This is a genomic window from Jannaschia aquimarina (genome assembly GCF_000877395.1).
Taxonomy (GTDB): Bacteria; Pseudomonadota; Alphaproteobacteria; order Rhodobacterales; family Rhodobacteraceae; genus Jannaschia; species Jannaschia aquimarina.
In genome coordinates this window covers 1-46,166 of sequence record NZ_JYFE01000004.1, presented here as the reverse complement: position 1 = coordinate 46,166, position 46,166 = coordinate 1, and the positions used below count along the sequence as shown (strand labels likewise).

Here is a 46,166-nt window from a genome sequence, read left to right as displayed (position 1 = left end):
GTTCAGGCAGCGCTTTGGAGGGCGGAGGACGAACAGGTGCAGATTTAATCCAATAAGATGAAGGCCATGCTATGCTAGGAGGGGGGGCGGAAAGCGGTCGTTCGCTGCAACGGGTCGTTCGCGATCTCCGTCTGGTCGGAGTGGCTGGGCCGCCGCGCCTAGAAGGCAGCGTTCGGATGGAAGGGACATTCAGCCACGGGGAAGTAAAAACCGCTGGACTGATCTCTTCGAATCTATGCGATAATTGATGCGACATGATCTACGCGCATTCTCTTGCCGACAAACCCGCATCTGAATGGGAAACGCTCGAGGCGCACGCCTTGCAGGTCGCGGCGGCAGCTCGCGCCCGGGCCGAGCCGTTCGGAGCCGGCGAACTGGCCGAGGTACTCGGGCTGCTGCATGACCTCGGCAAAATCAAGGCGGGCTTTCAGCGCAAGCTTTCGGGCGAGATCAACGACACAGCCCATTCCGGCGAGGGGGCGAAAGTCTTGTGGGGCGGGGCAGCGCGCCCTCTTGCCGCGGCCATTGCCGGGCATCACGGTCGATTGCCCGACCCCGACAGGCTCCGCGTCCGCATTGCTGCCGCCGAAGCGGTCACGCTTCCGAAGTGGTGCCGCCTGCCAGACTGGGAGTGGCCCGCCAGATTGCGCGAGGACAAGTCCCTCGGTTCCTACCGGCTGCAATTCCTGGTGCGCATGCTTTTTGGCGCCCTTTGCGACGCGGACGACCGCGAGACGGCGGCGTTCTACGCGGGTATCCCCGACCGTTCCCCGGGGGTGGTGACGGAGGCGATGTGCGCCGCGTTCGATGTCCACATGGCCGGGATAGGCGGCGAGGGGTCCGTCAACGACCTGCGGCGCCGCGTCTTGTCCCATGGGCGAGACGTCGCATCCGAGACGCCGGGCCTTTTCACGCTGACGGTGCCGACAGGGGGCGGCAAGACACTGACCTCGCTGGGTTTCGGGCTCGACCATGCGCTAGCGCACGGATTGCGGCGGCTAATCTACGTGATCCCCTACACTTCGATCATCGAGCAGACGGTAGATGTGTTCCGCCGCGTGCTGGGGACGGATGCGGTACTGGAGCATCACTCGAATGCCGATTGGGACGGCGAGGACGAGGCCGAGGCGGAGCAGCGGCGAGTGTCGGGGGCGTCTTGGGACGTGCCGGTCGTGGTGACCACAGCGGTGCAGTTCTTCGAGAGCTTGCACGCCGCCCGCAAGAAGCGCTGCCGCAAGCTCCCGAGCCTCGCCCGGTCGGTCATCGTGCTGGACGAGGCGCAGACGATGCCCTTGCCCCTGTTGCGACCTTGCTTGGCCGCCTTGCGGGAGCTGATGGAGGGCTACGGGGCGAGCGTCGTGCTCTCGACGGCAACGCAGCCCGCGCTGACGAAGGCGGGGGGATTCCCGGCGGGCGAGGCATTGGAGGGCGCGCGCGAGATCGCGCCGGAGCCTGCAGCGTTGTTTGCGGCGCTGAAACGGGTGGAGGTGCGCGACGTCGGGTCGATGGACGACGCGGCGCTGGCCAACCGGCTGCGGGCGGAGCGGCGCGCGCTCTGCATCGTCGACAACCGGATGCAGGCCCGGGCGCTGTTCGACGCGGTGCGGGATGCCGACGGCGCGGCCCATCTGTCGACGCTGATGGTTCCGGCGCACCGGCGCGCGGTGCTGGCAGAGGTGCGCGCGCGACTGAGGCAAGGGGCGCCAGTGCGACTGGTGTCCACCTCGCTGATCGAGGCGGGGGTGGACGTGGATTTCCCGGTCGTGCTGCGGGCGGCGGCGGGCATCGACTCGGTCGCGCAGGCGGCGGGGCGCTGCAACCGCGAAGGGCGGCTTGATCGGGGCTTGGTCGAGGTCTTCCGGTCCGAGCATCCTGCGCCGCCGGCAGTGGAGCAGTTCGCCGCGATTGGTCGGGCGGTTCTAGCCGAGGGGCACGAGGATCCGATCGGCGAGGACGCGGTGGCGTCGTACTTCCGGCGGCTGTGGGGGGAGTATGGTGAGGACGCGCTGGACGCCGCGGAGGTGCACGGCGTCCGGGGCCTGCTGGCGGCCATCGCGCGCACCCCCGGCGCCTGCCCCTACGAGCAGGTGGAGGCGGCGTTCCGCATTATCCCCGGCGGCGAGCGGACTGTCATCGTGCTGGACGGGCCGTGGGGCGTCGGGTCGAATGCGCTTGAGGCGGCGCGGTTCGGTTCGGCCGGGTCGGTCGCGAAGCTGGTGCAGTCCCATGCCGTCAACGTTCCCTGGGCGATGTGGTCGTCGATGTGGGAGGCGGGGCAGATCGCCTGGTGGGCGCCGGATTGGTTCGAGGAGCAGTTCGCGGTGCTGCAAACGAGCGATCTGTACGACGCGGAGGCCGGGCTGAGCGGGGTCGGCGAGGGCGCATGGGTCGTGTGAAGGGTTAATTTTCCGTTAACCATTAGGCCGTTGACGGCCCGTGCGAGATCAGCAAGTTTCCGCCCATGTACGCCTCCCTGTCAGACTGTCCGGCATGACCGCCCCCGGAATCAAGTTGCTGGTCCGCGGCCGCAACGCCTGCTTCACGCGCCCCGAGATGAAGGTGGAGCGGGTCTCCTACGATGTGATGACGCCCTCGGCGGCGCGCGGCATCCTGGAGGCGATCCATTGGAAGCCCGCGATCCGCTGGGTGGTCGACCGCATCCACGTGCTGCGCCCCATCCGGTTCGAGACGATCCGGCGCAACGAGGTCGCCTCGAAGATTCCGGCGGGCAAGGCGCGATCCGCCATGAAGGCGGGGGATCTGGGCGGGCTGGCGCTGGCCGTCGACGAGGACCGGCAGCAGCGCGCGATGCTGTGCCTGGTCGGCGTGGCCTACGGGATCGAGGCGCATTTCGAGATGACCGGCCGGGCGGGGCCCGGCGACAATCCGGGTAAGCATGCCGAGATGTTCCGGCGCCGGGCCGCAAAGGGCCAGTGCTTCCACCAGCCCTGCCTCGGCGTGCGCGAGTTCCCCGCGGATTTCGAGCTGGTCGAGGGGTTCGAGCCTGCGATCCCCGAGACGCGCGACCTGGGCTGGATGCTGCACGACATCGACTATGCGAACGGGCGCGCCTCGGTCTTCTACCGCGCGCGGATGGAGGCGGGCGTCATCGACGTGGGCGCCTGCCTGGCAGAGGGGCGGGGGCGGTGACGATCCTGCAGGAGTTGGCGGCGCTCTATGATGCGCGGGCGGTGGAGAAGAAGTGGCCGCGTCCGGGGTTCTCGACCGAGAAGATCGGCGCGGTGGTGGTGCTGGCCGGGGACGGATCGGTGAGCGAGATCCGTCGGCTGGGGAGCTTCGAGAAGAACAAGTTCGTCCCTAGGAGGATGACGGTCCCTGCTGCGATCAAGCGTGCCAGCGGGATCAAACCCAACACCTTCTGGGACAAGACGGCTTACGCGCTGGGCGTCACCGAGACGCCGGACGGCCCCGGCCAGGGCAAGCGGACGGCGGCCGAGCATGCGGCCTGGGTCGCGGCCCATCTGGAATTGCTGGAGGGGGCCACGGACCCCGCTTTGATCGCGTTGCACCGGTTCTGCGAGACGTGGGAGTCGGAGCGGTTCGCCGACCATCCGGACGCGGCGGGGCTAGTGGATCAGAACGTGGTGTTCCGCCTGGGCGACGGCGGGCTCGTCCACGATCTGCCCGCAGCGCAGGCCCTGCTGACTGGCGCGGGGGAGGGGGATGCGATCTGCCTCGTCTCGGGTCGCGCGGGTCCGGTGGCGCGGCTGCACCCGTCGATCAAGGGGGTGATGGGCGCGCAGACGGCGGGGGCCTCGCTGGTATCGTTCAACGACGCCGCCTACGAATCCCACGGCAAGAAGCAGGGCGACAACGCGCCCGTCTCGGAGGCCGCGGCCTTCGCCTACGGGACCGCCCTGAACGCGCTGCTGGCCAAGGGGTCGGGGAACCACCTGCGGATCGGCGGGGACACCGTGGCATTCTGGGCCGAGGAGCCGGAGGCGGAGAACTGGTTCGACGCGATGCTCGCGGGCGCGGGCGACCCGGCCGCCGAGCCCGAGTTGGCGGGCAGGCTGCGCGCCATGGCCGAGGGGCGGCGGCGCGACGACGTGGCGCTGAACCCGGACGCACGGCTCTTCGTCCTGGGATTGGCGCCGAACGCGGCGCGGCTGGCGGTGCGGTACTGGCATCCGGGCACGCTGGGCGATTTTGCCCGCGCGGTGACGCGGTTCTGGGACGACATGGCGATCGCGCCGTCCCCCTTCGCCAAAGACGGGGCCCTGATGCCGCCGAAGCCCTGGGCGCTGCTCTACGACGTGGCCGCCCAGCGGGACGCGGGCAATATCCCGGCCACCCTGGGCGGCGAGTTGATGCGCGCGATCATGACGGGCGGGCGCTATCCGGCGACGTGGCTGGCCGCGCTTATGGGGCGGCTGCGGATCGAGGGAGAGCCGGACGCCAAGGCCGGCAAGGTCGACGGCCGGAGGGCGGCGGCGATCGCCGCGATCCTTCGGCGCAACCATGGACAGGAGGTGCCGATGGCGCTGGATGAAGGGGCGCGCGATGTCGCGTATCTGCTGGGGCGGCTCTTCGGGGCGTATGTCTACGCCGAGAAGAGCTATCAGGAGCGTGGCGCGGGCCTGCGGCAAAAATACATGGGCGCGGCCTCGGCCACGCCCGCGCGGGTCTTTCCGGTGCTGATGCGCGGCTACGAGCACAACCTGTCGTCGCTGCGCAAGGCGGGCGGCATGAAGGCCGGTTCGGGTGCCCGCGCCGACCGCGCCGTCGCCGCCATCATCGACGCGCTGGAGGGCGAGATGCCTGCCACCTTGCCGCTGGAAGCGCAGGGGCGCTTCTTCATCGGCTTCTACCACCAGATCTCGGCCTTCTATGCCAAGCCCGAAGAGGCGGCGGACGCGCTGATCGACGACACCGACGCGGAAGGAGACGCGGCATGAACGAGCAGGCCACCATGGAGCTGGACCGGACGGGTGCCAGCCTGACCAATCGGTACGACTTCGTGCTGTTCCTCGACGTCGAGAACGGGAACCCCAACGGCGACCCGGACGCGGGCAACATGCCGCGGATGGACCCGGAGACGAACCGCGGCCTGATGTCGGACGTCTCGGTCAAGCGGAAGCTTCGGAACTACGTGGCGATGGCGCATGGCAACCGCGCGCCGCACCGCATCTACTTCACCGAGCGGGCCGTGTTGAACGAGGCCCATGGCGAGGCGTGGGACGCGGTGCTGCCCGACGTGGCCGCGAAGGATCGCGCGAAGCTGCCCAAGAAGGACGAGGAGGCGCGCGCGCTGACCGACTGGATGTGCGCCAATTTCTGGGACGTCCGCACCTTCGGCGCCGTCATGTCCACCGGCGTGAACGCGGGCCAGGTTCGGGGGCCGGTGCAGCTGTCCTTCGCCCGCTCGGAAGAGGCGATCATGCCGCTGGAGGTGTCAATCACCCGCTCGTCGGTGACCAACGAGAAGGACCGCGACAAGGAGCGGACGATGGGCCGCAAGGCGGTGGTGCCCTACGGCCTCTACCGCGTGTACGGCTTCGTCAACGCGAAACTGGCGCAGCGCACCGGGTTCGGGGAGGACGACCTGACGCTGCTGTGGACGGGGCTTCGCGACATGCTGGACCTCGAGCGGTCCGCCGCGCGCGGGATGATGGCCGCTCGCCGCCTCGTCGTATTCAAGCATGACAGCGACCTGGGCAACGCGCAGGCGCACCGGCTGTTCGAGCGCGTGACCGTGAGCCGCGTCGATGGTGGGGATGCCGTACCGGTGGGGGACCCGCGCAGCCACAACTGGCCGCCGGCGCGCGCCTTCTCGGACTACCGCATTGATGTCGACACGGCCGACCTGCCTGCGGGGGTGGAGGTCGTGGAGCCCTGGTAGGTGGACAGCCTGCCGCTCTCGGCGCTGCAGCACTGGCTGTTCTGCCCCCGGCAATGCGCGCTGATCCACGTGGAGCGCTTGTGGGAGGAGAACCGCCTGACCGCCGAGGGCCGCGTCCTGCACGAGCGCGCCGACGAGGGCCTGCCCGAAAGCCGCGAGGGGATGCGGGTGCTGCGCGCGGTCCACGTCGCGTCCGAGCGGCTGGGTGTGCACGGGGTGGCCGACGTGGTCGAGATGCAGGGAGGCATCCCGTTCCCGGTCGAGTACAAGCGCGGCCGGCCCAAGGCGCACCGCGCCGACGAGGTACAGCTTTGCGCCCAAGCCATGTGCCTGCAGGAGATGACGGGCCGGGAGGTGCCCGAAGGCGCGCTGTTCTACGGGGCCCGGCGGCGGCGGCAGGCGGTGGCGTTCGACTCGGACCTGCGCGACCTGACGGAACGGGTCGCGGCCGAAGCGCGGTCGGCGATGGCGCAGGGCACGCTACCTTCGCCGGTCTACGAGGCCGGGCGGTGCGAAGGCTGCTCGCTGAACGGATTGTGCCGTCCCGAGGCGCCGCGCGCCGCCGCGGGATGGCTGGCCCGGCGGCTGGCGCGGGCGGGGGTGCCGGAATGAAGCGGCTTCTCAACACGCTCTACGTCACGACCGAGGGCGCGCGGCTGCGCAAGGACGGCGAGACCATCGCCGTGGAGATCGACGGTCGCGTGGCCAAGCGCAGCCCGGCCCACCTGCTGGGGCAGATCGTCCTGTTTGGCGAGACCTCGGCCTCGCCGGACGTGATGCACTTCGCGGCGGCATCCGGCATCTCGATGGCCTGCCTGGGCTGGTCCGGCAAGCTGATGGCGCGGATTGAGGGGCCGCAATCGGGCAACGTCCTGCTACGGCGCGCGCAGCACCGGGCGACCGCGGATCCCGCCGCCGCCCTGCCGGTGGCCCGCGCGATCGTCGCGGCCAAGGTCGCCAACCAACGCGCCGTGCTGCGACGGCACCTGCGCGACTACGGGGACGCGCCCGGCACCGCGGCCGTGGACGCGGCGCAGAGGCGGCTGGCCGACGCGGCGCGGCTGGCGCTGGACGCCCCGGACCTCGACGCCCTGCGTGGACAGGAGGGCGAGGCCGGGCATGCCTACTGGTCGGTCTTCGGGCGTCTGATCCGGGTGGACGACCCGGCCTTCGCCTTCGCGGGCCGCAACCGCCGGCCGCCGCGCGACGCGGTCAACGCGGTGCTGTCATTCCTCTACGCGCTGGTCGCGCTGGACACGCGGGCGGCCTGCGAGGCACATGGGCTGGATCCGCAGATGGGGTTCCTGCACCGCGACCGGCCGGGTCGGATGTCGCTGGCGCTGGACCTCATGGAGGAGTTGCGCGCGCCCCTGGCCGACCGCGTGGCATTGTCGCTGATCAACCGGCGGCAGTTGGCTGCGCGGGACGTCCAGGTTCAGGAGACGGGCGCGGTGCTCTTGACCGAGGACGGGCGGCGCACGGTCCTGCAAGCCTATCATGATCGCAAGCGGGTGGAGTTGCGCCATGCCTGGCTGGACGAACGGCTGCCCCTCGGCCTCGTGCCGCAGGTCCAGGCGCAACTGCTGGCGCGGCTCCTGCGCGGCGACCTCGATGCCTATCCGGCCTGGGTGTGGTAGGTGTTGGTTCTGGTGACCTACGATGTGGCCAGCGGGCCGGGCGGCGCGCGGCGATTGCGCCGCGTGGCTCGGATCTGCGAAGATCATGGCCAGCGCGTCCAGTACTCGGTCTTTGAATGCGAGGTCGACCCGGCACGCTGGACGGCGATGCGCGCTCGGCTCGTCGAGGCGATCGACCCCGCCACCGACAGCCTGCGGTTCTACTTTCTGGGGCGGGAATGGCGCAGGCGGGTCGAGCATGTCGGCGCGCGCCCGTCCGAGGACCCCGACGATCTGATAATTGTGTGATGCGAACCCCAAGCGGCCGTTCGGCGCTTGAGAGGTTCGCGGGCCTTGTAGACATCTGTTTTGCAAGTCATCGAGGCTTTCTCCGAGGCCGTCAGGAGCCGACCGCACGGAGATTCGCAGATCGCCCGACATTTCCTGTCCGAAAAGAGCATGATAGCCAGACGGAGTCGCCCCCTTCGCGGGGGCGTGGATCGAAACATGCCATGCCGGAAGGCACGGGAAAGCCCCGAAAGTCGCCCCCTTCGCGGGGGCGTGGATCGAAACCAACACCAAGCTGCGGAAGAAAAATATCCGATGGTCGCCCCCTTCGCGGGGGCGTGGATCGAAACGTGGGCTTCGGCTCCGACGCGATCTGGTCTTCCGTCGCCCCCTTCGCGGGGGCGTGGATCGAAACATCATTCAGGTCGGCGACGGCGCGGACCCGGAAGGTCGCCCCCTTCGCGGGGGCGTGGATCGAAACAAGGTTCGCGTCAGGTCTTCGAAGTATACGCGCAGTCGCCCCCTTCGCGGGGGCGTGGATCGAAACTTCTCGTCAGTCATCAGACGGCCTCCTCCAGAAAGTCGCCCCCTTCGCGGGGGCGTGGATCGAAACCGTTCGCTCGACCGTGCCTCCGGTCGCGTTAGAAGTCGCCCCCTTCGCGGGGGCGTGGATCGAAACTGCTCGTGCGTTTCCTCCGTGTCGCGGAAGATCGGTCGCCCCCTTCGCGGGGGCGTGGATCGAAACAAATTCACAAAGACAGGTTATGTCGGGGAAGGATGTCGCCCCCTTCGCGGGGGCGTGGATCGAAACGGGTGCCCTCGTATTTGTCCTTCACCGCACTCAGGTCGCCCCCTTCGCGGGGGCGTGGATCGAAACTGGCGTACAAGGCGACCCGCTCCGGCGGGAAGGTGTCGCCCCCTTCGCGGGGGCGTGGATCGAAACCGGTCGCGACAGGTCTGCCCAACGTGCCGGGGCAGGTCGCCCCCTTCGCGGGGGCGTGGATCGAAACCTCGGCGTCGCGGAAGATCGCACCCGTGATCGACTGTCGCCCCCTTCGCGGGGGCGTGGATCGAAACCAAGCCGCCACGGTGGACAACTCGCCCTTGGCCAGTCGCCCCCTTCGCGGGGGCGTGGATCGAAACGGTAGCGTGATGCCAAGCCACGCAACCGAGAGAGGTCGCCCCCTTCGCGGGGGCGTGGATCGAAACGGCTGCGGGTAGTTCGGGAGCGGCCCCGCCGAACGTCGCCCCCTTCGCGGGGGCGTGGATCGAAACGTGTGCGGGACGGTGTTCCGGGGACTTTCCAGTCGTCGCCCCCTTCGCGGGGGCGTGGATCGAAACACGAATCCATCGACGACCATGTTGGTCATATCATGTCGCCCCCTTCGCGGGGGCGTGGATCGAAACTTTGTCTGCATATGCCCAATTCCAGCCGCCAGCGGTCGCCCCCTTCGCGGGGGCGTGGATCGAAACACCTTTCGGAAAAATGGCGCCCCCTATGGGGCGCGTCGCCCCCTTCGCGGGGGCGTGGATCGAAACCGGTCGAAGCTGCGCGCGACCTCTCCCGGCTGCTGTCGCCCCCTTCGCGGGGGCGTGGATCGAAACAGGCCAGCCTCGCGTCGCTCCAGCGCGAGGTCAAGTCGCCCCCTTCGCGGGGGCGTGGATCGAAACTCACCGAAAATGACCCGCGTCACCGGTTCAACGGGTCGCCCCCTTCGCGGGGGCGTGGATCGAAACGATGCCAGCGGCCTTGATGCAGTGCGCAAACTCGTCGCCCCCTTCGCGGGGGCGTGGATCGAAACTTACGCGCACCTCCGAAAGGCCAGCAGCGGCGTGGTCGCCCCCTTCGCGGGGGCGTGGATCGAAACGTCGGCACGTTTTTCGGTTACCTCTGTGTCGGATGTCGCCCCCTTCGCGGGGGCGTGGATCGAAACAACATTGGCGTTTTGGTCTGCGGTGCGGATCACGTCGCCCCCTTCGCGGGGGCGTGGATCGAAACTATAGCGGGGGCGGCGAGGCGCCCGAGGGCGAAAGTCGCCCCCTTCGCGGGGGCGTGGATCGAAACATCTTCGGCGCGCGTGAATTGGCGGGACTTACGTGTCGCCCCCTTCGCGGGGGCGTGGATCGAAACACCGTGGACGGCAGGCTCGCGAGAGAGAGAACCTGTCGCCCCCTTCGCGGGGGCGTGGATCGAAACTTCGGCAATGCGCTTATTAAAGGCTAGGCAAAGAGTCGCCCCCTTCGCGGGGGCGTGGATCGAAACAGGGCAACGCAGAGTCATGTTTTCGCAATCCCAGGTCGCCCCCTTCGCGGGGGCGTGGATCGAAACGGTCCGGCAGCGGGCAACGGAGCATCGTTGTCCTGTCGCCCCCTTCGCGGGGGCGTGGATCGAAACAGGATGTGAATGGCAACACCACTCGAGCATCCGTGTCGCCCCCTTCGCGGGGGCGTGGATCGAAACTTGCGGCCTGCGACGGGGTCAGGCGTGTCGCGCGTCGCCCCCTTCGCGGGGGCGTGGATCGAAACTCACCGTACAGCACCCGCGCGCCTTCCGACGCGGTCGCCCCCTTCGCGGGGGCGTGGATCGAAACCCCAGCGACGAGGATATCGAGCAGGCGGCACCCAGTCGCCCCCTTCGCGGGGGCGTGGATCGAAACGGGAGCGCGCTGAACAAGCGAAACGAAAGTAGCGGTCGCCCCCTTCGCGGGGGCGTGGATCGAAACATCTGATGGTTCTACTGACGGTTCCCCGGACACTGTCGCCCCCTTCGCGGGGGCGTGGATCGAAACTTCCACCAAGCGCATTGGCAATGACCGTCTCGGAGTCGCCCCCTTCGCGGGGGCGTGGATCGAAACTACTCCGACAACGCCGGCACATTCGACGCCAACGGTCGCCCCCTTCGCGGGGGCGTGGATCGAAACCATCCGTTGATGAGGAGAAAAGTCGAGCCGGTAAAGTCGCCCCCTTCGCGGGGGCGTGGATCGAAACAAGATGCGTGTGATCGAGACGGAGTTGGCTTGGGTCGCCCCCTTCGCGGGGGCGTGGATCGAAACACGTCGCAGGTGCTCGGGCTGTTGGGATTGCCGTGTCGCCCCCTTCGCGGGGGCGTGGATCGAAACGATTAGGTCGTAATGAGAAATCACTATGACGTGAGTCGCCCCCTTCGCGGGGGCGTGGATCGAAACTCGGCGCAATCGTCTTGAGGTCCGCAAAGTCCGTGTCGCCCCCTTCGCGGGGGCGTGGATCGAAACATCTGTTTCTCCTCGGGACACTGCGGCATCAAGGGTCGCCCCCTTCGCGGGGGCGTGGATCGAAACCGGTGTGCCGTGTCTCTATTTGAATCCAGCGGCGTCGCCCCCTTCGCGGGGGCGTGGATCGAAACTCGGTCACCGAAGATGCTGGCGGGCAACCGGACCGTCGCCCCCTTCGCGGGGGCGTGGATCGAAACAACGGCGGAGGATCTGGCAAACCTATGGCTCCAGGTCGCCCCCTTCGCGGGGGCGTGGATCGAAACAATCCGAGCGCCGATACCAATCCAGGTATCGTGTGTCGCCCCCTTCGCGGGGGCGTGGATCGAAACCTCGCCAAAAGCACTGATGGCCTGACCGCGCCTCGTCGCCCCCTTCGCGGGGGCGTGGATCGAAACAACTCAGCTTTTAGCAGGTTTCCCGCTCGGCCCTCGTCGCCCCCTTCGCGGGGGCGTGGATCGAAACACAACTCCGTCGCGCCCCTGCGCACCGTCCAGGCGTCGCCCCCTTCGCGGGGGCGTGGATCGAAACATTGGTCCCTCCTGACAGGCCAACCGGGCCGAGCGTCGCCCCCTTCGCGGGGGCGTGGATCGAAACCCCGCATCACGGCCACCGGGACATGGCGATCGATAGTCGCCCCCTTCGCGGGGGCGTGGATCGAAACCCTTACTACGGCTCCAAGTGGAATATCGCTAGGGTCGCCCCCTTCGCGGGGGCGTGGATCGAAACGCCTGCCCTTTCGTTGTACATCTCGACGGCTGTCGTCGCCCCCTTCGCGGGGGCGTGGATCGAAACACGTGCCCGGAAACCGTGATGCGCGCAATACCCTGTCGCCCCCTTCGCGGGGGCGTGGATCGAAACCATCAGGACAGCTACCACTCGTGGCCATTCCGCTGTCGCCCCCTTCGCGGGGGCGTGGATCGAAACCATCGCGGCGACTTTCTTGGCGAGTTCCTGCACCGTCGCCCCCTTCGCGGGGGCGTGGATCGAAACTTCCCGGATCCGGCGAGGCTGCCTTGGCCGACGGTCGCCCCCTTCGCGGGGGCGTGGATCGAAACCACATCGCATACCAAATTGTCCCGGCGAGCGCCGTCGCCCCCTTCGCGGGGGCGTGGATCGAAACATGGAAGCCACTTGGCGCCCCAACCCCAGATGTGTCGCCCCCTTCGCGGGGGCGTGGATCGAAACGCTGCCGAAAGCAGACATGGTGCGCGAAGAATGGGTCGCCCCCTTCGCGGGGGCGTGGATCGAAACGGTGCGTAAGTTTGCCAAGCGCCACGGCATTACGGTCGCCCCCTTCGCGGGGGCGTGGATCGAAACCGTCTGACAAGGCCAAGTTGCACAAGGGGCGGCCGTTGCCCCCTTCGCGGGGGCGTGGATCGAAACAGTTGTGTATGAGACGGGCGGCTTTAGTGTCCCTGTCGCCCCCTTCGCGGGGGCGTGGATCGAAACGCCGGTACCCTCGCCATCACCTGTCCCGCCAGTTGTCGCCCCCTTCGCGGGGGCGTGGATCGAAACAATCCAATGACACCGCCTGTGCGGCGCCCCCCCGGTCGCCCCCTTCGCGGGGGCGTGGATCGAAACGCCTGCTTCGCCTTCGAGGTGCCGGTTGCAGAGGCGTCGCCCCCTTCGCGGGGGCGTGGATCGAAACCGCAGATACGATCACCTGCCCACCAGAGACCGTCGTCGCCCCCTTCGCGGGGGCGTGGATCGAAACTTGACTACGGCTTCGATCTGGCGCCGGTCCTGGCGTCGCCCCCTTCGCGGGGGCGTGGATCGAAACCGGACGTAGAGCTTGGTGACGCCCTTCGGGACGTGTCGCCCCCTTCGCGGGGGCGTGGATCGAAACCTGGGCAAGATGTTGAAGGACCTGATGGGCTCCGGTCGCCCCCTTCGCGGGGGCGTGGATCGACACACACGCCCGAGGGATTGTTCGACTTCATGGCCGCGTTGCCCCCTTTCGAGGGCGAACATGGCCAATTCTGGAGCGATCGGAAAGACGAAGCGATCACCGTCATGCTGAGCCTGCGCGGAAAGCACAGCGCCATCGTCTGCGGCGGATGAGACAGCGGCAATCGGCACGCTGCTCCGCAGCGACCGCACCTCGCGCGAATGTCCGCTCCGGGTCATGGGCCGTCATCCGAAGATACGGCGGCCACGGCCTTCGACGACCGGTCCCCCTGCCCGTCTGCGGTCAGCACCCGCCAGACCGTCGATCGGCTGACCTTAAGTTCCGCCGCGATCGCCACCGGCCCCAGCCCTTGGGCATGCAACTCGTGCACCTTCGCAGCGTCCACCATGGGTTTGCGCCCCTTGTAGACCCCCCGGGCCTTGGCCTTCGCGATTCCCTCCATCTGCCGCTCGCGGCGCAGGTTGGTCTCGAACTCGGCGAACACGCCCAACATGTCGAGGAACGCTTTGCCGGCGGCGGTGGAGGTGTCGATGGGCTGTTCGGTCGCGACGAGAGCCACCTCCTTCGTGCGCAGCTCCCGGACGATGTCCTGCAGATCCCCGATGGAGCGCGCGAGCCGGTCCACCCGGGTCACGACCAGTTCGTCGTCGGGCCGGAGGAACTCCAGCAACGTCCGCAACTCCTCCCGGCCCTGGCGCGAAGTGCCCGAGACCTTCTCCTCTCGGATCACAGTGCAGCCCGCGCGCATCAATGCCTCGCGCTGGACGGTGAGGTCCTGGTCAGTCGTGGAGACGCGGGCGTAGCCGTAGCGGGGCATGGAAGGGGTCTGAGCCTCCGGTGTCGCGGTAGGGTCTAGACCTGCAACTGTAGACGTCGCATAGCCGCGATGGCAACCCTACTGCGACGTTGATCCGTTCGGCCGGCACGTTTCATCAATATGTCGCATATGGGTGCACTCATCCGCTACGTTTGCTCGGTTAGAGCCGCCCAGGCGTCGTGCTGGCTGAGGAAGACGCGGCCGGTGAGGTCGGCGAGCAGGTGGGAGCGCTCCAGCCGGTCCATCACGGGGCCTTTCACTTCCGAAAAGTGCAGGCGCACGCCCATGTCGCGGAGCCGGGCATTGATCGCCTCGAGGCTCTCCAAAGCGGAGAAGTCGATCTCGTTGACCGCACTCATCATCAGCACGATGTCAGTGATGCCGGAGCCCTCGGTGACGCGGGCCTGCACGAGATCCTCAAGGAAGCGGGCGTTGGCGAAGTAGAGACTCTCGTCGACGCGCAGGGTCACGAGGTGGGGCACGGTCTCGACCTCGTGGCGGAGGACGTTGCGAAAGTGCTCGGTGCCCGGGACGCGGCCCACCTCGGCGACATGGGGAAGAGATGTCTTCCATAGGTGAAGCAGGATCGACAGGATCACGCCGGAGGCCACGCCAGCCTCGACGCCCAAGCCAAGGGTCAGCAGGATCGTCGCGGCCACGGCGGCGAAATCGGCGCGGCTGTAGTCCCAGGTGCGGCGCAGGATCGATAGGTCCACCAGCGAAAGCACCGCCACCACAATGGTCGCCGCCAGCGTGGCCGTCGGCAGATAGAAGATCAGCGGCGTCAGCGCGAGCGCCGCGACTGCGAGGCCAAGGGCGGTGTAGGCGCCCGCCGCCGGCGTCTCGGCGCCCGCGTCGTGGTTCACGACCGACCGGGCAAAGCCGCCGGTGACCGGGTAGCCCCCCGTGAAGGCCGCGCCGATGTTGGCGGCGCCCAAGCCGATGAGTTCCTGGTCGGGGTCGATGCGCTGGCGCTTCTTGGCAGCGAGGGTCTGAGCGACCGAGACGGATTCGACGAAGCCGATGATGGAGATGAGGACCGCGGGCAGGGCGAGTTGCGCGATCAGGTCGGGGGCGAAGGACGGCAGTGTAAGGGGCGGCAGGCCCTGGGGCACCGCGCCGACGATGGCGACGCCCCGCTCTTCGAGCGACAGACCCCAGACGAGTAGCGTCGTGGCCACCACCGCCGCCACCGGCCCGGCCTTGGCCGCGACGTCGGCCGCGAGCGGCGGCAGGCCGATGCGGCGCAGCGCGGGCTTCATGCCCCGGCGGACCCAGAAGAGGAAGGCCGTCGCCGCTGAGCCAATGGCGAGTGTGATCCAGTTGGTCTGGCTCAGGTGCGAAAGCAGCGAGGCCACGATCTCGATCAACGTGTGCCCATGGGCGTCGATGCCCAGCAAGTGCTTGAGTTGGCTTGCGGCGATCAGGATGCCCGATGCGGTGATGAAGCCCGCGATGACCGGGTGGCTGAGGAAGTTGGCGACGAAGCCGAGCCGCAGGAGGCCGAGCAGGACGAGGAACGTGCCCGACAGTCCCGCGAGTGTCAGCGCGGCCACGGCGTAGCCTGCAGTTCCCTGCGCGGCGACCTCGCCCACGGCCGAGGCCGTCAGCAGCGAGACGACCGCGACGGGTCCGACGGCCAGCGACCGCGAGGTGCCGAACACCGCATAGAGGAGGATCGGTACGATGGAGGCATAGATCCCCGCCTCGGGCGGCAGGCCGGCCAGCATGGCATAGGCCAGCGACTGCGGCACCAGCATGATCGTCACGATCACCGCCGCCAGCAGGTCCGACCCGAAGGCCGCGCGATCGTAGCGCCGCCCCCAGTCGAGGATCGGGATCAGACGGGCCGCTCGCATGCGTCGGGTCAGCCTTCCGTCGGCAGGCCCGCTTCCTTCCAGCCCGCGATCCCGCCCTCGATGACGCGGGCGCGATAGCCCATGCGACGCAGCGTGTCGGCGGCGAGCGCCGCGCGTCCGCCCGAAGCGCAGAGCACGTCCACCGTTCCGCTTTCACGGACCTCGGTCAGGCGTGCCTCGGCCATCGGGCTCTCGGGATCGGCGCGGGTCTCGAGCACGCCGCGCGGGATCGCGAGCGCGTCCGCGACCCGGCCTGCCTGGTCCAACTCGTCGGGCTCGCGCACGTCTAGGATGAGGCCGTCGGCCTCCGCCGGGGCGACAATGTCGACCCGTTCGCGCGCTTCAGCGACAAGGTCCTTGAAGCTCAAATTCATGGCAGCGTCCTTTCAGAAGCGATTTAGCGGCATTTTCAGATAGCGGTGACCGTCGGCTTCCGCCTCGGGCAGTCGCCCGGCGCGCAGATTGACCTGAAGTGCCGCGAGCATACGGTCGGGCAGCGCGAGCGTGGCGTCGCGCTCTTCGCGCTTGGCGATCCACGCATCGCGGTCGGCGCCCGCATGGACATGCTTGTTGCGATCGAGATGGTCGGCGACGGTTGCCTCCCACATCGGATCCTCGCGGCCCTCGGCGCCGTAATCGTGGCCGACGAAGAGGCGTGTGGGCCCGGGCAGCGCGAGGATCGCCTGCACGCTGTCCCAAAGCTCGGCGGCCGAGCCCCCTGGGAAGTCACATCGCGATGTTCCCATGTCCGGGTACATCAAGGTGTCGTGGACGAAGGCCACGTCTTCGCCCACCACGAAGCTGATTGAGCCCAGCGTGTGCCCCGGGCTCAGCATCACGCGGACGGGTAGATCGCCGATGGAGAATGTATCGCCGTCCGCGAGCAGGCGGTCGAAGTCCCGGTTGGGATCGAAGGCGTCCGGCAGATGGTAGAGGTCGCGCCAGAGCGCGGCGATCTCACGAACCTTGGCGCCGATGGCGTTGGGCGCGCCGGTCGCCTCGCGCAAGCGTGCGGAGGCCATCAGGTGGTCGGCATGGGGGTGGGTGTCGAGGATGTGCTCGACGACCAGTTTCTCGTGCCCGACGAGGTCGAGGACTGCGTCCATGCTACGCGTGTTCGTGGCGAAGGATCTCGGATCGAAGCCCAGCACCACGTCGATCAGCGCAGCCTTGCGGGTCACGGGGCAAGCCGCGACATATTGCACCGAGCCGGTCGGCTCGTCGTATACGCCCCAGACGTCCGGGCTGCTCGGGCCTCTCGATGGGGAATGGCGGATCAGCGGCTCGGTCATGCAGAGGCTCCGGCGAAGAGGGGAGAGGCCTTGGCCCGCCCGCCGAGCCACAGGCCGAACAGCATCGCGGGCAGGAAGGCGAGGGTGCCCGGCGCCATCAGCGGCAGGGCGGTCCAGGCGGGGCCGGGGCAGAAGCCGCCGATGCCCCAACCCAGGCCGAACAGCGCGGCCCCCGTCAGCAGCGGGCGATCGACGGCGGTGGAGGAGGGGACGTCGAAGTCGTCCATTAGCACGGGCGCGGACCTGCGCCAGGCGAGGCGGTAGCCAACAAAGGCCGTAACACTCGCTCCGCCCATCACGAAGGCAAGGCTCGGATCCCAGGTGGTGGTCCAATTGGCGACGTCGAGAAAGTTCAGCACCTTCGCCGGGTCCGACATGCCAGAGACCACGAGACCCACGCCGAACAGGAGCCCGGCAGCAAAACCCAGAACCACCCGCATCAGACCGGGCTCCCGATCAGGTGGCGTAGGACGAAGACCGTCGAGGCGGCCACGGCCATGAAGGTCGACACGGCGGCCAGCGAGCGGACTGATAGCCGCGCCAGGCCGCAGACCCCGTGGCCGGACGTGCAGCCCGAGCCGAGCGCGACACCCGTGCCCACCAGAAGGCCCGCGACCGCCATCATCGGCAGATTGGCAGAGACGGTCTGCTCCACCGGCCTGACGACGGTTCCAACCAGGACCGGCGCAGCGATCAACCCGGCTATGAAACTCAATCGCCACCCCCAGTCGCCGCCCCCTGACATGCCCACAGCCCCACGCGTGATCCCGGCGATTCCGGCGATGCGACCGAAGAGCACCATCACCATCACGGCCGACATGCCGATCAGGATGCCACCCGTGAGGGAAGCGAGGGGCGTGGATCCGGTAGGTGTGATGGGTGGCATGTCTTTCTCCTCGGATCGGCCGACCTTGCTAGGACGCCCTTTACCCGATACATATAAGAGATGTCTTTATCAGTCAAATCTAATATACAGGATATCGCCTTGCCCGAGTCGCCTTCCCTGTCCGAGCTGGAAGCGAAGGCCGGCCACGTCGCCGCCCGCCTCGCCGAGGCTGGCAACCCCAAGCGGCTATTGATCCTCTGCCACCTCGCCAAGCTGGAGCATGAGGGCACCGGCGAGGCTTCGGTTGGCGCGCTCCAGCGCGAGATCGGCCTGTCCCAGTCCGCATTGTCCCAGCATCTCGCCCGTTTGCGCGCCTCCGGCATGGTCGCCACGCGCCGGGAGAGCCAGACGATCCATTATCGCCTGGCTGACGCCGAGACGCGGGCGCTGATGGCCGCGCTCTACGCCGTGTTCTGCGCGCCGCAGTGACCGATCTCGCCCGCCTCGTCTCGGCTCACGGCCGAAGGATATCGGCCGCGGATGGAACGCGTCTCTTCGCGCCGGGTGACGAGGGGCAGGCCTATCTCGTCCCGCTCTCCGGGTCCGTTCGCGTGGAACAGACTGCACTCTCGGGACGTGTCGTCGTGCTCTATCGGCTCGGACCGGGGGAGGGATGCGTGATGACGACGACGTGCCTTCTGACCGGGCGACCATATGGCGCATGGGGCTATGCGGAAGGGGCCCTCGAAGCCGTCGCTATTCCCGCCGAAGCTTTCCATCGGCTCCTCGACTCGGACCAGTCGTTCCGCGCGGCGGTGATGTCGGCGTTTTCCTCTCGTATGCCCATGAGGACCACCTACCTTAGAGGGATTGCGCTTCCTGTCTTCACGCGGCTGACCACGATGGACGCGCGGTAGTGGCGGACGTGGGGGTCTTCGAAGAAGCGCGCTGTGAACGCCTCGTAATCCTCCATGTCGCGTAGGACGGCGATGACGACGAAGTCGGTATCGCCGGCCACGCAGTAGCATTGCTGCACCTGATTCTCGGCTATGGCCCGCCGCTTGAATGCATCCACGCGGTCGGGACCGTCGCGTTCCAGTTCCACGGCGATGAGCGCGGTAAGGCCGAAGCCCGCGCGTTTCGGCTCGACCACCGCGACCTCGGACATGATCGTGCCGTCTTCGCGCAATCGCTTTAGGCGGCGCTGCACCGAGGCGGTGGATGCACCAGCTTTGTCAGCGAGCTCGCGGATGGACGTGCGCGCATCTCGTTGCATCAGTGCTAGAAGCTTGCGGTCGATGGTATCCATGATCTCGATACGCCCTCCGCGCCGCTTTCCTGATGTATCATCATCACCGCAGACGTATTCTCGATACAACGTCATCGTTCGCCCCGGCTATAGGTCTCGATATGTGGCGCGGCGCAACCCTTATCCTCCCTCTCGGCATCGGAGCAGCCGTCTACGGCTTCGCCTTCGGCGTGCTGGCGGCTCAGGTCGGCTTTCCGGCATGGGGGGTCGGGCTGATGAGTGTCGGCGTTTTCGCCGGATCGTCTCAGATCGCCGCGGTGGATCAGTTCGCGGCGAATGGCGCGGTTGCGGGCGCGGTGGTGGCGGGGATGGCGCTGAACCTGCGATGTCTCGGGATCATGGCGTCCCTGTCGGAGGTCCTACGTGCGACGCCATTGATGAAGAAGCTGCTCGCCGTTCACGTCACCGCCGACGAGAACTGGGCGCTGACCATGTCCGAGCGTGCCCGCGATCCGAGTGTCGACGCGGATTTCCTGATCGGCTCGGGTCTGATGGTCGTCGCCATGTGGACCGGCTCCACCGTGCTGGGCGCATGGATCGGGGCGGGCGTCCCCGATCTTACGGGCTACGGCATCGGCTTCGCTTTCACGGCTGCCTTCATCGCCATGGCGCGCGGCCTGTGGCGCGGTCGTCGCGACCTCCTGCCGTTCGCATCGAGCTTTGCGGCGACGGCCGTGTTGGTTCGGTTCGAGGTGGAAGGCGCGTTCGCGATCCTCGGGGGGGCTGCGGTGGGCGTCATCGTTTCGGGCGCGATGCGTCTGGCGGCGGCCGGTCGCGCGGGCACCGCGCCGGAGCGCCCGTCATGACCGAGGCGCAATGGCTGCTGATCGGTCTGCTCGTAGCGGGCACGTTCGCGATCCGTCTGACCGGCCTGTTCATCGGCGACGCGGTCGAGCGCCGTCCAGCCCTGCGCGCTGTTCTGCATGACTTGCCAGGCTGCCTAGTCGTGGCGCTCGTGGCTTCGTCCCTGGCGGGTGCATCACCTCAAGCGTGGCTTGCGGCTGCCGTCGCGGTCGCGGTCGCCGCATGGTCGAACCACGTGATCCTCACCATGGCCATCGGAGTAGGTGCTTTCATCGCGATTGGCAGCCTGCTCCCGATCTAATTACAGGCGTCCCGGCAAACCGTGTTGCTGGCGTATGATCCGGTGACGAGGTGGATCTGTTTCGGGAGGGTCTGCTCCGGCCGCGTCACGCGATGACACTCGTTCGGAACGGCTGCGAGTGCGTCGCCGAAGTGCACTTCCCTGAAACGAGCGACTTCGCCAGAGCAAGGTATGCGGCTCTGCGCAGGATGCTGTATGCTTCGATCTAGCTGCTCAGTTTATTCTTAAGACGACATCTCACGATCGATCGCCCGAGAGAATGCATTCGCTTCGTCGGCGATCCGGTTCAATTGTTCGAACGCAAGAAGCTCGTCCCGTCGATGATGCCAACGACCGCCATTGACACCTAATCGTCGGGCCAGAAAACCCAGTTCGGTCCATGCCTGATCGACGAACGGCTCGATGTCGGACTCGACCGACAAAGAGCGGATGGTGTCTCCCAACAGCAACGTATAGCGCATTGCACGATGAACTGACGGAGGATGTTGCCCGTGGTAGCTTACGGCTGACTGCTCTGCATCCAGATCTAGAGCAAGAAAGGTCACGGGGCCCGCCAGGAGCCGAAGAAAAAGCTCGCTGGTGAGGTGGTCTGGTTCCAGTGCGCTCGATCCCTCGCCCCGTTCCGCGCGAAACCACGAGGTAGCGTTCAAGCACATCTCAAGCGCCGTCGCGTCGGCATCGAACTCCAAAAGCTGCAATAGCTTCGAACCCACCACGGCCTCTGAGGCCATTCCGAAGGCCTCATCGATAAAGTCGTGACCGGACGCATCGCGGTAGCGCCGAACATGACGCCGACGGAGATGCGCGATCTCATGGAAAATGACGAACTCTACTGCTCGCCCAAAGGCCTCCAAAAAGTAGGCCGACCTTTTGTCGTTCGCCACGACCCATGGCCCGCCGGGGACGTCCGCATCGGGTCCCGGCCGTTTCCACGCAAAACGGCTCGCCAAAAAGACCGATCCCGCAACAACGCGCGCCAGTGCATCCCAGAGTCTTGTCAGCAGTCCGCCATGTATGAACACGGCGCCCACCGCACCAAGATCGAACGCGCGGGCGTTGGCTTTCAGGGAACTCGGCAATAGCCAAATCTCGAAGTCCGGCCCGCCCAGCTTGTGCCTAGCGATGAAGGAACGGTTCTGCTCAAGAGCCTGAGCGGCTACCGAGAAAGCAGGGCACCCATGGTCAGTCTGATCGATAAGGCTCACTGCGCCGCCCGCTGCCAGCGCGTATGGGTGTTCCTTCCAACCCATGCCGGATCGCCTCCTTCTGTTACCTAGTTCGATGGCCCGTTCAGCCGAACACGTGGTGCGAAGGAGGTCTCCTCGAAGACCTTCAACTCAGACCGACCAAGTTGGATCAGTTCGCTTAAGCGCCCCGCATCTCCCTCGGCGACTTTGCCGTCGGTCGTCAGAACTGACAGTAGCGACAGGATCTGTGGGTTTTGGATATGTGGCAGAAGGCGTTCGATCCGCCGGGCCAACTCAACCATGGTTCCCTTCGGCAGGTGACCACGGCGCTCGAAGGTCGAAAGCAGGCCGCGTGCCGAGGCGATCCTTCGGCTGGGCCAAGGGTGAGAGGTTTCGCTTGCATGCGTCAACGCACTGCGGCGACCTTCTATTGCGGCCAAAGCGATAAATGCCCCTTCCGCAGCCTGTGCCACACGGTAGGGGGGATCAAGGTTACCGTCGGCGCAAATACCAAATCGCGGTCGTCCGGCGACCGTCAGACAGAAGTTCGTTAGTGCCGCACCGTCGGCATCGAGTTCCATTGCCTGAAGCACTTCATGATAAAAGGGATCGTTGGCCGTCAGGCTCAACTCGTCCATGTCGAGCCCTAGAATATCGCGAGCGAAATCGACATGGCCTATCAGCGTGTGAAAGGCTTCGTGCATCCAGACAAACCCGACCGAAAAAAAGGTCATCGAACGCGACCATGCTAGTGCCTGCGGATCTGCGGCTTCCATGATCACCGCCTCGAAACCCTCCGGGTCCTCGGCGGAGGGCGGTGCAGAAAGCAGATAATCGATAGCCGTTGTCCGAGGTTCGAACGCTTCGTCATGCGCCAGCAGCAAAGTTGCGTTCGCGAGGCGCAGAGGAACGCCAAGAGTCATTCCGAACAGATAGCCGGACGACCGGCGCGACGCTGCACCGTTCACCTCCATGTTCTCGAAAAGCCCGCTTTCCGCGGCGTAGGCCTCCCCTCGCCCATTCCGGTCACCCACATAGGAGCGCGTCAGTGTCTCCAGTCCACCGAGGATTTCACCAATCCAACGTTGCGGCGAAGATGGGTGGTCGAAAGCGCGCAGATCGAAGACTCCACCATAGCGTTTTGCAAATGCTTTGAAGTCCTCGGCTGCCTGATCCTGCATCACGACGCGCCGATCGCTCGGCATGCTGATTCCTTCCCGACCTTCATTGACCACGCAAAGAAAAGCGCCACGTAGGGTGACAACAAACCAGCTTCCACGCCGATTTCCGATCCTACGAATACCGCGATCGCGGACAGCAGCGGAACTTGAGACTTCTTCGTGTGGCGTGCAGCTGCTTCTCTCAAAGCTTTGTACTTGGCGTCGTCGGTACAGACTAGAAGGTACATTTCTGATTTGAACGCCTGCCACAGGTCTCCCGGCGCCAAGCCAAGGCTATCTCCCATCATCTCAGATGCAAAACGGTCGGCAATAGCGGGTAAATCAGCATCGATTAAGTCGGGCATGCTTTCATTAATGGTCACTTTCAATGAGCTCTCATCAAAATATTCCTCGACGATCATGCGTTGATCTCCAGTGCGGGTGTTAGCGTTTAGCCGTGCTACAAACTACTTTTCCGACCAGCTCACAGCAGGCCGAGATGAGACGGTAGCGGATCATCCCGTAGGCAGGTCAATGCTTGTTTTGCGATGATGCCGTCCGGCTCTGCAGCGGTGCGCGCGAAGTATTGATCAACTTCGCGCCTAAGGTCCGAAGACTCCGACCCGTCGGCAATGTCCCGGAAGATGTCGATTTCCGGGAAAGCTGGTTCAAACGGAGCCAAGAGTTCGAAGCCGGGTGTGAGAACGTCCTCGAAGTAGTTGCCGCTTGGATTTTCTTTGATCCAGCGTGCTTGGTGACCGACGCCATGGATGATCAGACGGAATTGCGGCGACGGATATCGTACGCTGCTCCCGACGAGTTCCTTAGCTTGCCGCTCCTGCCCGGCGACGAAAAGCGCATAGCCGACAAACTCAGCAAACAGGTTTTCCTTCCCAGTCATGTGTCGCCAACGGCCCAGATGGGATGATCGCGCGAAGGCAAACTCGCTGGAAAGGCTGGCACCGAAGATGTCGGCATCCACTTCGACATCGCGCAAGGGGAAGGCCTTCGACGTCTCTCCAACGCGGCGTACCATCAACTCATCCAAAACGCACAGACCCGCTTGCGACCGATATCGTCGGAGCAATGGCAAATGACCGCGCACGACATGGGAGCATTCATGGAACAGGACAGGCAAATAGACGGACTCGAAGAAGAACAAGAAGCTACCTTCGATCTCCCGGGGAATCTCTGGAATTGCTCCGTTCAAAATCTCTTGCGCACCAAGCGTTTTGAGATCTTCCTCGAACTCCTTGAAAGACAGGGTGAGGCGTCGTTCGGTCCGAAACTCCGAACGAACAAGATGAGCTAGATAGCCGGCCACGATAACCGCCCAAAGCAAGTACCCGGTCGTAAACTCGACTCGATAGTGCCCGGTATCAGGATCGTAGCGAGCGCGTGCATTCAAGGCACCTTCTTCCGACAGCCCTAGCTCAACGATTGCATCTCGCGGAAAATCGTACATCTTCTTGATCTCGGTAAGCGCCGCGGCCGCCGACATCCGGAAGTTGGCGACAGCCAGTCGCAGCGCATCGGACCGGACGTCCGCAAACACGGAAGTCGCAAAATCCGACTGGAAGATACTGACAAAACGCCCTTTGTTGTCAGCCTTCGACATCTACTGCTCTAATGATCCCTTGGTTACTCAAATCAGAGGCTCAGTGACCCTGCGGGCACGCCGGACAGCTTCCGGTGGCACCGAACCCGCCTGCTGCAGAATGTTGCCCAGGAACGCCACCATACGTCGCGTGAGCCGATCAATCCGGCGATTGTCGTCTTCCGTGAAAGACGCGCCCTTGGCGATGCTCTGCGCTTGGTGAGTGGCCATTGCCTCGAATGTCGCGCGCATCCGGGCTTCGGATTCCTGGCGTCTGGTCTCCAGGCTCGCCAGATCGAACCCCGGTTCGACTCCGGCCTTCAGGCATGCCGCCGCCAGACCCGACAGTGCGCCCGCATACCAGCGTTCAAAGATGGCGAAGCCAAGCGGGCCTAGCATGATCCGCGCAAGTTGGCCCAAGGGCGCATCATCCATCAACTCGTCACGCCAGCCCCAGCTCGTGGTGAAGAGATGAAACCCAACTCGGTCGGCATGAATCTCCGCCGCAACACGTGCATCCAGATCAGCAAGCCGCGTTACGCCGCGATGATCAAGCAGACGGTGGCCCAGCTCATGGGCCAGTGCGTAGTCGACCAACGACATGGTCAGATGATCCCTAAGTGGGCCGGGCGCTCCTTCAACCTCCTCGGCATCGGCGAACCACGCCACCTCGCGCTTGACCACGTCCATGGGCGGCTCTCCGGGCACTGACGGATGAAAGCCGTCGGTCGTCAACATGCGCAGGAGTAGATGCTTGAGATAAGACGAGATACGCGTTCCATCGCCTGAACCGTCACCCTCTTCGAGGGCTGCCCATCCTACGCTTTGGCCGCCGATCGTCTCAAGGAAGGCCGCGAAGAGCAGCATCAACGTCTCGTTGAAAACGAAAGGCACAGTGATGAAGTGCAGCCCGTCATGCTCGAGATGAAACGGCGATGCGGTCAGCGCATCGGTCTGAAACGCATAGCGCACGACCACCTTGTCGAGCTGCCAGGCAGGGTCTCGAAAGGGAGATCGATGGAGCATCGAGAGATGTTGGAACGATCTGGATTGGTAGTTGGCCTCGAGACTCTTCTGCCAAACTGCAGGTCCGAAGGCCCAATCATAGTCATGAGCGTCGAAGAAGGCCGGCGTCTTTTCCCGCACGATCTCCATGGCCGCTAGGGTTGCCGGCAAACTCTCCAGGTCGTAGGGCTGCCGGAACAGCGCCGCGCTCGCGCGCCGGTCGTTCACCACAGGGTCGAGGCCATACTTTGCGGCGGCCTCCGCCCAAACCCGTTCGATGCGCTCAGGGGTCAATCGGGTCATAGCCGTCGCAGAACTTCCGGATACCGATCCGCACGACCAAGGCGGCAATGAGCATCTTGTTGATGCCTGAGCCGATGACGGTCGGCACTTCAGCCGCGACCAGCGCCGCTAGGGCAACCATGTCGTTCACGTTGTCGGTTCCGGCCACCGCCGGGTGGCTGGCGATCCGGTCCTTCCCGCAAATCGCCCCCTGCAGTTGCGACCGCCAGCTCATGAGCATCGCCTTGCCCTGCCGCACTTGATCGCCGGGAAACGCATTGGACTGCGGATTTTCGGCGGCAAGACGACGCAGCAACTCATCGGTATCAGTAACTGCTGGATCGACCAAATCCCGGAGCACTCTTTCTTCCGCCATCTACACTACAGGATTGTTCGGATAACTTGATGGACACCCTGACATTAAAGCTCCCTTCGTCGTGGGAAAGCAAGGAAGACTAGGTAGCAGGTCCACCAACCCGGCGCAGCGGCATCAGATCGTTAAACGCGAACGTCGCAGCCGGGTATGCCCGCAAGACAGGTCAGCCCTGTTTCGTCAGGGTCGGTTCGGTCGGCGTCACCCGATGAGACCCGTCCGGAACGGCAGCGAGCGCGTTCAAGATCTGCACCCTATCAAACGGTTGGCAGGTCAACGAATAGGTAGTCCATGACGTTCGCACGCCCCGCCCGCTCGGCCGTGCGGCGGGAGGCGACGTTCAGAACGTCGATCGTGCCGACGAGAAGTGCGGTCGGATCATTGCCTGGCAGGGTGGCGAACGCGGCTTGGGCGGACGCCGCGTAGCCATGCCCCGCGTGCTCGACCGTGACGACCTCCTCCATCACCTCGTCACCGTCAATCCAGTCCACCCCACCCGGTGCGACGGCGAGGAGGCCAACGGGGGCACCGAGGTTCTCTTCCGCTTCGCCACTCGCTCGTCCGAGCGCGGCCGAAACGATCGCATGAACACGGCCCTCCCCGTGCAGCTCGGTCAGGTAGTCCGGCTCGATGGGGGAGACGTTGCGCCGAAGGGCGGGCTCGTCCCGCTCCATAACAGTGAAGCGCTCGCGCACCATCGCCATGGCCTCGTCCGGGTCCGCGAATGCGGTCAGTCGCACGCGGCCGTCGGGGGGCGCCATGTCGCTGTAGCGGGCGACGAACACATGCGTGTCGATGTGAGCGTTCGGGGGAACGGGCGCATCGGGAGGAACGCGAAGGCGCATGTGGAGGGGACCGAACGCGGACCACTCGGACGCGACCGCGTCCGCCAGCTTTGCAAGGCTTTCGGGCCCCAAGCGCGTTGCCCCACCTTCCGAGCCAGCGAAGTCGTGCGCGATCACCTCCACGAACGGGCGCTCGATGTCGTGCCCGTAGAAGCGGATGCCCCCGATCAGAGAGCGCCCTCCCACCCGCACGTGGCGGTGCGCGTAGTCAAACGGTGCAACGCCCGGCAGGTCGATGTGGTCCGAAAACAGCCGCGCGAACTCCGCGCTGCCGATGCGCCCAACCTGCGTACCGAGCCAATCCTCGACCCGCCGCCGACCGAGCGAACCGTAGAGGCGTTCGGCCAGCGCCAGTTGATGAGCGAACGAAGGCCACGCGCTTGGATCGGAGGGGGCGGGGGACATGCGCCAGCCATAGCACGACGAGTGACGGGCGGAACGTCCCACCGCCTATCCCCAAAGGCCCTTTCCAAGCGTCGATCTGCCGGAGAGGGGAGTTCGATCTGTCGGCCGCTCTTCGGTACAGTCCGTGGACTATCTTGTTCGTTTGCGAACCGCGACGCTGACCAATGTTTCGCACTTGGGAGATTGCGTCGTGGAAATACAAAAGATCATGGATGTGACATCGGTCGACGTCGGAGAGATCGCCGGGAGGCTCACGAAGACATTCGCGAAAAGAGCAGCCGAGAGCGACGAGAACGACAGGTTTGTCGAGGCCAACTATGCAGATCTCAAGAATGTCGGCCTGATTTCCGCTGGCGTGCCCCGGGAGCTCGGCGGTGGCGGCGCCGATGTCCGAGCGCTTTGCAAGATGTTGCGTGTCATTTCGGGGGCATGCGGCTCAACCGGGCTCGCCCTGTCGATGCACACCCACCAAGTCGCGATACCGGCCTGGCGCTGGCACCAGCAGCCTACGGCCCGCCCGGTGGTCGAGCCGCTCCTGCGCCGCGTGGCGGACGAGAACATCGTTCTCCTGAGCTCCGGCGGATCGGACTGGATCGACGGGTCGGGAACGGCTGAAAGGATCGAGGGCGGCTACCGGATCACGGCGCACAAGGCCTTCGCATCGGGAGCGCCGGCCGGCGATCTTCTGGTGACTGGAGCGATCCTCGAGGAGGACGGCGACCACACCGTGCTACATTTCGCGGTGCCGCTCGCCGCGCCCGAAGTCACCGTGCTGGACACTTGGCGGACCATGGGGATGCGCGGGACCGGATCGCACGACATCCAGATCGACGGGTTTTTCGTCGCAGACGACAAGATCGCGCTGAAGCGCAAAGCCGGCGAGTGGCATCTCGCGTTCCAGATGATCGCCACAATTGCCTTTCCGCTGATCTATTCCGTCTATTTGGGCATCGCTGAGAGTGCCCGGGAGATCGCGATTGGCCTCGCTGGAATGAAGCCGGTGTCGCACCGCAGACAGTCGATCGCCGGAAGAATGGATACGGCGTTGACCGCAGCGCGCTTGGCTCATGAGCATATGATCGCGACCGTCGAGCGCGACTCGCCATCGGCCGAGACGATAAACGATGTGATGATCGGTCGCCGCCTCGTCGAAGAGAACGCGATCCGTGTCGTGGAGCTGTCCATGGAACTGGCGGGGGGTGTCGGCTTCTACCGAAAGAGCGAACTCGAACGCAAATTTCGAGACATTCAAGCTGCGCGCTACCACCCGCTCCAGAAAGAGGTTCAGGCCGAGTATGCAGGCGCCATGGCACTGGGCCAGCCCATCGAGCGAATATTCTAGCAGCCCGCGCCGCCGGGTGGACGAGCTCCAAGGCATTGCGCGTCGGGCCGAGTGGGTGCGCCACGGGCGGCTTCTCATCGGGGCGGAACGGCGTTTCCGGTAGGCGACACCACTCAAGCGCCATCCGCTGATTCCGACGCGCTCCGGGCAAAGGCCGCCATGCCCTTGGTGGCCGATAATCCCGCGAACTGAGCGATCGGCGACAACATCCATCGGGGAAAGTGACGCGACATGGCTTGCAATATCACGATCGACGGCGTTTTCGGACTAGGAGACCCCCTTTCCGGCATTCGGATCACAGGGACGGCCGAGGATTGCCCCCCCGACCAGATCGAGGGCGGAAGTCCGGTCATCGTCGGCGTGTCGTGCCGTTCGGCCGACGGGCCGTTCACCGAGATTGGTGCCGAAATGCAATCGGACGGCACATGGGAAGCCATCTTTCCCGCGCCGCCCGATGGATGCGGCTGCGATGAGACGGTCTTCGTGAACGGCCGCTGCGCGACCGTCGAAGGATGTCGCGCCAATCCGGTCGAGCGGGTGCTCAATTGTTTTTGCTGTCCGACCATCGATTTCCGTGCGGACGACGCATCGCCCAACAAGATCTCTACAAGCTGTGATCCACAAGGACGTCGGCTGGTCAGCATCAAGGTTTTTATGTCGAACCAATGCGACACCGGCGTCATGGTGGACGTCGATTGCGGTCCCGGTGGCACGAAGGTGGATGGTGCGTCCATCGGGCTGCTTGGAGGCGCGAGCGCGTCCGAGACCTACGTTTGCCGCTACGATCCGATGGTTACACCGAACCCTAACGCCCGGGTGAAGTTCCTCACGCTGATCGATTTTCAACCCCACGGCTGCCCGCCTGTCCCAATTCCGGTCGGCACATTGGATGTCTGCGGAGATTGCGCGACGGCGCTTGAATTTGAAGTGAGCCGCGACGGGCAGGTCGTTGATCCCGAAAGCGTTGTTTGCCTTCCATCCGGGGACTACGACATCAAGATCACGGCCCCCGCGACCCAAGGAGCGAATATCGGATGGTCAGTCGACGGGCAGTCGGAACCTGAAACGTCCGATACGCTGACGGTCACCCTAGCGGCAGGCCAGGCGGTGGACGTGACAGCGGCGATGGTCGTGCAAGGCTGCCCGCTTCTCTCGGGGTCCGTCGATCTCGAGGCCTGTCTGGACTCTTGTCCGGAAGGTCTCGACCTCGTCGTCCAGGCGGCAGGGGGCGCGGCGGTAGATTTGAGTACCGGATGCCTTCCTCCCGGCACCTATACGGTCGTCGTCACCAATCCGGTGCCGCCACCATGGACCTATGTCTGGACCATAAACGGGATCATCGACACGACCACGAATGGCCCGGCCCACACGGTCGACGTGCCTGCTGGCGCGACGGCGAGCGTGCGTGTCGAGGCCTCCGCGCCCGGATGTCAGACGGTCTCGAACGCCATCGGCCTCGAAGGCTGCACCAGCGGCGGTGGCGGTGGAGGCTTCGGCTGTGACGGGCTTCTGATCGCAGCGATCACCGCGCTCATTATCGGAGGTATTCTGATCGTCGTCGGCGTGTGCACGGGCAATGGGATCGTGACAGGTTTGGGGATTGCATCCGCTGTCGTCGGTCTGGTCCTCTTGGCGCTCTGGGTCATTTTCTGCCGCACGAGCACGTCATGCAGCGTGCTGGCTTCGTTACGATGTCTCTTGAACTGGCTGGTCATCCTCGCGTTGTTCGTGAGCGTTCTCATGGCGATCTTCGGTAGTCTGCCATGCGCGGCGACTGCGGCGCTAACGGGCGTAAGCTGGGGCAGCCTCAGCGTGTTGCTGACCGATGTGATGGTTTCGGCCGGGTGCAAGATCGGCACATGCCTGTTGCCGAGTTCGACGGGTACGGTGACCCGGAGGTCGTCCGCAGACCGGCGCGGCAGGGGGCAGATGTTCCGGGACTGAATTTGCGAGTGTCACCGGATGCTATCACAGCCGCCCCGTAGGCTCGTGCATGGTATCCGGCCTGCGCTTTGCGTGGGGCGCGAAATGGCTGCCGCGGAGCCAAACGCCCAAGTGTCCAGCCATCGCCCTGCTGCCGTCCACGGTGACTGAGCCGCAATCGACCGCGCGGGAGAACCTGTCTTGGCCGAGCCAGATCGCCGTCATCGTCCGAAGGTCGGTCGAAACGTAGAGGTCCACGCCGAATCCAGGCTCGTCGGAGCAAAGATCGATCGTCCCGTCCGGCTCGATCACCAGCCACCAGTATCGGTCGTGGAGGGAGAGTTCGGGGTATTCGAACGCGATCACGCGCCGTGCGGCGCTCAGCGGGTCTGGCACGACGGTGCGGTGCATGTCCCACATCAGGAGCCGAGGATCGGCATTGTCGAGGCTTGGCTCGGTCTCGATCCAGTGCTGCCCCCACACGCCCAAGGCCTCGACAACAGGGGCGAGATCGCGGCCCGATTGGGTCAGCCCGTAGCGCGAGGACAGGCCCTCTCCAGTATGGAGGACGATGCCGGAGGCCTCCAGTTCGCGCAGGCGCTTGGACAGGAGCGCGGGCGACATGCGCGGCACGCCGCGGCGCAGTTCGCCGAAATGGGTTGAACCCACCATCAATTCACGCAGGAGGAGCACGGTCCAGCGCGTGCATACGATCTCGGCCGCCATCGCGACTGGGCAGAACTGCCCGTAGCTACCTCGCATGTGAAGAACCTCCGGACCGGAGCCTACACGCCGAAGAGCCATTCCCATAGTTCAGTTTGTGAACCCCAAGGTTCAGTCGCTGTACTGGACGTGGACGGCGCAGGGCAACCAGAATGCATGGCTGGGGACGATGCCGGAACCCTGTGCGATGCCGGCGCTGCGTGGAGGTTGAAGCAATGAAACGGGAACGAATTACCACGATGCGCCGCCTGCGTGAGATCGTCGGCGAGCCCAGCCATCGCGTGACCGGTAAGGAGATCGATCACATCGATGGTATCTGCGAGCGCTTCATCGCCGCCTCGTCTTACCTGCTTGTCGGCTCGCGGGGCGCCGACGGCAGGATGGACGTATCCCCGCGCGGCGATCCGGCTGGGTTCGTCCAAGTGCTTGACCCGAAGACGCTCGCGATTCCCGACCGGCCGGGTAACAAGCGAATCGACACGTTCGAGAATTTGCTGACCGATCCGGAGGTCGGCTTGTTATTCCTCATACCCGGTTATGCCTTAACGCTGCGGGTGAGCGGTACGGCTTCCATCGTTCGCGATCCCGACCTTCAATCTTCCATGGCGGTGAACGGGCGAGAGCCGCATCTCGTTATGCTCGCCACCGTCTCGAAAGCCTTCATGCACTGCGCGAAGTCGATCGCGCGGGGCGGCATGTGGACACCGGATCAATGGTCCGACACCAGCGACGTGCCAAGCCTCGCGGAGGCCATGGTCGCGCATGCGGAACTGTCCGAGAGTACGTCGCGGATGCAAGCGATCATTGATGACGACTTCGAAGAACGGATGTATTAACAGGCAGCTCGCAAAAAAACCCTCTTGCGAGCCCTGAACCGCCCCGGGTTTGTCGGAGGCGATTTCGTTTGAGTTACGCTGCGTTGGCCATGTCGTCCATCTGCGCGTCGTAGTTTGCCTCGGCTTCGGCCGGCGGGATGTTCCCGATGGGCTCGAGCAGGCGTCGGTGGTTGAACCAGTCCACCCATTCGAGCGTGGCCAGTTCGACCGCCTCCAGGGATCGCCAGGGCCCGCGGCGCCGGATGAGCTCGGTCTTGAAGAGACCGATCACGGTCTCGGCGAGCGCGTTGTCGTAGGAATCTCCCACGCTGCCCACCGAGGGCTCGATGCCGACCTCGGCGAGGCGCTCGGTGTACTTGATGCTCAGATACTGGCTTCCGCGGTCGCTGTGGTGGACTAGGCCGCTCGGCTTGGCAGGCCGACGCGCGTGGAGCGCTTGCTACAGGGCATCGAGGACGAAGCCAGCGGTCGCAGAACTACTGACGCGCCATCCCACGATCCGACGGGCGTAGGCGTCGATGACGAAGGCAACGTAGACGAAGCCGCGCCAGGTGGCGACGTAGCTGAAATCGCTGACCCACAGCCGGTTCGGGGCGGGCGCGCTGAAGACGCGGTTCACCTTGTCTCTGGGGCACGGCTGCGCCGGGTCGGGTACCGTGGTGCGCACCGTCTTGCCGCGCACCGCGCCCTGCAAGCCCATGGCACGCATCAAGCGTTCCACCGTGCACCGGGCCACCTCGAAGCCCTCGCGCCGCAGCTGGCGCCAGACCTTCCGCGCGCCGTAGACCCCGAAGTTCTCGGCATAGACGCGGGCGATCTCAGGGCGCAGCGTCTCGTCCCGCTTGGTGCGGGCCGATCTCTTCGAAGGGTCGCGTCGCGCAGCGACATGCGCATGACACGTCGACGGGGCGATCGGCAGTTGCCGGCAGATCGGCTCGACCCCGTAGAGCCCGCGGTGAGCGTCGATGAACGCGATCATGTCTTCGATCGGCGGTCGAGCTCCGCCGCCGCGAAATACGCAGATGCCTTCCTGAGGATCTCGTTGGCCTGCCGAAGCTCGCGGACCTCGCGCTCCAGAGCCCTCAGACGCGCTCGTTCCTCGGCCATCTGCTGCGCGTCCGCCTGCTCGGCCTTACCCACCCAACCTTGCAAGGTCTGTGCCGTGCAGCCGATCTTCTCCGCCACCGAACGCACCGCCGACCAGCGCGAGGGGTGATCGGGCAGAGCCTCCCGCACCATCCGAACCGCGCGCCCGCGCAGTTCAGCCGAATACTGCGGCCGGCGCCGCTTCCCCGTTCCGTCCGTCATAGCCCCATCCTCTCAAGATCAGGAGCCTCCGACAAACCCGGGGCGGTTCACCCCTCGCGCCCTTGCTCGGACGTAGTTTACTGATTGAGCGGTTTGCGGGCAGCGTTTCTCCCCAACGTGTCAAATGAGTATGCACGCGTGACGCTGGGGTCCTGCTTTAGGGGATCGGATCGGGCCGCGTCACGCGATGAAACTCATACAGAACAGACCCATTCGTGCCGGATACATGCACTTCGGGAACGCGCTCGCGGCCGTTCTCTATGAGCCTTACCGGGTAACAGCGCCGGAGGGGCTCATTGGAAACAGATTCCCGTCACGCGGGCATGCCCAGATGGAATCCGTATGATATGCAGCGCCTTGATCATGCCAGCGGGGTCTAGAGCATCAGACCAGAGTACTGGATCGACAGCATGGTCCCGTCCAAGACTAGCGTATTATCGAGACCGGAAGACGGCCTTCTCGGCTGACGTGGCGAGGGTCGTTCGGAGCGGCCGCGCCCGGGATCGGTCTCATGCCAAGACCGCATGGACGAGGCGGCCGATATCGGTGTCGCGCGTCCCGTCGTCCTCTACCGCGTTTGCGATCCCTTGGGTGGCGGCGAAAAGAAGGCGGGCCGTGTCGAGTGCACCCGGGCGATCGAGCGTCGTCGCGATCGCGGCCTCGAGTCGCGCGTCCAGTGCGGCGAAGACGGCCCCGGCCGTACGGTCCTTCGCAGCGAAGAGTTCCGCGGCGTGGATCGAGTCGCGCACCGTGCGCGCGACCAGGGCGTGCTTGGCGACGAGCGCGGCAGCGACGCGGTCCGGCACGGTCCCATCCGTATCCAGCGCCGCATCGAACGCCGCCTCGATCTCCTCCGCCACCGCCCGCGCCACCGCAAGGAAGACGGCGTCCTTGTCAGGGAAGTAGCCATACACCGTGACCTTCGACATGCCCACGGTCGCGGCGACGGCTTCCATCGTCGTGGCGCGGAAGCCGCGTTCTACGAACAGATCCCGCGCCGCCGCGACGATCTTGGCGCGCCGGGCGCGCTTGACGGGCGACAGGAATGTCTCGGGGTGGTCGTCCATGTCGGTATCGGCTCGTCCTCTTGCGCAATTATGAACGTAAAGATATCTAGTCGTTCATATCGTATCAATGGGACCGTTCCGCCATGTCGCCGTCTGCCGCACCGCTCACCGTGCTCGTCACAGGGGCCAATGGCTTCATCGCATCCCACGTCGTCGAGCGCCTGCTCCGGGCCGGCCACTCGGTCACCGGTACAGTGCGCGACCCCGCCGACAAGTCCAAGACCGCGCATCTGCGCGCGATGGAGGGCGCGGGCGAGCGGCTGACGCTCGTGGCCGCCGACTTGACGGACCCCGACCCGTTCTCGGCGCATATGGACGTGAACGTCGTGATGCACATGGCGAGCCCCTATGCGGTGGACGTGGATGATCCGCAGCGGGACCTCGTCGACCCGGCAGTGAAGGGCACGCGTTCCGCCCTGGAGGCTGCGGCCAAGTCGCCGCGCGTGCGCCGCGTAGTCCTGACCTCCTCCATGGCGGCGATCAGCGACGAGCCGGACGGGCGCGTGCTGACCGAAGGCGACTGGAACGGCGCATCTTCGCTGACGCGCAACCCGTACTACTACTCCAAGACCCTGGCCGAGCGGGCGGCCTGGGCGTTCCTGGAGCAGAAGACGCCCGGCTTCGACTTGTCGGTTATCAACCCGTTCCTGGTGGTGGGGCCGTCACACACCAAGGCGATCAACGCGTCGAACCAGATCCTCGTGGACATCCTGAACGGGGTCTATCCGGCGGTGATGGACCTCGACTGGGGCTTCGTCGATGTGCGCGATGTCGCCGACGCCCATGTCGCCGCGATGGACCCGGCCGTGCCGCAGGGGCGGTACATCGCCGCCTCGGGCAACATGACCATGGCCGAAGTCGTCGCCCTGATGCGGGCCGAGGGCTATAGCCACGCGAAGCTGCCCCGCCTGTCACTGGCCAACAGCATCGGCAGCGCGGTGATGAAGCTGGCCAGCTACACCCAGCCCAAGGGCGTCGGTTCCTACCTGCGCACCCATCTCGGCCGGCACCCCCGCTTCGACAACACCCGCGCCCGCGACGTGCTGGGCATCGACTTCCGCCCGCCCACCGAGAGCGTCCGAGACACGCTCGCGGATCTCACCCGCTGGGGCCACGTCCCGCAGCCGCGCAAAGAGGCCGCGTGATGCTGCGCATTCTGAAGTGGGTCGCGGGGCTGATTGTCGTCGCGCTGGTCGTCGGCCTTGTCGCCATGAAGATCGTCTACGGCAGGGGCACGCCCTTCCCGAACGTCGCGACCGAACCATCATTCCCTGCGGACTCGGTCGAGATCGCCATCGAGACGGAGCTGCCGCCCGGCATGGTCAGCGTCTCGCCGCAGGGGCGGGTATTCTTCACTCTCCATCCGTTCCACCGACCCCAGGACCATGTCGAGCACCTCGTCTTCGAATGGGCGGACGGCGCCGCGCGCCCGGTCGCACCTGGCCTGGCCGACCGGCTCCACGGCGTGTTCGGCATCACGGCCGACGCGCAGGGCCGTCTCTGGGCCGTCAGGCCGGGCGCCATGGAGGGCCGTCCGACCGAGGTGCTGGCCCTCGACCCGGACGCGGGCGAAATCGTCTACGCGTTCGAGTTCCCCGAGGGCACCGCGGGCTTTGCGCAAGACCTGCGCGTCTCGGCGGACGGGCGCTACGTGTTCCTCGCCGATACCGGCCTGCTGCGCTTCACCGCCGCCGCGCTCCTCGTCCTCGACACCGAGGGCGACCGTTGGCGGCAGGTGCTGACGGACCACGAGACCACGGCCCCGCAGGACTGGGTTATGCGCCGCACCGACGGGCGGCCCTACAGGCTGGGCTACGGGCTGGTGACGTTCCAGGTCGGCGTGGACGGGATCGCCCTCTCGGCGGATGGCGACTGGCTGACCTACGCGACGATGACGCATGACGGCGTGTTCCGGGTGCCCACAGCGCTGCTAGCGGATTTCGAGACGACCGACGCCGAAATCGCCGCCGCGGTCGAGCGCGTCGGCCCCGGGCCCACGAGCGACGGGATCGAGACCATGCCGGATGGCGGCACCGTCATCACCGATGTCGAGAATGGCGGCCTCGCGGTGCTCGGCCCGGACGGGGCGCTGCGCACCCTCGTCGCCCGGGGCGACGTCGACTGGGCCGACAGCGTCTCGGTTGGCCCGGACGGGGCCGTGTGGTTCACCGACAGCGAGCTGACCGCCCTGCTCGGCCCATTCGGCGAACCCGCGAGCCTGGAGGAGATGCGGGCGGCCGGGCCCTTCGCGATCTACCGGATCCCCAGGGAGTCGCGATGAAACACGCAGGCTTGGTGCCTAGGTCTGAACGATCCCGGTCCACTGCTTATGCCGGTCTCCTTCCGGCTCCGGCATGGCGCATCCTCATCCCGCATGTCCGATGTCGGGCGACCCACGACGACCGGTCTCCCCCAGTTGTTTTTGCATGGCCCCGGGTGAACGTACCTATCGGCTATGATCGGGTGACGCCGCTGATCCGTTCCGGGAGGGTCATTCCGGTCGGTGTAATCCGATGACACCCGTCCGGGACGGTCGTGATCGCGTCCCAGATGTGCGGCCTGCAACGACGATTTGATCACGGTGAGAAATCGCTAGATTACGATGAGAACGAGGTCCGCGCCTCCTTCGGCGTCGTCCCGAACCGCGCCTTGAACGCCCGGCCCATATGCGCCTGATGGGCGAAGCCGCAAGCGGCGGCGACCTGCGCGAGCGGCAGGCGCCGCTCGGCGATCAGCAGGCGCGCCCGCTCGCAGCGGCGCGCCATCACGTAGGCGTGGACCGGTTGGCCGATCTGGTCCTTGAAGCAGGCGGCGAACCACGAGGGTGACATGGCCGCCTCGCTGGCGATGAGGGCCACGGAGAGGTCGTCGCTCAGATGCGCCTCGATGTAGTCCACGGCGCGCGCAATGCGGGCGTCCGTCCCGCCGGTCGGCGCGCAGGGGCCGCGCTTCGTCGCGAGGCCGACGGCCCGTGCAGTCAGCGCGATGGCGAGGCCCTCGACATAGAGCCGGTCCGGATCGCCCCGGCGCAGGTGGTCGAGGGCGAGCCGACTCAGTTGCAGGGCGACGGGATCCATGAGGGAGGCCATGTCGAACGTATCCTCCAAGCGGTCGTCCCAATCCTCGGCCGCGAGCGCCGGCAGGCGGCCATCGTCCACCTGAATGAGGAGTTCCCAGTCGGAGTTGGCGGCCACGATCTCGTGATGGCTGCCGCCCGCGTAGACGTCGAGCGCGGGGCGCCGAGGAAGATGAGATCGGTGACGAATATCTCGTCCATTGAGGTTCAGGCGGTGCAGCGCACTCGGCTGGACGGAGGGGGCCACGTTGATGAAGAATGGAACGTCGCGCATGTCGAGTTCGACCGGCCCCGGCGGGAGGGCGACGACCGACATGCCGCTGATCGTGCAGACATGCGCTCGGGGCGAGGTATACGGGGTAAACGACCCCGTTTGGCCGAGGGCGCGGAACGCGTGGTCGTCCTTTGCTCTTCCTTGTTCCATGGCGGTCAGGGTTTTCATGACAGGGCGATATCGTCGTCCCACTGCACCTTAGCACGATCCGGCCGCGCGATGTCGGTATCCGGGCGCTTCCGTCGGATCAGGCAAGGTTTCAGTCGATCGAGACTATGAAGCTGGCTGTCGTCCGAAGGATGCGCCTGCCTGGGCGAACTTGCGGCGACCAGCCTCATGGGTGCGATGCGTGGGCGGCGCCGCATCGCCGCCGCTAAAAGATGACGGTTCTGGCCCGGGCAGGTGTCACGCCGAAGCGTCGCTTGAAGGCCCGTCCCATATGGGCCTGGTGCGCGAAGCCGCATTCGACAGCGATCTGCGCGAGCGACAGGCGCTGCTCCGCAATCAGTAGACGGGCCCGCTCGCACCGGCGCTCCATGACATAGGCGTGGACCGACCGTCCCATCTGTCCGCGGAAAGACGCGGCGAACCAGGACGGCGACATCGCGGCATTCCGCGCGATGCCGGCCACGGACAGGTCATCCGCGATATGCGCCTCGATGAAGTCGACCGCACGTGCGATCCGCTTGTCGGTTCCGCCAGTGGGCGGCGTGTCCCCGCGCCCGGTCAGGAGCCCCACGGCGCGCGCCGTCAGCGCAATCGACAAGCCCTCGACATAGAGCCGGTCGGCGGCGCCTTGTCTGAGATGGTCGAGTGCGAGGCGGCCGAGTTGAACCGCGACGGGGTCCGCCGAGGACACCATGCCGACATCCAATCTGTCCCGGTCGTCCCACGCCTCCGGAACGATGTCGGGCAGGGTGCCCTTCGGCACCTCGACCATCAGGTGCCAACCGCGGTTCGAGGCGGACACTTCGTGCTCGCTTCCGCCCGTAAAGAGATCGAAGGCGGGCTGACTCTTAACCAGCGAGCGATCCCGCAGATCCTGCCCGTCGAGCGTAAGACGGTCGATCCGCGGCCGGTGCGGGGTCGGGGCGACGGTCATGAAGAACGGCACGTCGTGCATCCGGACCTTTACCCGACCCGGCGGCAGCGCGGTCACGGTCATCCGCGTCACGGGGCAGACATGCGCGCGTGGGGACGCGTGCGGAGCGAAGGCTTCGGCGCCGTCAGGGACGTTCAGGGCGTAGTCGTCCATCCGTGCATTCCTCCGCAGCCGACCGGCGAGGTGGTCCAGGCGCATGCTCGCTTGTTCAAATAGCACGAAACGACTTCGATTGCTCCCATTGCGATGGGGTCAATCGCTACGGGCAAAGCTTCCATCGGTTCGCGCAAAAGAGCGTCCTACGAAGTGTACCCGACGCCTCTACCGTTAGGGCCGATCACGATCCGATGGAGAGGACCCCATGAAAAACCACCCTTTTGCTTTGCTGCGCACCGCGTTTGCGGCCGCCGCGCTCGCTTTCGCCGCAGTGCCTGCGGCTCTTGCCCAGAATGCCCCTGTCGAGGAGCTCGGCCAGCGCCTCCTCGACCGCGACGATACGGTATTCCTGATGCTCGACCATCAGGCCGGGCTGATGCAAATCGTCAACGACATCGATCCCACCCAGCTGCGCCGCAACGTGGCGGCCAAGGGCAAGGTGGCCGAGTTCTTCGGCATTCCCGTCATCGCCTCGACCTCCGTGCCCGAGGGGCCGAACGGCCCGCTCATCCCCGAGGTGCTGGAGAACGCACCCTCGGCGGAGGTGATCGATCGCGCCGGCCCAATCAACGCTTGGGACGACGCGCGCATCCGCACGGCCGTGGAGGCGACGGGGCGCAACACCATCGTCATCTCGGGTATCCTGACGAGCGTCTGCGTGGCCTTCCCCGCCATTGAGATGGCGGCCGAGGGATACCACGTCATCGCCGCGATCGACGCGTCGGGCGACTATTCCGACCTCGCCTCGCAGACGACCATCGCGCGCCTTCAGCAAGCCGGCGTGGTGGTCGAGAGCACGTTCTCGATCCTCAGCCAGATCCACGACACCTGGGATGAAGAGAACACGCCGCTGATGGCCGAGGCCTATTCTTTGGTCACGCCCGAATACGGTGCCGTGCTGGAGAGTTACTTCGCGACCGCCCAGCCGTCGAACTGAGACCGTGGCGTGGACGGACTTCGTCCGCGCCCGTACCTCCTGCCCGCGGGACTGATCCTATCGGTGCCGTACCCCGCGGGCGGGCTGGCCCGGCGGCCCTCTCCCCGCCGCCGGGCCCGATCTGAGGCCCAAACCTGCAGGAGTAATCCATGACCCAAGCCCCCGCCCGCCCCGCTCCGCGCTTCGCGCTCGACCGCCGGTCCTTCCTGTCCGCCTCCGCAGCGCTCGGCGCCGCGACAGCCGCCGGTCCCGCCCGCGCCCAAAGCGGCGAGGCGCCCGCCGAGATCGTCGTCGTGAACGCGCGCATCACTACGATGGACCCGGACCGCCCCGAGGCCACCGCGCTTGCCGCCCGCGACGGCGTGTTCGTCGCCGTCGGGACGGAAGCCGATGTCGCGCCCTTTCGCGGCGCCTTCACCACCGTGATCGACGCGGGCGGCCGCCGCCTGATCCCCGGGTTGAACGACAGCCACACCCATTCGATCCGGGGCGGGGTGAATTACACCTACGAGGTCCGCTGGGACGACGTGGACAGCCTCGAGGAAGGCCTGCACCGTCTGCGCGAGCAGGTCGCCCGCACCCCCGAGGGCCAGTTCGTCCGCGTCGTCGGCGGCTTCTCGGAGCATCAGTTCAAGGAGAAGCGCCTGCCCACCGTGGCCGAGCTGAACGCCATCGCGCCCGACACGCCCATCCTTGTTCATCACCTCTACAAGCTGACGCTGATCAACGACGCCGCCATCCGCTATTTCGGCTACGATCAGCCCGGCCACCCGACCTATCCGGGCGGCACCATCGAGAAGGTGGACGGCGACCCGACCGGCCGGTTGCTGGCGACACCCTCCGGCCTCCTGATGTACCGCACGCTGGTGGCCGCCCCGAAGCTCAGCATCGACGAGCAGGTCAACTCCTCGATCCAGTACATGGATGAGCTGAACGCGCTCGGCATCACCTCCGTCTCGGATGCGGGCGGGGGCGGCATGGAGTTCCCCGACGCCGATGCCTACGCCGTGACCCACTGGCTGCACGAGCGCGGGTTGATGACTGTGCGCACCGGCTACCACACCTTCCCGCAGATCAAGGGTGAGGAATACGACGACTACGATCGGTGGACGCGAGAATGGACGCCGCAGCAGGGCGACGACATGCTTAAGCTGGTGGGCGGGGGCGAGAACCTGTCCTGGGCGTCTTACGACTTCGAGATCTTCGGCGAGCCGATCCCCGACATCGACTCGGACGCCGAGGAGATCCAGCACCGGATCATGACCCTGCTGGGCGAGCGGCAATGGCCCTTCCGCCAGCACATCACCTATGGCCAGACCGCCGACCGGCTGCTCAACGTCTATGAGGACGTGGCCGCGGGGGCGGGTCTGACCGAAGGCTGGTTCATCGACCATGTCGAGACCTTCACGCCCGCGCATCTGGAGCGGATCGCGGCCCTGGGCGGCGGCATCAACATCCAGAATCGGCTGCAATTCCAGGCCGAGGATTTCGTCGAACAGCACGGGATGGATGAGTTGCAGCGCACCCCGAACTTCCGCGCGATCCTCGACCTGGGCGTGCCGGTGGGCCTCGGGACGGATGCCACCCGGGTCGCCAGCTACAACCCCTGGTTCGCGCTGCAATGGCTGTCGACAGGGCTCAGCCGCGGCGGGATGCGCATGTATGGCGATGACAATCTGCTGGACCGCGAGGAGGCGTTGCGCCTCATGACGGTGGGATCGGCCTGGTTCACCGGCGATGCGGGTCGGAAGGGCGCCATCGTGCCGGGGCAGATGGCGGATTTCGCCATTCTGGACCGCGACGTCTTCGCCGTCACCGATGCCGAGATCGCCAAGATCACCGCCGACCTGACGGCCGTGGGCGGCACGGTCGTCCACGCCAAGGGCGCGTTCGCCGCCCGCGACCTGCGCCACGTGCCCCCCATCGCGCCGGACTGGTCGCCGGTGGTCGATTATTCGGAGATGGGGCGGGGATGAAAGGCTTCGGCGATCGCGCGTTGGTCGCGCGACCACCAACCAGGGACGCGATGACAGGATACGCGACGCATCCGCTGTACTCTGGCAGACCCGTCAGCCTTCCGTCGGTCCCGTGGCGGCCGAGACGCAGCATCAGCATAGAACCCGTGCGCAACCGCGCGGAGCCGGAGGCTGCTTCTGCGCGTCATCGGTCCGACACCTGCGACCCGACCGGAAGGAGCTTCCGATGACCCCGACCCGCCGCCACGTCCTTGCCGCCCTAGGCGCCGCCGTCGCCACAACCGTCCTGCCACGCGCCGCCGCCGCGCATCACGGCACGCTGATTCCGGCCCTGCGCGAGGGCGGGCACGTCGTCTACTTCCGCCACGCCGCGACGCAGTGGTCGGGCATCGACCGCATCGAATGGCCCCGCGAGCGGCAGCGCCTGCTCTCGGCCGAGGGCGAGCGGCAGGCGCGGGTGATCGGGGCGGCTTGGGACGAACGCGGCATCGTGGCCGGGGAGGTCTGGGCCTCGCCCTTCGCCCGCTGCGCCGACCACGCACGGATCAGCTTCGGGCATGCGACCGAGGACATGCGCCTCATCGGCCTGCTATCGGACGATGACGGCCGGGGGGAGCGGGTCGCCTTCCTGCGCGACTTGGTCACGGCCCCGCCCGCGCCCGGAACGAACCGCGTGATTGTCTCGCATCGCTCGAACATCAACGCGGTGGCGGGCGTGACCTTGGCGGAAGGCGAAGGCGTGGTGCTGACCCCCGACGGTGCGGGAGGCTTCGCCACGCGCGGCACATTCATGCCGGACGAATGGGCCGGGTGAAACGTCACGCCAAGTATGGTCGAGAGACGAGGGCGTTCTGTTTCGCAAGGGTCGGACCCGGTCGCGTCGCGTGATGAGACACGTAGAGAACGATGGCGGACCGTCTCCAACCTGCACTCGACTGAAGCGCTTCCGAATGCGTTGCGCATCTTCATGACGAGGGGCGGTGCGTAGGCACCGCCCCTTGTGTCCTCAATACGGCAGCTTCACCCGCCGGTCATCACGGTGATGTCGCCTTCGGCCCAGATGTTGTCGATCACCATGCGGTCGATCAGCCAGCGGCGGCCGGTTTCGTCCGCGGTGTCGCGGCTGAGATCGAGGTGGTAATCGTTCATCATCTTGAAGTTGCGATCCCGGACACCTTCGGGAAAGTGCTGCGCCTCGACGATGGCATAGAGGGACGCGCTGTCTCCATCCACATCGACGCGGACGTTGGTGACGGAATGCGACGTCGTGTAGGCGCCGGCGAAGGGGACGAGGCCGCCGACGAGGTTCTCACGCCCCTCGATGATCGGGAACTGCATGCCGACCTTGGCGGCCGCCGGGGTGAAGTCGACCAGAGCGGCGTCGGCGAAGGCGGACCCGATCAGGGCGCCGTCGTCGGTATCCATTCCGTTGACGAAGCGGAGCAGGGCGTCGGCGACGTTTGCCGAAATATCGGCCGGCGCAGTGGCCGTTGTCGCGGCGTCCTGGGCGAAGACGTTCGACGGGACGAGGACGGGAGCCGCGATCAGGGCGGCGGCGAAGAGGGTCTTGAGGATCATGGTCTTGCTCCTTGTGATGCGGCCGACGGTGGTCGACCGGCTTCGAGTACGGGATCGGTGGTCTCAGCCTCGGAGGGTGAGGCCGCCGTCCGGATAGATCGTGGACCCGGTCATGGAACGGTTCCGCATCAGCATAACGAAGGTCTCGGCGATGTCCTCGGGTTGAGCGACGCGTTGCGCTGGCAGGCCGCGCGCCGTGTCGGCGTAGAGGTCATCGGTCCCGTCGCCGAAGAGCCCACGGATCAGCGGCGTGTCGGTCAGGCCCGGCGACACCGCGTTGACCCGGACCGGCCCGACCTCGACGGCCAGCGCCCGGGCGAGACCTTCCAGGCCCGATTGGATCGCAGCGAGCGTCGAGGCGCCCGGGATGGGCCGTTGTGAGAACGCCCCCGACATGAAGGTCAGCGACGCGTCCGATCCGCCGCTCGCCGTCTCGACCAGCCGGGCGACGGCCTGTCGGGCGATCCGGTACTGACCCCAGAACTTGGCGTCGAAGTCGGCACGGACCTGTTCTATGTCGGCCTCTGTGAAGGGATAGAACCCCGGCCCCGGCCCGGTGATCCCGACATGGTCGACCGACCGCCCGTCGAAGAGAGCGGCGATGCCGGCCTCGTCGGCGAGGTCAAGCTGGATCGCCTCGGCTCCGCCCAACGCGACGGCGGCGCGGTTCAGCTTGTCCGTATCCCGGCCCGTGATCGTCACATGGGCCCCGTCTTCCATGGCCAACCGGGCGGTGGCCAGTCCGATACCGGAGGACCCTCCGATGACCAGGACATGTCTGTCTTTGAGATGTGCCATTGATTTGGCCTCCATTGCGTTCGTGTCGCAAGGAGAGATGGCAGACTGGCGGGCTGCCGATAATCGGCGTATCCGAAGAGCCACCATCAACGATATCGTTGCAATAGGGGGAAGGGATTGGACCAACTCGACGACCTCGCCGTCTTCGTGGCCGTCGCCGAGACGGGCGGCTTCAGCGCCGCGGCCCGCCGATTGGGCGCCACGACGGCCGGCACCTCGAAGAGCGTCGGTCGTCTGGAGGACCGCCTCGGCGTCCGGCTGTTTACCCGCACCACACGTCGCGTCGTCCTGACCGAGGAGGGCACGCGGTTCTACGAGCGCGCCCGCGACATCACCGAAGCGATGGCCGATGCCGAGGAGGAGGTGCGCAGCGCGTCCCGGGGCCTGAGGGGCCGGATCCGCATCGACCTGCCCGTGGTCTTCGGCCGTCGCCACGCGGTCCCGCTCCTGCTGGACTTCGCCCGGCGCCACCCCGAGGTCGCGCTCGACATGCGGTTCGACGATCGCCCCTCGGATCTGATCGGGACGGGGCGCGACCTGGCCATCCGCTTCGGCGATCTGACCGATAGCGGCCTGCGCGCGCGCCGCGTCGGCACGGCCCGCACGGTTACGGTCGCCTCGCCCGACTACATCGCCGCGCATGGGCGACCGGGCGCGATCGAGGACCTCGATGCGCATGTCTGCGCCACCTTCGTCTTCAAGGGGTCGGGCCGCGCCTATCGCTGGCGGTTCGAGGTCGACGGCGAGGCGGTGTCCTTCGACACGGCCCAAACTCTGTGCGTCGATGACGGCGAAGCGCATCGCAGCGTCGCCCTGTCCGGCCTGGCGATCGTGCAGGATCTGCGGTTCCACTTCCAAGAAGATCTCCGAGACGGCACCCTGGTCGAAGTACTGTCGCATGCGGCCGGGGCGGGCATGCCCATCCAGGTCGTCCATCCCGAGGGCCGGCACCTTCCCGCGCGGGTGCGGGCCTTGATCGATCATCTCGTGGATGGTCTGGATGGCTTCGAGACCTGATCTCGCGCGGCTGCTGGAATTAAGGACTGTTCGTTGAAGGTGATTGTCCGATCCGACCGATTATCGCGCAGCACATGCCGGTGCATGTCCAAAGCTTCGATATAGGAGACCGGACATGACAGCTCATGCCACGACCACCATGACGAAATCCCCCGCGACGAACCCGACCCCCTGGCCTGCGACGGATCCGGGAAAGCTGCAGCTCTTCACCGAACACACGCCTAACGGGGCGAAGGTGTCGATCGCGCTCGAGGAGTTCGGCCTGCCCTACGAGGTCCACCACGTACGCCTCGCCGACAAGCAACAGAAACATCCGGCCTTCGTCGCTCTGGCCCCGAACGGCAAGATCCCCGCGCTGATCGATCCGGACGGACCGGACGGCGCCCCGATCGCTCTGTCTGAGAGCGGCGCGATCCTCCTCTACCTCGCCGAGAAAACCGGACGCCTCATGCCCACGGATGCCCGCGGGCGGTTCGAGGTGACGCAATGGCTTATGTTCCAGATGGCCTCGGTCGGCCCGATGTTCGGGCAGTTCGGCCACTTCCACCACGTCATGGCCGGCAAGTCGGACGACCCGTATCCTGCGGAGAAATACGCCGAAGAAGCCCGTCGCCTTTACGGCGTCATCGACAATCGCCTCGACGGCCGACCCTGGATCGCCGGCGACGCCTTCGGCATCGCCGATATCGCGCTCGCCCCTTGGATCTGGTGCCTGGAGGAGATCTATCGCGGCGGTGACAGGATCGGCGCGGATGGGTTCGCCAACCTGCGGGCCTGGTACGACCGCATTACCGCACGACCATCGTGGAAGCGTGGACTCTACGCGGCGAAACCGCACGGACGATGACAGTCCTCGCAGAGGTTTCACTCGTGTATGCGGCGGTTACGGGCGGGATCTGTTTCGCAGGGGTCGGATCGGGCCGCGTCACGCGGTGACACCCGGCTGCAACCATGCCGAGCGCCACGCGAGGCTGCACTCGATTGGAGCATCGAGGAGCCGCCGGGGATAGTTCGGACGTCAAGGCGCCGGATGGACGCTCGATGGATAAGACCCTCGAGATTAT

General features: G+C 66.1%; 42 protein-coding genes, 1 pseudogene, 1 CRISPR repeat array and 1 other annotated feature. Of the genes and pseudogenes, 22 read left to right on the top strand and 21 right to left on the bottom strand.

The features are described from left to right. Positions 1–254 precede the first annotated feature (254 nt). The 8 genes from jaqu_RS00740 to jaqu_RS22200 all read left to right on the top strand — a co-directional run bounded on the left by jaqu_RS00740 (position 255) and on the right by jaqu_RS22200 (position 13,079). Positions 255–2,396 (top strand): CRISPR-associated endonuclease Cas3'', encoded by a 2,142-nt coding sequence (locus jaqu_RS00740; RefSeq protein WP_043917012.1) that lies wholly within the window; start codon positions 255–257, stop codon positions 2,394–2,396. Between the two features lie 94 nt (positions 2,397–2,490). Then, positions 2,491–3,150: a type I-C CRISPR-associated protein Cas5c gene (gene cas5c / locus jaqu_RS00735; protein ID WP_043917011.1), complete on the top strand. Its 660-nt coding sequence runs from the start codon at positions 2,491–2,493 to the stop codon at positions 3,148–3,150. Then, positions 3,147–4,919 (top strand): type I-C CRISPR-associated protein Cas8c/Csd1, encoded by a 1,773-nt coding sequence (gene cas8c / locus jaqu_RS00730; RefSeq protein WP_052500686.1) that lies wholly within the window; start codon positions 3,147–3,149, stop codon positions 4,917–4,919. Before cas5c ends, cas8c begins: the two co-directional genes overlap by 4 nt. Continuing rightward, positions 4,916–5,863, top strand: a complete 948-nt coding sequence (cas7c, locus tag jaqu_RS21280; RefSeq protein ID WP_043917010.1) for a type I-C CRISPR-associated protein Cas7/Csd2 — start codon at positions 4,916–4,918, stop codon at positions 5,861–5,863. The genes cas8c and cas7c overlap by 4 nt, the downstream gene beginning before the upstream one ends. Beyond that, the gene (gene cas4 / locus jaqu_RS21275; protein WP_043917009.1) at positions 5,864–6,475 is read left to right on the top strand and encodes a CRISPR-associated protein Cas4; all 612 of its coding nucleotides are present in this window, start codon (positions 5,864–5,866) and stop codon (positions 6,473–6,475) included. It abuts the gene before it with no gap. Then, a complete protein-coding gene (gene cas1c, locus jaqu_RS00715) occupies positions 6,472–7,500 on the top strand; it encodes a type I-C CRISPR-associated endonuclease Cas1c (RefSeq protein ID WP_043917008.1) in 1,029 nt (342 codons plus the stop codon). Before cas4 ends, cas1c begins: the two co-directional genes overlap by 4 nt. Continuing rightward, positions 7,501–7,788: a CRISPR-associated endonuclease Cas2 gene (cas2, locus tag jaqu_RS00710; RefSeq protein ID WP_043917007.1), complete on the top strand. Its 288-nt coding sequence runs from the start codon at positions 7,501–7,503 to the stop codon at positions 7,786–7,788. It begins immediately after the preceding gene. Positions 7,789–7,954: 166 nt separating this feature from the next. After that, positions 7,955–12,930: a CRISPR direct-repeat array (repeat unit 32 nt; unit sequence GTCGCCCCCTTCGCGGGGGCGTGGATCGAAAC). Between the two features lie 26 nt (positions 12,931–12,956). After that, entirely contained in the window at positions 12,957–13,079 is a 123-nt protein-coding gene (locus jaqu_RS22200; RefSeq protein WP_269078975.1) for a hypothetical protein, read from the top strand. Positions 13,080–13,141: 62 nt separating this feature from the next. Here jaqu_RS22200 and jaqu_RS00705 read toward each other — a convergent pair whose 3' ends face one another. From jaqu_RS00705 to jaqu_RS00680, 6 genes are all read right to left on the bottom strand, one after another. After that, complete coding sequence (locus jaqu_RS00705) at positions 13,142–13,744, bottom strand: recombinase family protein (RefSeq protein WP_043917006.1); 603 nt, start codon at positions 13,742–13,744, stop codon at positions 13,142–13,144. Between the two features lie 146 nt (positions 13,745–13,890). Beyond that, positions 13,891–15,603 carry a SulP family inorganic anion transporter gene (locus tag jaqu_RS00700; protein ID WP_043917005.1) on the bottom strand — a complete coding sequence of 571 codons (1,713 nt, stop codon included), beginning with the start codon at positions 15,601–15,603 and terminating at the stop codon, positions 13,891–13,893. Positions 15,604–15,611: 8 nt separating this feature from the next. Further along, positions 15,612–15,977: a rhodanese-like domain-containing protein gene (locus jaqu_RS00695; RefSeq protein WP_043917004.1), complete on the bottom strand. Its 366-nt coding sequence runs from the start codon at positions 15,975–15,977 to the stop codon at positions 15,612–15,614. 12 nt (positions 15,978–15,989) lie between these two features. Next, entirely contained in the window at positions 15,990–16,895 is a 906-nt protein-coding gene (locus jaqu_RS00690; protein WP_043917003.1) for an MBL fold metallo-hydrolase, read from the bottom strand. After that, entirely contained in the window at positions 16,892–17,335 is a 444-nt protein-coding gene (locus jaqu_RS00685; protein WP_043917002.1) for a DUF6691 family protein, read from the bottom strand. Before jaqu_RS00685 ends, jaqu_RS00690 begins: the two co-directional genes overlap by 4 nt. After that, positions 17,335–17,781 (bottom strand): YeeE/YedE family protein, encoded by a 447-nt coding sequence (locus tag jaqu_RS00680; protein ID WP_043917001.1) that lies wholly within the window; start codon positions 17,779–17,781, stop codon positions 17,335–17,337. Before jaqu_RS00680 ends, jaqu_RS00685 begins: the two co-directional genes overlap by 1 nt. 99 nt (positions 17,782–17,880) lie before the next feature. Between jaqu_RS00680 and jaqu_RS00675 the strand changes: the two genes are divergently transcribed. Together jaqu_RS00675 and jaqu_RS22340 are read left to right on the top strand one after the other, a co-directional pair. Beyond that, positions 17,881–18,210, top strand: coding sequence for an ArsR/SmtB family transcription factor (locus jaqu_RS00675; protein WP_236687700.1), 330 nt, complete (start codon positions 17,881–17,883; stop codon positions 18,208–18,210). After that, on the top strand, positions 18,207–18,638 hold the full coding sequence (locus jaqu_RS22340; protein ID WP_161793810.1) for a Crp/Fnr family transcriptional regulator: 432 nt from the start codon (positions 18,207–18,209) through the stop codon (positions 18,636–18,638). The genes jaqu_RS00675 and jaqu_RS22340 overlap by 4 nt, the downstream gene beginning before the upstream one ends. On the opposite strand, the gene jaqu_RS00665 is transcribed toward jaqu_RS22340, so the two are convergent. Further along, positions 18,578–19,030 (bottom strand): Lrp/AsnC family transcriptional regulator, encoded by a 453-nt coding sequence (locus jaqu_RS00665; protein WP_043916998.1) that lies wholly within the window; start codon positions 19,028–19,030, stop codon positions 18,578–18,580. The genes jaqu_RS22340 and jaqu_RS00665 overlap by 61 nt on opposite strands. A 101-nt stretch (positions 19,031–19,131) precedes the next feature. Here jaqu_RS00665 and jaqu_RS00660 point away from each other — a divergent pair, with 101 nt between their 5' ends. Both jaqu_RS00660 and jaqu_RS00655 read left to right on the top strand, forming a co-directional pair. Beyond that, a complete protein-coding gene (locus tag jaqu_RS00660; RefSeq protein WP_043916997.1) occupies positions 19,132–19,836 on the top strand; it encodes an AzlC family ABC transporter permease in 705 nt (234 codons plus the stop codon). Further along, a complete protein-coding gene (locus jaqu_RS00655) occupies positions 19,833–20,135 on the top strand; it encodes an AzlD domain-containing protein (RefSeq protein ID WP_043916996.1) in 303 nt (100 codons plus the stop codon). The genes jaqu_RS00660 and jaqu_RS00655 overlap by 4 nt, the downstream gene beginning before the upstream one ends. Positions 20,136–20,359: 224 nt before the next feature. On the opposite strand, the gene jaqu_RS00650 is transcribed toward jaqu_RS00655, so the two are convergent. From jaqu_RS00650 to jaqu_RS00620, 7 genes are all read right to left on the bottom strand, one after another. Beyond that, on the bottom strand, positions 20,360–21,385 hold the full coding sequence (locus jaqu_RS00650; RefSeq protein ID WP_043916995.1) for a hypothetical protein: 1,026 nt from the start codon (positions 21,383–21,385) through the stop codon (positions 20,360–20,362). Between the two features lie 23 nt (positions 21,386–21,408). After that, positions 21,409–22,506: a hypothetical protein gene (locus jaqu_RS00645; protein WP_161793809.1), complete on the bottom strand. Its 1,098-nt coding sequence runs from the start codon at positions 22,504–22,506 to the stop codon at positions 21,409–21,411. Beyond that, positions 22,503–22,904: a hypothetical protein gene (locus jaqu_RS00640; RefSeq protein WP_043916993.1), complete on the bottom strand. Its 402-nt coding sequence runs from the start codon at positions 22,902–22,904 to the stop codon at positions 22,503–22,505. The genes jaqu_RS00645 and jaqu_RS00640 overlap by 4 nt, the downstream gene beginning before the upstream one ends. 62 nt (positions 22,905–22,966) lie before the next feature. Further along, positions 22,967–24,100: a hypothetical protein gene (locus jaqu_RS00635; protein ID WP_043916992.1), complete on the bottom strand. Its 1,134-nt coding sequence runs from the start codon at positions 24,098–24,100 to the stop codon at positions 22,967–22,969. Positions 24,101–24,127: 27 nt separating this feature from the next. Then, entirely contained in the window at positions 24,128–25,387 is a 1,260-nt protein-coding gene (locus jaqu_RS00630) for a hypothetical protein (protein WP_043916991.1), read from the bottom strand. Further along, positions 25,368–25,742 carry a hypothetical protein gene (locus jaqu_RS00625; protein WP_141134396.1) on the bottom strand — a complete coding sequence of 125 codons (375 nt, stop codon included), beginning with the start codon at positions 25,740–25,742 and terminating at the stop codon, positions 25,368–25,370. Before jaqu_RS00625 ends, jaqu_RS00630 begins: the two co-directional genes overlap by 20 nt. 254 nt (positions 25,743–25,996) lie before the next feature. Further along, complete coding sequence (locus jaqu_RS00620) at positions 25,997–26,989, bottom strand: hypothetical protein (RefSeq protein ID WP_043916989.1); 993 nt, start codon at positions 26,987–26,989, stop codon at positions 25,997–25,999. Positions 26,990–27,179: 190 nt separating this feature from the next. Between jaqu_RS00620 and jaqu_RS00615 the strand changes: the two genes are divergently transcribed. After that, positions 27,180–28,331, top strand: a complete 1,152-nt coding sequence (locus jaqu_RS00615) for an acyl-CoA dehydrogenase family protein (protein ID WP_236687698.1) — start codon at positions 27,180–27,182, stop codon at positions 28,329–28,331. Positions 28,332–28,562: 231 nt separating this feature from the next. Next, positions 28,563–30,275: a hypothetical protein gene (locus jaqu_RS00610; RefSeq protein ID WP_043916987.1), complete on the top strand. Its 1,713-nt coding sequence runs from the start codon at positions 28,563–28,565 to the stop codon at positions 30,273–30,275. Between the two features lie 24 nt (positions 30,276–30,299). Here the strand turns inward: jaqu_RS00610 and jaqu_RS00605 are convergent, their stop codons facing one another. Continuing rightward, positions 30,300–31,016, bottom strand: a complete 717-nt coding sequence (locus jaqu_RS00605; protein ID WP_043916986.1) for a winged helix-turn-helix transcriptional regulator — start codon at positions 31,014–31,016, stop codon at positions 30,300–30,302. Between the two features lie 176 nt (positions 31,017–31,192). Between jaqu_RS00605 and jaqu_RS00600 the strand changes: the two genes are divergently transcribed. After that, positions 31,193–31,813, top strand: coding sequence for an MSMEG_1061 family FMN-dependent PPOX-type flavoprotein (locus tag jaqu_RS00600; protein ID WP_052500685.1), 621 nt, complete (start codon positions 31,193–31,195; stop codon positions 31,811–31,813). Between the two features lie 73 nt (positions 31,814–31,886). Here jaqu_RS00600 and jaqu_RS20915 read toward each other — a convergent pair. Both jaqu_RS20915 and jaqu_RS20340 read right to left on the bottom strand, forming a co-directional pair. Continuing rightward, positions 31,887–33,121 (bottom strand): annotated as a pseudogene (locus jaqu_RS20915) (IS3 family transposase). Continuing rightward, positions 32,718–32,834: a sequence feature (AL1L pseudoknot), on the bottom strand. (Overlaps the previous pseudogene by 117 nt.) A 509-nt stretch (positions 33,122–33,630) precedes the next feature. Then, positions 33,631–34,188 (bottom strand): TetR/AcrR family transcriptional regulator, encoded by a 558-nt coding sequence (locus jaqu_RS20340; protein WP_052500684.1) that lies wholly within the window; start codon positions 34,186–34,188, stop codon positions 33,631–33,633. Between the two features lie 83 nt (positions 34,189–34,271). Between jaqu_RS20340 and jaqu_RS00575 the strand changes: the two genes are divergently transcribed. Together jaqu_RS00575 and jaqu_RS22195 are read left to right on the top strand one after the other, a co-directional pair. Then, positions 34,272–35,333, top strand: a complete 1,062-nt coding sequence (locus jaqu_RS00575; protein ID WP_043916981.1) for an SDR family oxidoreductase — start codon at positions 34,272–34,274, stop codon at positions 35,331–35,333. Then, positions 35,333–36,469 carry an SMP-30/gluconolactonase/LRE family protein gene (locus jaqu_RS22195; RefSeq protein WP_043916980.1) on the top strand — a complete coding sequence of 379 codons (1,137 nt, stop codon included), beginning with the start codon at positions 35,333–35,335 and terminating at the stop codon, positions 36,467–36,469. The genes jaqu_RS00575 and jaqu_RS22195 overlap by 1 nt, the downstream gene beginning before the upstream one ends. A gap of 316 nt (positions 36,470–36,785) precedes the next feature. Here the strand turns inward: jaqu_RS22195 and jaqu_RS20335 are convergent, their stop codons facing one another. Together jaqu_RS20335 and jaqu_RS20330 are read right to left on the bottom strand one after the other, a co-directional pair. Further along, complete coding sequence (locus tag jaqu_RS20335; protein ID WP_084629234.1) at positions 36,786–37,706, bottom strand: AraC family transcriptional regulator; 921 nt, start codon at positions 37,704–37,706, stop codon at positions 36,786–36,788. Between the two features lie 205 nt (positions 37,707–37,911). Next, on the bottom strand, positions 37,912–38,793 hold the full coding sequence (locus tag jaqu_RS20330) for a helix-turn-helix domain-containing protein (protein ID WP_052500682.1): 882 nt from the start codon (positions 38,791–38,793) through the stop codon (positions 37,912–37,914). Positions 38,794–39,001: 208 nt separating this feature from the next. Here jaqu_RS20330 and jaqu_RS00555 point away from each other — a divergent pair, with 208 nt between their 5' ends. The 3 genes from jaqu_RS00555 to jaqu_RS21270 all read left to right on the top strand — a co-directional run bounded on the left by jaqu_RS00555 (position 39,002) and on the right by jaqu_RS21270 (position 42,523). Beyond that, a complete protein-coding gene (locus tag jaqu_RS00555) occupies positions 39,002–39,733 on the top strand; it encodes an isochorismatase family protein (protein ID WP_084629230.1) in 732 nt (243 codons plus the stop codon). 149 nt (positions 39,734–39,882) lie between these two features. Beyond that, entirely contained in the window at positions 39,883–41,709 is a 1,827-nt protein-coding gene (locus jaqu_RS00550; RefSeq protein WP_052500681.1) for an amidohydrolase, read from the top strand. A 226-nt stretch (positions 41,710–41,935) separates the two neighbouring features. Beyond that, positions 41,936–42,523, top strand: coding sequence for a histidine phosphatase family protein (locus tag jaqu_RS21270; protein ID WP_043916979.1), 588 nt, complete (start codon positions 41,936–41,938; stop codon positions 42,521–42,523). Between the two features lie 206 nt (positions 42,524–42,729). Here jaqu_RS21270 and jaqu_RS00540 read toward each other — a convergent pair whose 3' ends face one another. Both jaqu_RS00540 and jaqu_RS00535 read right to left on the bottom strand, forming a co-directional pair. Next, complete coding sequence (locus jaqu_RS00540) at positions 42,730–43,287, bottom strand: nuclear transport factor 2 family protein (RefSeq protein ID WP_052500680.1); 558 nt, start codon at positions 43,285–43,287, stop codon at positions 42,730–42,732. Positions 43,288–43,350: 63 nt separating this feature from the next. Beyond that, entirely contained in the window at positions 43,351–44,085 is a 735-nt protein-coding gene (locus jaqu_RS00535) for an SDR family oxidoreductase (RefSeq protein WP_043917014.1), read from the bottom strand. Positions 44,086–44,202: 117 nt separating this feature from the next. On the opposite strand from jaqu_RS00535, the gene jaqu_RS00530 reads away from it, so the two are divergent. Both jaqu_RS00530 and jaqu_RS00525 read left to right on the top strand, forming a co-directional pair. Beyond that, positions 44,203–45,102 carry a LysR family transcriptional regulator gene (locus tag jaqu_RS00530; RefSeq protein ID WP_043916978.1) on the top strand — a complete coding sequence of 300 codons (900 nt, stop codon included), beginning with the start codon at positions 44,203–44,205 and terminating at the stop codon, positions 45,100–45,102. Positions 45,103–45,217: 115 nt separating this feature from the next. Further along, positions 45,218–45,949, top strand: coding sequence for a glutathione S-transferase family protein (locus jaqu_RS00525; protein WP_084629222.1), 732 nt, complete (start codon positions 45,218–45,220; stop codon positions 45,947–45,949). Positions 45,950–46,166: the final 217 nt, after the last annotated feature.

Excerpts from the sequence above, each read along its gene's own strand:
- jaqu_RS00660 (WP_043916997.1), top strand. The coding sequence starts at position 19,132 with ATGTGGCGCGGCGCAACCCTTATCCTCCCTCTCGGCATCGGAGCAGCC.
- jaqu_RS00650 (WP_043916995.1), bottom strand. The coding sequence starts at position 21,385 with ATGGGTTGGAAGGAACACCCATACGCGCTGGCAGCGGGCGGCGCAGTG.
- jaqu_RS00540 (WP_052500680.1), bottom strand. The coding sequence starts at position 43,287 with ATGATCCTCAAGACCCTCTTCGCCGCCGCCCTGATCGCGGCTCCCGTC.
- jaqu_RS00635 (WP_043916992.1), bottom strand. The coding sequence starts at position 24,100 with ATGTCGAAGGCTGACAACAAAGGGCGTTTTGTCAGTATCTTCCAGTCG.
- jaqu_RS20330 (WP_052500682.1), bottom strand. The coding sequence starts at position 38,793 with ATGGACGACTACGCCCTGAACGTCCCTGACGGCGCCGAAGCCTTCGCT.
- jaqu_RS00610 (WP_043916987.1), top strand. The coding sequence starts at position 28,563 with ATGGCTTGCAATATCACGATCGACGGCGTTTTCGGACTAGGAGACCCC.
- cas5c (WP_043917011.1), top strand. The coding sequence starts at position 2,491 with ATGACCGCCCCCGGAATCAAGTTGCTGGTCCGCGGCCGCAACGCCTGC.
- jaqu_RS00555 (WP_084629230.1), top strand. The coding sequence starts at position 39,002 with ATGAAAAACCACCCTTTTGCTTTGCTGCGCACCGCGTTTGCGGCCGCC.
- jaqu_RS00550 (WP_052500681.1), top strand. The coding sequence starts at position 39,883 with ATGACCCAAGCCCCCGCCCGCCCCGCTCCGCGCTTCGCGCTCGACCGC.
- jaqu_RS00740 (WP_043917012.1), top strand. The coding sequence starts at position 255 with ATGATCTACGCGCATTCTCTTGCCGACAAACCCGCATCTGAATGGGAA.
- jaqu_RS00665 (WP_043916998.1), bottom strand. The coding sequence starts at position 19,030 with ATGGATACCATCGACCGCAAGCTTCTAGCACTGATGCAACGAGATGCG.
- jaqu_RS00685 (WP_043917002.1), bottom strand. The coding sequence starts at position 17,335 with ATGCGGGTGGTTCTGGGTTTTGCTGCCGGGCTCCTGTTCGGCGTGGGT.
- jaqu_RS00700 (WP_043917005.1), bottom strand. The coding sequence starts at position 15,603 with ATGCGAGCGGCCCGTCTGATCCCGATCCTCGACTGGGGGCGGCGCTAC.
- jaqu_RS00625 (WP_141134396.1), bottom strand. The coding sequence starts at position 25,742 with ATGGCGGAAGAAAGAGTGCTCCGGGATTTGGTCGATCCAGCAGTTACT.
- jaqu_RS21270 (WP_043916979.1), top strand. The coding sequence starts at position 41,936 with ATGACCCCGACCCGCCGCCACGTCCTTGCCGCCCTAGGCGCCGCCGTC.
- jaqu_RS00695 (WP_043917004.1), bottom strand. The coding sequence starts at position 15,977 with ATGAATTTGAGCTTCAAGGACCTTGTCGCTGAAGCGCGCGAACGGGTC.
- jaqu_RS00640 (WP_043916993.1), bottom strand. The coding sequence starts at position 22,904 with ATGATCGTCGAGGAATATTTTGATGAGAGCTCATTGAAAGTGACCATT.
- cas7c (WP_043917010.1), top strand. The coding sequence starts at position 4,916 with ATGAACGAGCAGGCCACCATGGAGCTGGACCGGACGGGTGCCAGCCTG.
- jaqu_RS00605 (WP_043916986.1), bottom strand. The coding sequence starts at position 31,016 with ATGCGAGGTAGCTACGGGCAGTTCTGCCCAGTCGCGATGGCGGCCGAG.
- jaqu_RS00575 (WP_043916981.1), top strand. The coding sequence starts at position 34,272 with ATGTCGCCGTCTGCCGCACCGCTCACCGTGCTCGTCACAGGGGCCAAT.
- jaqu_RS22200 (WP_269078975.1), top strand. The coding sequence starts at position 12,957 with ATGGCCGCGTTGCCCCCTTTCGAGGGCGAACATGGCCAATTCTGGAGC.
- jaqu_RS00630 (WP_043916991.1), bottom strand. The coding sequence starts at position 25,387 with ATGACCCGATTGACCCCTGAGCGCATCGAACGGGTTTGGGCGGAGGCC.
- jaqu_RS00535 (WP_043917014.1), bottom strand. The coding sequence starts at position 44,085 with ATGGCACATCTCAAAGACAGACATGTCCTGGTCATCGGAGGGTCCTCC.
- jaqu_RS22195 (WP_043916980.1), top strand. The coding sequence starts at position 35,333 with ATGCTGCGCATTCTGAAGTGGGTCGCGGGGCTGATTGTCGTCGCGCTG.
- jaqu_RS00525 (WP_084629222.1), top strand. The coding sequence starts at position 45,218 with ATGACAGCTCATGCCACGACCACCATGACGAAATCCCCCGCGACGAAC.
- cas1c (WP_043917008.1), top strand. The coding sequence starts at position 6,472 with ATGAAGCGGCTTCTCAACACGCTCTACGTCACGACCGAGGGCGCGCGG.
- jaqu_RS00680 (WP_043917001.1), bottom strand. The coding sequence starts at position 17,781 with ATGCCACCCATCACACCTACCGGATCCACGCCCCTCGCTTCCCTCACG.
- jaqu_RS00705 (WP_043917006.1), bottom strand. The coding sequence starts at position 13,744 with ATGCCCCGCTACGGCTACGCCCGCGTCTCCACGACTGACCAGGACCTC.
- jaqu_RS00655 (WP_043916996.1), top strand. The coding sequence starts at position 19,833 with ATGACCGAGGCGCAATGGCTGCTGATCGGTCTGCTCGTAGCGGGCACG.
- jaqu_RS00600 (WP_052500685.1), top strand. The coding sequence starts at position 31,193 with ATGAAACGGGAACGAATTACCACGATGCGCCGCCTGCGTGAGATCGTC.
- jaqu_RS20335 (WP_084629234.1), bottom strand. The coding sequence starts at position 37,706 with ATGAAAACCCTGACCGCCATGGAACAAGGAAGAGCAAAGGACGACCAC.
- jaqu_RS00620 (WP_043916989.1), bottom strand. The coding sequence starts at position 26,989 with ATGTCCCCCGCCCCCTCCGATCCAAGCGCGTGGCCTTCGTTCGCTCAT.
- jaqu_RS20340 (WP_052500684.1), bottom strand. The coding sequence starts at position 34,188 with ATGGACGACCACCCCGAGACATTCCTGTCGCCCGTCAAGCGCGCCCGG.
- jaqu_RS00690 (WP_043917003.1), bottom strand. The coding sequence starts at position 16,895 with ATGACCGAGCCGCTGATCCGCCATTCCCCATCGAGAGGCCCGAGCAGC.